General features: G+C 42.1%; 37 protein-coding genes and 4 pseudogenes (1 of these 41 running past the window's edge). 20 read left to right on the top strand and 21 right to left on the bottom strand.

The genetic code is table 11. The features are described from left to right. Nucleotides 1-31: 31 nt before the first annotated feature. The 8 genes from CXF81_RS03815 (at nt 32) to CXF81_RS03780 (ending at nt 9,104) form a co-directional block, all read left to right on the top strand. Entirely contained in the window at nt 32-868 is an 837-nt protein-coding gene (locus CXF81_RS03815) for a MipA/OmpV family protein (RefSeq protein WP_101180052.1), read from the top strand. Between the two features lie 122 nt (nt 869-990). Next, nucleotides 991-2,475 carry a S41 family peptidase gene (locus CXF81_RS03810; protein WP_101180051.1) on the top strand — a complete coding sequence of 495 codons (1,485 nt, stop codon included), beginning with the start codon at nt 991-993 and terminating at the stop codon, nt 2,473-2,475. A gap of 1,211 nt (nt 2,476-3,686) precedes the next feature. Continuing rightward, nucleotides 3,687-4,502 (top strand): MipA/OmpV family protein, encoded by an 816-nt coding sequence (locus tag CXF81_RS03805; RefSeq protein WP_101180050.1) that lies wholly within the window; start codon nt 3,687-3,689, stop codon nt 4,500-4,502. After that, on the top strand, nt 4,492-4,914 hold the full coding sequence (locus tag CXF81_RS03800) for a DUF3019 domain-containing protein (protein WP_101180049.1): 423 nt from the start codon (nt 4,492-4,494) through the stop codon (nt 4,912-4,914). The genes CXF81_RS03805 and CXF81_RS03800 overlap by 11 nt, the downstream gene beginning before the upstream one ends. A 148-nt stretch (nt 4,915-5,062) precedes the next feature. Beyond that, a complete protein-coding gene (locus CXF81_RS03795; RefSeq protein WP_101180048.1) occupies nt 5,063-6,229 on the top strand; it encodes a serine hydrolase in 1,167 nt (388 codons plus the stop codon). Between the two features lie 161 nt (nt 6,230-6,390). Next, the gene (locus CXF81_RS03790; protein ID WP_101180047.1) at nt 6,391-6,828 is read left to right on the top strand and encodes a hypothetical protein; all 438 of its coding nucleotides are present in this window, start codon (nt 6,391-6,393) and stop codon (nt 6,826-6,828) included. Nucleotides 6,829-7,058: 230 nt separating this feature from the next. Then, nucleotides 7,059-7,817: a response regulator transcription factor gene (locus CXF81_RS03785; protein WP_101180046.1), complete on the top strand. Its 759-nt coding sequence runs from the start codon at nt 7,059-7,061 to the stop codon at nt 7,815-7,817. A gap of 3 nt (nt 7,818-7,820) precedes the next feature. Beyond that, the gene (locus CXF81_RS03780; RefSeq protein ID WP_101180045.1) at nt 7,821-9,104 is read left to right on the top strand and encodes an ATP-binding protein; all 1,284 of its coding nucleotides are present in this window, start codon (nt 7,821-7,823) and stop codon (nt 9,102-9,104) included. A gap of 26 nt (nt 9,105-9,130) precedes the next feature. Here the strand turns inward: CXF81_RS03780 and CXF81_RS03775 are convergent, their stop codons facing one another. From CXF81_RS03775 to CXF81_RS19795, 6 genes are all read right to left on the bottom strand, one after another. Continuing rightward, complete coding sequence (locus CXF81_RS03775) at nt 9,131-9,448, bottom strand: hypothetical protein (RefSeq protein WP_101180044.1); 318 nt, start codon at nt 9,446-9,448, stop codon at nt 9,131-9,133. 1 nt (nt 9,449) lies between these two features. After that, on the bottom strand, nt 9,450-9,656 hold the full coding sequence (locus CXF81_RS03770) for a hypothetical protein (protein WP_157825488.1): 207 nt from the start codon (nt 9,654-9,656) through the stop codon (nt 9,450-9,452). 236 nt (nt 9,657-9,892) lie between these two features. After that, entirely contained in the window at nt 9,893-10,036 is a 144-nt protein-coding gene (locus CXF81_RS20600; RefSeq protein ID WP_101180041.1) for an RHS repeat-associated core domain-containing protein, read from the bottom strand. A gap of 1,689 nt (nt 10,037-11,725) precedes the next feature. Next, complete coding sequence (locus tag CXF81_RS03755; protein ID WP_101180040.1) at nt 11,726-12,208, bottom strand: GNAT family N-acetyltransferase; 483 nt, start codon at nt 12,206-12,208, stop codon at nt 11,726-11,728. A gap of 113 nt (nt 12,209-12,321) precedes the next feature. Next, entirely contained in the window at nt 12,322-12,672 is a 351-nt protein-coding gene (locus CXF81_RS03750) for a hypothetical protein (protein WP_101180039.1), read from the bottom strand. 111 nt (nt 12,673-12,783) lie between these two features. Beyond that, a complete protein-coding gene (locus tag CXF81_RS19795; protein ID WP_157825487.1) occupies nt 12,784-12,924 on the bottom strand; it encodes a hypothetical protein in 141 nt (46 codons plus the stop codon). Nucleotides 12,925-13,010: 86 nt separating this feature from the next. Here CXF81_RS19795 and CXF81_RS03745 point away from each other — a divergent pair, with 86 nt between their 5' ends. From CXF81_RS03745 to CXF81_RS03735, 3 genes and pseudogenes are all read left to right on the top strand, one after another. Further along, on the top strand, nt 13,011-13,541 hold the full coding sequence (locus tag CXF81_RS03745; RefSeq protein WP_232771767.1) for a GNAT family N-acetyltransferase: 531 nt from the start codon (nt 13,011-13,013) through the stop codon (nt 13,539-13,541). Between the two features lie 65 nt (nt 13,542-13,606). Next, a pseudogene (locus CXF81_RS20595) lies at nt 13,607-13,873 on the top strand (RNA polymerase sigma factor); the annotation flags it as partial. A gap of 184 nt (nt 13,874-14,057) precedes the next feature. Next, complete coding sequence (locus CXF81_RS03735; protein ID WP_232771769.1) at nt 14,058-14,294, top strand: NF038104 family lipoprotein; 237 nt, start codon at nt 14,058-14,060, stop codon at nt 14,292-14,294. Nucleotides 14,295-14,385: 91 nt separating this feature from the next. On the opposite strand, the pseudogene CXF81_RS19790 reads toward CXF81_RS03735, so the two are convergent. Both CXF81_RS19790 and CXF81_RS03725 read right to left on the bottom strand, forming a co-directional pair. After that, nucleotides 14,386-14,484: pseudogene (locus CXF81_RS19790) on the bottom strand (transposase); the annotation flags it as partial. 64 nt (nt 14,485-14,548) lie between these two features. Then, nucleotides 14,549-15,643, bottom strand: coding sequence for a PTS transporter subunit IIC (locus CXF81_RS03725; RefSeq protein ID WP_101180035.1), 1,095 nt, complete (start codon nt 15,641-15,643; stop codon nt 14,549-14,551). 364 nt (nt 15,644-16,007) lie between these two features. Here CXF81_RS03725 and CXF81_RS03720 point away from each other — a divergent pair, with 364 nt between their 5' ends. The 9 genes from CXF81_RS03720 (at nt 16,008) to CXF81_RS03680 (ending at nt 30,511) form a co-directional block, all read left to right on the top strand. After that, entirely contained in the window at nt 16,008-16,337 is a 330-nt protein-coding gene (locus CXF81_RS03720) for a multidrug efflux SMR transporter (RefSeq protein WP_101180034.1), read from the top strand. Nucleotides 16,338-16,471: 134 nt separating this feature from the next. Next, nucleotides 16,472-17,767, top strand: coding sequence for a cystathionine gamma-synthase family protein (locus CXF81_RS03715; RefSeq protein WP_101180033.1), 1,296 nt, complete (start codon nt 16,472-16,474; stop codon nt 17,765-17,767). A 648-nt stretch (nt 17,768-18,415) separates the two neighbouring features. After that, a complete protein-coding gene (locus CXF81_RS03710; RefSeq protein ID WP_101180032.1) occupies nt 18,416-19,825 on the top strand; it encodes an imelysin family protein in 1,410 nt (469 codons plus the stop codon). A gap of 205 nt (nt 19,826-20,030) precedes the next feature. After that, entirely contained in the window at nt 20,031-21,731 is a 1,701-nt protein-coding gene (locus CXF81_RS03705) for a di-heme oxidoredictase family protein (RefSeq protein WP_101180031.1), read from the top strand. Nucleotides 21,732-21,810: 79 nt separating this feature from the next. Then, nucleotides 21,811-23,283: a di-heme oxidoredictase family protein gene (locus tag CXF81_RS03700; protein WP_101180057.1), complete on the top strand. Its 1,473-nt coding sequence runs from the start codon at nt 21,811-21,813 to the stop codon at nt 23,281-23,283. A 7-nt stretch (nt 23,284-23,290) separates the two neighbouring features. Continuing rightward, on the top strand, nt 23,291-24,511 hold the full coding sequence (locus CXF81_RS03695; protein ID WP_101180030.1) for an imelysin family protein: 1,221 nt from the start codon (nt 23,291-23,293) through the stop codon (nt 24,509-24,511). Between the two features lie 74 nt (nt 24,512-24,585). After that, the gene (locus tag CXF81_RS03690; protein WP_232771766.1) at nt 24,586-26,790 is read left to right on the top strand and encodes a TonB-dependent receptor domain-containing protein; all 2,205 of its coding nucleotides are present in this window, start codon (nt 24,586-24,588) and stop codon (nt 26,788-26,790) included. Nucleotides 26,791-26,906: 116 nt separating this feature from the next. Continuing rightward, entirely contained in the window at nt 26,907-28,004 is a 1,098-nt protein-coding gene (locus tag CXF81_RS03685; protein ID WP_101180029.1) for a DUF1513 domain-containing protein, read from the top strand. Between the two features lie 410 nt (nt 28,005-28,414). After that, nucleotides 28,415-30,511, top strand: a complete 2,097-nt coding sequence (locus CXF81_RS03680; RefSeq protein WP_101180028.1) for a TonB-dependent siderophore receptor — start codon at nt 28,415-28,417, stop codon at nt 30,509-30,511. 142 nt (nt 30,512-30,653) lie between these two features. Here the strand turns inward: CXF81_RS03680 and CXF81_RS03675 are convergent, their stop codons facing one another. The 13 genes and pseudogenes from CXF81_RS03675 to CXF81_RS03620 form a co-directional block, all read right to left on the bottom strand. Next, nucleotides 30,654-30,890, bottom strand: coding sequence for a hypothetical protein (locus CXF81_RS03675; protein WP_101180027.1), 237 nt, complete (start codon nt 30,888-30,890; stop codon nt 30,654-30,656). 63 nt (nt 30,891-30,953) lie between these two features. Further along, nucleotides 30,954-32,417: a glutamate synthase subunit beta gene (locus CXF81_RS03670; RefSeq protein ID WP_101180026.1), complete on the bottom strand. Its 1,464-nt coding sequence runs from the start codon at nt 32,415-32,417 to the stop codon at nt 30,954-30,956. 105 nt (nt 32,418-32,522) lie between these two features. Further along, nucleotides 32,523-37,280, bottom strand: coding sequence for a glutamate synthase-related protein (locus CXF81_RS03665; RefSeq protein WP_101180025.1), 4,758 nt, complete (start codon nt 37,278-37,280; stop codon nt 32,523-32,525). Between the two features lie 478 nt (nt 37,281-37,758). Further along, a pseudogene (locus CXF81_RS20225) lies at nt 37,759-37,917 on the bottom strand (Na+/H+ antiporter NhaC family protein); the annotation flags it as partial. Next, nucleotides 37,913-38,359: a phosphate-starvation-inducible protein PsiE gene (locus CXF81_RS03655; protein WP_101180024.1), complete on the bottom strand. Its 447-nt coding sequence runs from the start codon at nt 38,357-38,359 to the stop codon at nt 37,913-37,915. The pseudogene CXF81_RS20225 and the gene CXF81_RS03655, both read right to left, overlap by 5 nt. A gap of 131 nt (nt 38,360-38,490) precedes the next feature. After that, nucleotides 38,491-38,658 (bottom strand): TorF family putative porin, encoded by a 168-nt coding sequence (locus tag CXF81_RS20590; RefSeq protein ID WP_369828628.1) that lies wholly within the window; start codon nt 38,656-38,658, stop codon nt 38,491-38,493. A gap of 133 nt (nt 38,659-38,791) precedes the next feature. Further along, nucleotides 38,792-38,974 (bottom strand): annotated as a pseudogene (locus CXF81_RS20220) (BCCT family transporter); the annotation flags it as partial. Then, nucleotides 38,973-39,293 carry a transposase gene (locus CXF81_RS03640; protein WP_255409405.1) on the bottom strand — a complete coding sequence of 107 codons (321 nt, stop codon included), beginning with the start codon at nt 39,291-39,293 and terminating at the stop codon, nt 38,973-38,975. The pseudogene CXF81_RS20220 and the gene CXF81_RS03640, both read right to left, overlap by 2 nt. Further along, nucleotides 39,223-39,525, bottom strand: a complete 303-nt coding sequence (locus tag CXF81_RS20475) for a DDE-type integrase/transposase/recombinase (RefSeq protein WP_255409404.1) — start codon at nt 39,523-39,525, stop codon at nt 39,223-39,225. Before CXF81_RS20475 ends, CXF81_RS03640 begins: the two co-directional genes overlap by 71 nt. 269 nt (nt 39,526-39,794) lie before the next feature. Then, on the bottom strand, nt 39,795-41,120 hold the full coding sequence (locus CXF81_RS03635; RefSeq protein ID WP_101180022.1) for an MFS transporter: 1,326 nt from the start codon (nt 41,118-41,120) through the stop codon (nt 39,795-39,797). Between the two features lie 964 nt (nt 41,121-42,084). After that, a complete protein-coding gene (locus tag CXF81_RS03630; RefSeq protein WP_101180021.1) occupies nt 42,085-43,716 on the bottom strand; it encodes a thiamine pyrophosphate-dependent enzyme in 1,632 nt (543 codons plus the stop codon). Nucleotides 43,717-43,854: 138 nt separating this feature from the next. Beyond that, the gene (locus CXF81_RS03625) at nt 43,855-45,108 is read right to left on the bottom strand and encodes an NRAMP family divalent metal transporter (RefSeq protein WP_101180020.1); all 1,254 of its coding nucleotides are present in this window, start codon (nt 45,106-45,108) and stop codon (nt 43,855-43,857) included. Between the two features lie 377 nt (nt 45,109-45,485). After that, on the bottom strand, nt 45,486-46,183 hold the final stretch of the coding sequence (locus tag CXF81_RS03620) for a TonB-dependent receptor (protein ID WP_101180019.1). 1,615 nt of this gene lie beyond the right edge of the window; only the last 698 of its 2,313 coding nucleotides appear in the window; the start codon falls outside the window, past its right edge; its stop codon occupies nt 45,486-45,488.

The raw sequence follows: 46,183 nt of genomic DNA, 5'->3' as shown, positions 1-46,183 counted from the left end.
CTTGGATTCAAATATTAACTAGGAAGTAAACATGCAGTCTTCACACATAAAAAAACTATCATTTGTTGCGATATTGTCAGTCGCGTTTTCATCATTTACTCACTCTGCAGATATTGCTCGCGAATTACGCACCAATGCAGATAAAAATAGCGTTCCTAAAAATTTCTTCGAAATAGGCATAAATGCAGGAGTGGATATTGGCTCATCTTTGACTGATGAGGATGGCAAAGAAACTGGCATTGGCATTAACGTGAGTGGCAGTTACAACTGGAATGATTTTTTCATCGATGTAGGGATGGAAACGTCCGAACCATTGGTCATAGGATATAACGCTTACAAAAGTGAAAACTGGTCTTTTGACTTAATGTTAGGCGCCACAGATGGTGGCATATCTAAAGACACCGACGATCGATTTATCGGTATCACAAAAAGACAAAGCAGCACTATGTTAGGCGGACGCTTAACAGGGTATTTTGGTCAAAATATTTTGCAAGTGTCAATTAAGCATGATGCCAGGGGCCGAAGTAAAGGTACTGTTGCATCGGCCTTGTTAGGGCGCAATTGGCAAGTGAATGACTGGAATTTTCATGGCCTAGCAGGGCTAACTTTGGCGGATGCAAAATTTAACGATTATTACTTAGGTGTATCAGACGCAGAAGCAGCCATAACTGACTTTGAAGCATACGAAGGCAAAGCTTCAGTCAGCTTTAATTCATCAGTAGGAGTCACTTACCCTATTTCAGAAAGTTGGGAGTTTCGGGCAACCGCTCATGCAGGCTCAAACTTTGGATATAACGACAGCCCTTTATTTAGCAAAAAGAGAGACTTTTATACGGGTATTAGTTCCAGTATTACCTACAAATTTTAAGAATATAAGCAAAATATGACGCTTGTTCATCTTTATCACTTAAGACTTTGCTGAACAATACCTCGAATAACTTGTGGCTGCTTGGAAAACAAACAGCCACTTAAACATAAAAGAATATACCCATGAAACTCTCACCATTTTCGAAATTACCCTTTATCTGCTGCATCACAATGAGTGTGTGCCTAAGTGCTTGTAACAATGATAAAGAACAAGCCGATATTCCAATTAATAACATCGAACCATTAGTTGGCATTTGGCAGGCACCCGCTTATGGCTATACGCTGGATATGCAGGCCGATACTCATCAGTTTTATCAGTTTACTTCAGAGTCTTGCCAAAAAATTGAATTTGATTTCGATCATGATGAGTTAAAAAGCAGTCTGCAGCTCAGTGATGACAATAACTCTATTGTTAACACTTTTACTGGTGCCAAAAGTCCTGGCATCGTGATGAACAAAGAAAATAGTTTGCCCGATCTTTGTGTGAACGACTTAGTAGCCAATAAAGGTGATGCTAATTATCAATTTGATGCTCAGCGAGATTTTGAAATATTTTGGCAAACCTTTAGTCAATATTATGCGTTTTTTCATATTGAAGATGTAGATTGGAATGAAGTGTTCCAATTAGCAAATAACCAAATTAGCCCCCAGACCACTGAAGCTGAATTAGTTGAGATATTAACTGAAATGGTTGCCCCCCTAAAAGACTTCCACGTGCAGATCGGCAACGAGGACTTAGATATCGCCTTTTCGGTGCAAAGAAAGGCCTCATTATACGCAATAGCGCTATTAGACTTTATCTCAACCCAGCAAGTTGAATTACCCTTTGGGCAAGAACAAGAAGAGGCCTTTGAAATTTACTTTGAAAATGCTGAACAACAGTCTATTGATGCCATTTTGAGCCATGTTGTGATGGACTCGGAAATTGAAGTAAATGATAACGAAACAATGTTTTGGGCAACATTTGAAAATAATATTGGTTATCTCAATGTGACCACCATGGACATAAATGAATTCGGTGATAACGATAATAATGTCGCACAAAATAAAGTAATATTAACCGAGACCTTGGATCAAGTTATGCAATACTTTGCCGATGTAGATGGCGTTATTATTGATGTGCGAAATAATGATGGCGGAGATGATTTTGTGAGTAGGATGATCACTAGCCGCTTCATAGATCAATCTTTACACGTGTATAGTAAACAGGCGAGATTGAATGACAGTCGCACCCCTCTGCAACAAGTTAGCATTGAGCCACAAGGCAGCATTCTGTTTCTAGGCCCTGTGGCGGTGATGACCAGTGCATCCACCTATAGTGCAGCTGAGACCTTTGCAATGAGCATGCGTCAGCGAGCAAATACCGTTTTAATCGGCGAAGCAACCGCAGGTGGCTTTTCTGATGGTCTCGATAAATCACTACCTCATGGCACAACATTTAGTTTGTCAAACGAATTTTACCTCACACCTGATAATGAAGAGTTTGAAGGGGTCGGGGTGCCTGTGGATATTGAACAAGCATTTTTTACCCTAGAACAACGAGAGCAAGGTATTGATTTGGGTTTGGAAAAAGCGCAAGCGTGGATTATTCAGCGTGTTGAGCATTGATTTGTGATGATGCATAGTCAAAATTCCTCTGGTTTACCTGAGCGCTATTAAAAGTGTATTGCGGCGGCGCGTGCCATGGTTGTAGCAAACTAGGCAAACTCGCTGTGATCGGCAATGTTGTTTTATCTAAGTGCGTGAGTATTTTCTTGATCACGGTGGGTTAGCCCGTAACCTGTCTGCGATGCAAGCAATTATCGTAACATTGGGCTTTTAGCATACCAGTTGAGCGATTTGGTTCAGTATTATTCTTTTGTACAAGGCAACTTCGAAGGTTTGCAATGAAAGAACGCATACAATCAAACTTTCTAATCTCAAGGATTGCTTGTGGTACAAACTTCTCATACAGATTTGAATGGCATATGGCCGGTATTGCCCTTTTCAAGCGAGTTATTCAGGCAAAAAGTGGCAGCGTGCTGCCGTTTCGGTTTTCTTGTATTTGGCATCATTTGGGTTTAAAGGTGATACACGTTGCGATTTTATATGAAGTAAGTTTCCGGTTGTTTAGAAGCTGATAATGAAGCTACTTCTTGTCACTACCATACGTATTTTTATGCAGTTTAAACCTGCACCAATAGTCAGCTAGCCACTCGTCAAATTAACGAAATACCTACTTGTTGAATAGATCTGGGATGTCGTTTATTTTACCTTTACCCTATTCTCAGAATTGTTAACACCAGTCGTTTATTTTTACATAAACTGCTGATAGGCTTGCAAAATAGTCTGTTTAACAGTATTCATAGGAACCGTTTTTGAAAAAGTGTTGAAATAAAAAGGTATAGTTGAGGAAAGACTCGTCGCTCTGATGTTGATTGCTTTGAATATTGCTCCTTATCAATTATTGGAGGCAAAAAATTTAACAGCATCTATGAAAATACGCTAGATATTCAATTTTACCATCTTCCAGAGCGCAAAGAGCAAGCTGAGCTATTTAACGTAGACCCGTTATTAATAATCTTCTGTGTGACCTATAAACGGTATTTAAAACAACAAAAATTTATTACATTGTCGCTGATTGATATTCGATATGAAAGAGTAAGGCTATACTTATTATTGGTCTTAAGTGGCATACTGAAAACAATTTTTACATTAATATCAGGCGTACATTAATATAAGGCGTACATTTATCTACACTTTAGTACACTGATATACGTCATTTTTATACTGTTACTATATTCTCGCTTTACTTTAAAAAATATTATTGGAAAAAATTTGTGAAAGTTTTTATTAGATTATTATTAATGTCATTGTTTGTTACCAGTATATTCAATGCTTCTAATTCAGTTGCAGCTGGGGAAGCTAATAGCAGTAATACAGGGAATATTAGAGACGGCGCATACTTTGATATCGGCTTAGGTTATCGTTATAAATCAGATCCGTTTTTATTCGATGATGAGCCAAATGGCTCTGGTTTAGCTTTATTCGCTAATGGTAGATATCAAAAATATGGATTATTTATAGAACTCCCTCGTGGCACATCTAAACAACAATCAACAATCATATCATTTGGATATAACTTTCTTAATACTGAGAACTGGTCATATGATCTCCAGGTTGCGATGAATCATCCTCAATTAGAGCACCAACTACCAATATCCAAAGATGTAAGTACAAGAATAAGTCATTCAAAATTAGGTTTACGTGTTTTAGGTGATTTTAATAACACTCATCTTAAATTGATTGCTGCTGCTGCTAGCGGAGGTGACGGACTTTATGCATCAGCTTGGCTAAGTCAAAACTACCAATTCTACAACTGGAATTTTTACACCAGTGCAGGTATCGAGTATCGTAACGAAGATGTAGTTAATTTCTTTTATTCGATAAACGAAGTTGAGGGTTTACCTTTATACAAGGGTAAATCAGGCTATGAATATACTGGTCAGGTCGGCTTTGATTATCCAATAAGTGAAGACTGGGTGTTTGAGGGTTTTATGAGAGGCACACTTTTGCCAAGGGGAATTTCAGATAGTCCGCTAGTTGATGGAAATTCTATTATTGAAGCAGGAATATTGGTGAAATATGTATTGTAAGCAAACCTCAAATACGAGCAACCTAAATAGCGGCACTTTTTTGCTATCATTACTACTTATCAGCATCAGCGCGTCTGCTGATGAGGTAACTACTTTACCTAAATTAGCCATAAAACCCACACAATGTGTTTCAATGCGTCAAGGGCAAGATTGTTTTGTTAATGTCGATGTTAGTTGGCAGGTTGATAAAAAAGGTGACTATTGCCTTTACTCAACACAAGCAAGCACCCCACTTAAATGTTGGTCAAATAGCAATATAGGAAATTTTCAAGCAGATATTTTCGTCACTCAAAATGTGACTTTTACCTTAAAGTCACAAAATAATAATGTATCTATTATTAGTTCAGTATTGGAATTGGCTTGGGTACACACAACGCAACGTTTGTCTCATTCATCGTGGCGTGTGTTCTAGAAAACACCTTTCACACATCGGTTTTTAAGCTGCAAATAACCAAGCTACAAAACGCTACACTTTTAAATAATTTTGTACGCTATTGTTTTCTTCAGTTCTTTATTATGTATGTAGATTTTTAGATATACATAAATAAAGGCATTAACACATGGCTATAACTCACTCATTCAAATTATTATTAACCTGCGCAATAATATTGCAACTAACTGCTTGCGGAAAAAGCTCAAAGGTCATACCTGACCCACTGCCACCCATACCACCGCCAGTAGTTATTAATTATCAGGATGTGATCGACGATCTTATATCGACCGAGATACCGGGCATTATCCTGCTGGTAGAAACACCACAAACTCGTTTTATAGGCAGCGCGGGCGTTTCTAATTTGCAAACACAGCAGGCCATGCAAGTTGGCGATATGATCCCCACAGCCAGTGTCGGTAAAAAAATGATCGCCCTGCTCGCTGCACAGTTAGCCGATGAAGGGCAACTCAATCTGGATGACACATTGGATACCTGGCTCAGCGAAAGTATATTGTCGCGCATTGCTAACAGTCATCAGATGACCTTTCGTCAACTATTAAACCATACTAGCGGCGTATTTAATTACGACGAAATTGACGATGGTGATGCATATATCGACTTATTACTTGATGCGCCTGAAGTGCTTAAAACTGATATCGACTTTATCGAATTAATATTTGACCACCCTAGCTATTTTTTACCTGGCGAAGGTTATGAATATTCGAATTCGGGTTATTCGTTGGCAGGGCTTATTATGGATGAAGTGTTGGGTGAACATCATTCTGTCGCCATGCGAAATCGTTTTTTTGACCCGCTAGGTATGACAGCCACCTATTATAAAGGCAGTGAAGCTTTCGTAGGTGATTTTATATCTGGTTATTTGACCACTGATGACGGTGATGTCATTGATACAAGACCTATGTTAATTAATACCAGTCAGGCCGATTCACCTGTTGTTTCAAGTGTTGAAGACATGGCTACCTTTCTCAAAGCGCTAATAACAGATAACAGTTTTGCCAATGAAACGGTCAAAAACACTCTGTTTGGCGAAGATAACCTCATTACACAAGGTGCTAATGAAAAATCAGGACTGGGTATTGGTATAGCCACAGTCGATGGTCATCGAGTTTACGCTCATGAAGGATTAACGTTTGGGTACATGGCGCAAAACGTATACATCGAAGATACAAATACAAGTATCGTCCTGCTTTTTAATTGTGGTAACGGTGGCGTAAACACTTGTTCAACAACTTTTGATGGTTTGATTAAAACAGTGCTGACAAACGAACTTTAGTCACCATTCAATCACTCGGGCTCTCAGGTGAGGCCCTGAGTGATATATATTTTAGCAAGACTAAGCTCGATATTTATAGCTTCAGTCAGCTGCGAGACTTAGAAAATTTTATCTATTCTGTCACTAAAGGCAGAATAATTTTAATATAAAGAGAGAAAAAAATGATTTTAATTAAGAAATTAACGATAGTAACCTGCTTTTTAGCACTGGCAGCATGTTCGAGTATTAATTCAGCGAAAGTGGCAGAGTTAACGGGTAAAAACGGAATTATAAATACCGGCCAAATTGTCAGCATTGAGAGAAAACAAGTAGATGCCAGTTTTTCTAAACGTGCAACAGGATCTTTAATAGGTCATTTTATTGCTCAAGGCCTAGGCGCTAATAGAGGCTTAAAATTCGCAAGCGCAGTCGTCGGAAGTACTATTGCCAATAAGGAATATGGTGAGTTTGTAGATTTAATAGAAGTACAATCGACAGAAGGTCAACGTTACAAAACATTCGTGCCAATAGACTATTTTTCTTTAAATGAGCAAGTTGATTTTATTGCTGAGAAAACAACAATTACTACAATTGCACGCATTAAGCGTAATGCGGAATAAATAGATAAATACCTATGGCATTTTTATACTGGCTGACTAACTGCGTTAAGTAACCAGAGTCAGCTAGAAAGGGATTATGTGGTAATCGATACATATTATTGATTGCCAAAAAAACATAAACGATTAGCTTATTGTCTACGGTTCTGAATAATGCGAAACTAAATTTGATAAAATTATTTATGCAATTGTATTGATCGCACTTTAAAGCGAATTCACTTGGCTAATAACAAATGACAGAAAAACACAGCGACCAGCTGAATAAAACTATCGCACATATTTTGATTGTTGAAGATGACATAAGTTTAGCTCGATGGATGGAAAAATACTTAGCGTTAAAAGGCTTTACGGTTTCGGTAATAACCCGTGGCGATTTAGCGGTTGATTTTGTCAAGCAACATAATCCCGACATCGTTGTTCTAGATGGCATGTTGCCAGGCTTAGATGGCTTCGATGTATGCAAAGCCTTAAGGCCTGCCTTTACCAACTCAATAATCATGGTAACGGCAAGAGATGAAGAAATAGATGAAGTATTAGGTTTAGATGCTGGCGCCGATGATTATTTAACCAAACCTTTGCGAGCAAGAGCACTTTTAGCCAGGATAGAAAAATGTTTAAAACGTCAATCACCCGATACGGTTCAAGAGCCTATATTAGAAGATAACGTTAATAATGACGAAAGTATCAAACTAACCCTTGGCAATTTTATTATTGACTCTCAAGCACGCTCGGTCATTCTTGATGACAAAACAGTGAATATATCTACCAGTGAATTCGATTTACTCTGGATACTGGCGCAACATGCCGGTAAAACGGTCACCCGTGATGAGCTAATGATCTTACTGAGGGGGTTTGAGTATGATGGTTTTGATCGCTCGGTCGATTTACGCGTCTCAAAATTACGTAAAAAATTAAATGATAATCCTAACCAGCCCTATCGAATTAAAACGGTTTGGGGAAAAGGCTATTTATTTGTGAAGGACGCTTGGTAAAATATGCGTACACTGAGCTTTTCACTTATTCTCGTTGTCGTAATATCAACACTCGGATTGGGCTGGTTATTTGATAACATTTATCAACAGTTTTCCTCTCCTGAATTAAATCCAAACACAGCTAATGTAGCCAAACAACTGGGCAGTGATTTAGCACGGGCAGCAAATGAATCGAGCGATGGAAATGCTTTTTTGTCACATTGGCCGAATACAAAGCAATACTCAGTGGTATTGCAAGATGTAAAAGACTCACCTTTACCTCGCGCTTTAATTAAACAAATGAACAATGCAGAGCCTGTAGTTTTAGAAACCATTGACAATATGGCTTATCATTATTTATTGCCCGCTAAAGAACAAATACTTATTTTACGCACCCCAATGTTAAGCCCTAAAAACAGCTACTCTGTAACTCAATACATTTGGACGGCTGCATTTTATCTAATATTAATATCTATTTTCCTCCTTTGGGCTTACCCACTTGTTAAACAACTTATGGCACTTAGGTTAGCCGCTAAATCATTTGGCGAAGGAAAGTTAGATGAACGTATATCGCCGAGTTCGATATCTTATATTCGTGATATTGAGCTTGAATTTAATCAAATGGCTAAGCGAATAGATAGTCTAGTGAGTGATGTGAAAATGCTCAGCACTGCGGTTTCCCATGACTTACGCACACCATTAGCAAGAATAAGGTTTGGTATTGACACCATACAAGAAGTGCATGATAAAACCTTACGAAACGAACTAGAACAACAACTAAGTGACGACGTAGATGAAATGACATCTTTGGTTGAAACACTATTACGTTATGCTCGGCTAGATCAAAATATGTTAAAAATCAAAAAAGAGCCGGTAGATCTTGCGATGCTTATTCACAAATGTATAAGCCGTAAACAATCCGATAACTTAACACTACAGTTTTTCAACGAGCATGATAACAACAGTATTTTAGCTGACTCAAAATATATCGAGATGGTTGTCAATAATATTATACAAAATGCGATTAATTACGGACGTGGTAAGGTCTTAATCGAGCTTGATTATCATAATAATACCGCCAACATTCACATTTCAGATAACGGTGACGGCATCCCATTAGCGCTCAGAAAGGAAGTGATCAAACCTTTCTTTAGAGCAGAAAATAGAATGAATAACGTAAAGGGACACGGAATTGGATTAGCTATCGTAACCAGAATATTAGATTGGCATATTGGAAAATTAGTGATTTCTAATGCCACTGAGTTGTCAGGTAGTAAATTCACTATCACGCTTCCTTCAAATCATTAATAGCTATTCATGTTGAAAAAAGTTGACTAGTTAATTCGTTTTCTAGCCTCTTCCTTTTCTAATTCATCCAACATTACGAATTCATCATAATCAATCCCCACTGAATCACACATTTTCTTGTCTTTCTTAGATCTGTAAATATCAAAAGGTAGCACCATAATTGAAGAAACAGTTAATACTAAAATAACCGTTATTAGCAATGTTTGAATGCCTTTATCTAAACTCCAGCTACCTCCCCCTACTTTGAAGATAAATAGAAAGATACATACAAGTGGCGTAGCCAAATTAATGGTGGAAAAATAAGAATATTTTCGAAACATAACTTTAACAGATTTAATTTCCATTTTATTTATCCAAAGTTTCATTAATTTTAACTGCGGCTGTTGCAACCATTCCCATAACTTGACTTAGTTTAGTGTTTTTTGTCGCACCGCTAGCTAGTTGAGAACTGGTAGATGAAATTGCGCTTTTTGCTGCTGCACCTAAGACTATGTTTGTAGGATCTTCCTTATTACCTTGATTGCACATTGCTGCTTCAGCAGTCGCCACCACAGCAGAAGAAACTGCTTCAGTAGTAAAACCAGCTACCGTATTTGCGGCTATATCTGTAGCCGCTCCAGCAACTTTCGATGAAGTAACCTTGGTAACTAAGCTAGCAGCCTTTGCAATTTTATCACCAATAACAACACCTATTGCTCCTAGTGCAAACGCCCCTCTAATTTTCGTAGTGTTTAACTTAGTTACATCCCCCTGCTTTCAATCGATTATAGTCCACTTCTAATCCCGCACTAAAAAAAGGCACCCCATAAGAACTTTCCAGTTGGATCAGTATTATTTACTGGGTCGTTAGCAACATAAGCATAAAGATTCATCTGGTCTTTGTCGCCGATGGGGTCAGTTTGTAGAAATCGCCCTAGCTTTGGATGATACATCCGTGCTTTTTAATAGTCCTACCCCAATTTCATTAAGGTACAACTGACCTGTTTGACAAGCTAATATTCGCATAGTACAGGCGATACTGAGCCACAACAACTCGAGAACAACCCAGATTTATACCCGACTAATTGGACGGTATTTATCAAGGGCGATCAGCCCAGCGGAGATTGAATAATGTAAGCGGACGACTGTCCGCTTAGGAAAGTCGGAAATACCATCAAAACTCTCAATATCAAAGATTGCTTGTGGCACAAACTTCTTTCTCAATTTTGAACGGTGTACGTCTCCTTTTGCCCCATTTAAGCCCGTTATGATTTGGCAAAAAACACAATACGACGACCTTACCCAATCAGGCAAAAAAGGACAGCTTACTGCCGCACCTATTTTGTGTAAATTAATCTTGTTTTAGCGTTTTTTGATAATCCCACCTAACACAATTGTCACCGGCAATGTAAAAATGACCCACTAACAATAAAGTAAAATTGACCCACTTGAGGCAATATAACTGCTGATTCTGAAAATGAAAAGGCGGCGTAAACACAACGTTATATCAGGAGGCTTCCGTCTAACACAGCTCTGTGGTCTGTATCGAGAATGGACTTTGAACAGCTTACGTTCCAAAATTGTTTACACTTTGGGAATATCATAATTATCGCTTGGGCTCTTACTCTCTTTACAAGTGCGTCTTTTATGCTAAATTTAGGCTGCGTTTAGCAGATATTTTAAGGAGGTGATCATATGTCGAGTGTTTTGAAAATACGTGAATCAGCTATGAGTGAGAGTCGAATTTACTAACCCTTCTTTCGTTGTCACTCTGGCTGGCTGATTTGCTGGCCAAAGCACGGAAAGTCGCATTTTATGCGGCTTTTTTTTTAATAGCTCTTGAAAGCAAAGCTTATGACAGCTCGAACGCAAAAGTTCGCCCTCATCCAGTCTGCTTGACGTTTTTGATACACTCTACTTGGAATATGCGCATTTTCTGCGTTAAACACCACACCAATTGGCTCTTTTGCATGGTAGTTGCGATTAAGCTCTTGTAAATATTGTTCAAAATTTTCAGTTGTTTCGACTGCACAAGTAAAAGTGACAATTATAATTGGGAGTTGCGTTCTGTCTATCGTTACTTAAGGTTCCATGCGGCATCCTGAATTGTTTGTTGACAATGCCGAGCGAGACAGATGTTACTTAGGCCTCTCAGTGATATCCTCAATTCATCAAATGTAATTCTCTATTTTTAAATGGCCAAGGCACTGAAATACTTGTTCTTATGAGACTTTCAGTCGGTGAAATGGTGCTAACTACAGTGACTGAATTGCACCTATCCATTCAGTCACAATTTTTTCTGAACTGTTAAATAAATTCAAAAAATAATTGGGGAGAAACTTACCTGCATCTTTGCAGATAAGTATTGATGCCCATCAGAAGATGTTACCCATATTTCAAAGCCTGACCTATCTGAAGAATGAGCAAAATGACTAAAGATAAGTAACTTGCCAAATTGAAATATTTTACCCACTGTCTCGAGTATTGTTTTTTCACGTGTATAACTTACCTCGCCTTGCCTGAAGCCGCTAATTGCAATAGGCTCGCACACCGCATATTGACGTCTTAATAAGTGCTAATCAATACTAAAAAAGATATTTTTTGCTGCATCAAGTAATAGCGATCCTGAATGCTTGTATGGTTTAAAGTTCTTTGCCTTGCAAAGACACTATTTTTTCTTCGCTGTGGACCAACTGCTCTAGCTCAAAAAAGCCAAATTTTTGATGAAATTTTAGGGAGGCCTCGTTAGGTGGTTGAATATCTATTTCAGCAACAAGTCTTGGTATTGCGTTGTCAACAGTCCATTTAAGCAGATAGTTGTATAGGTGAGAGGCAAGCTTTTGACCTCTAAAGTCATCGGCAACAACAATACGATCAATATATAAAAACTGAGCGTATTTTTTATTAAACCACTGATAATTAATGCTTTCGTATTCAGTGTTGGCCGTAAAAGCGAGTAAAAATGCAGCTACTTGTTCGTCTATTATAATGACTTTTGCCAATACCGCTTCTGCTACAAGTCTTGTCAATTTAGGCCCGTCTAGAGGACTTAGCACCGCAACAGATATTTCATTTAGCGCCAAAATAGCAGATAAGTGTTGTGTTTCTATATCGCAAATATCCATTTTTTCCCCTTTTAGTGATTCACGCTTTACTAAAGATCTTTCGTATATGTATGAGATGCCTATATAGAATAAGACATGAAGAAATGACCCACAAGGCTTTTGTTGGGGATATGTTATAAGATGAACAGGGCCTTTACGTCATGTTCTTGTACTTCACTTCGATTTGCAATTACCAGTAGCGTTAAAGAGCAATTCAAAAAAAGGCACATTATATAAAGCAAACCATCGTAGTAACGGAACTTACCCGTTGGTGCATTTTGTTCCCATAAATACCTTAACATTTCGTCTGAAAATGACCGGGCACTGGCTGTAGCGCCAAAACCATTCATTGCGTTTCGACCTTCGCCACGATAATTTACGCTCGGCTCGCAGGTGCCATCTAAGTAGTAAATAGCAATGAAATTACCAAATGCAGGCAAGTAGTAAGAAGCATCGGCGAAACTCTCTACCTGCAAGCCAGTCAAAAACTCAATTTATTGATAAACTGGGTTGATAGTTTACCGAGTTGTGTCTGTTTTCGTAAAGACCATGTCGCAGAATATGGATTGTTAAAGCATCAAGGTATTTCTTCTTTGTCATGCGCCAAAGTCAAAGTCTCTTTGGAAAGTAAAATCATCAAAGACAGTTGTTTGTTCTGCAGCTTCAAATGGTGGCGCTCTAGCGCTGTTAGCCGTGATGGATGAGCCATGTTTGTCCAAATGCGACAATAAGTACATAGTGTTAATTCGTCTTACACTCACACAGAAGCGATAGTGAGCAATTTATAGACGCAGAAAAAACAGTAGGATAAATTGAAATGATAATGCCACCTTCAACCCGACTTAAGTATAGATTGATGACATTAGCCGACGGCCAACGTTTACTAGATGTCGACAGTGATCCAATGGTAATGAAATTTATCAGTAATGGAGTACCTACCTCTGAACATGATCTAGACAATATTGTATTGCCACGATTAGCCAAATACTTGCAACCAAATAAAGGATGGGGCATTTGGGAGGTCTGCGACAAAGTATCTAACGATTACTTAGGCTGGATTCTTGTGCGTCCTATGCATTTTTTCAGCACTCACCCTGAATTTGATAATTGGGAGTTGGGTTGGCGATTCAAGCAGTCAACTTGGGGGAAAGGTTATGCAACAGAATCGGCTAAACATATTATGCAAACGCTAAGTGACAAACATAAGGTCTATTCGTTTTCGGCTATTGCAGTGGCTGAAAATATCGCGTCGATCCATGTTATGAAAAAAATAGGCATGTCCTTTGAAAAATCTGCATTTCATGTTGACCCATTAATCAATATGCAAATGGAGTATTTTAGAATTGAAGTATAATTCTATAGTTCTATAATTAATAAAGAACGGTTTGGTAATATTTTGTTTGAGAAAAGCCGCTAAACATGAGATTAGGCGTAAATCCTATTCATAAAAACAGCTCAAGTGCAGTAAATAATACTATCGCAAATGTTTACAAGCGTGAACATGTCCGTTTACGCGCTATTCTGTTACGCCTTTTAGGCGTCCAACATTTGCTGCTTGTAGATGACATTCTTCAAGACACCTACGTGAAAGCACTCTCTAATTGGCAAACTATACCAAACGGTGAACCTGAAAATCCGGCAGCTTGGCTTACGTTAACAGCCAAAAGAGCAGCGCTCGATGCTTTGCGCGGGCAGAAAGTTCGACAACAATATGCAAGCATGATCGAAAACTATCCCGCGCTCGCTTCTGGTTGGACTGCAGCGGGAGAAGTGAATGAGCACCTAAAAGCTATGACGTTTGAAGATACACATTGGTTTAACAAAGCAACAAGCGTATGGTATCAGCATTCTAATTTTATTTGGAAAAGCTATGTTGAAGAAAGTTCTGCATTGTCTTTTTATCGTTTATTTTCTTATTGGCTTATCAGGCTGTGTTGCTGTGAGTGTTGTTTCAACTGCGGTAGGCGTTACTGCAACTGTGGTTGGAGGTGCTATTGATGTTGTGGATGCAGTTACGCCTGACATTTTGGATGATGATGAGCAGGAAGACGAAGCCGATGATAACGACGGAGATGAGCCAGAAGGTGCAGAAAAAAATCAACAGTAACTAAAAACATCGACTGTAAGTGAGCCATCTTATTACCTACAGAGTCTTCCTTGACCAAGGGTACGTTGAATGGGATAGGGCGAGTTGTGTCCAAACTTCTCGCGGCTTCAGTCTGGGTATATTGTTGCTCAACCACCAGGCTAATGGCGTCTAACTTAAATTCTTTTGAATATTTCTTGTTAGTAGTCATAATGCACTCCAGTTCTGTGTGTTATCTCTTAACCGGAGTGTCCGAATCAATTAGACAATGTCAGTTAAGGCAGTTTCATATCACCTGCTACAATCCAACCTAGTCGGCGCATCATATAAGCGACACTCCAAGCAATAATAGCGGGTAGTACAAACATCAATAATATGATTGCTGTCCATAACTGCGTGCTGTTCATTATATCTTGCGAGGCTTCAATAACTCCAAATACGCCGACTAAACCTGCGGTGCCCATACCGGCTCCCGTTGCTGTGCAGGCTAGCTGAAAACCGACGGTAGCAATAGGACCAACGATAGCACTGGCGATTACAGCAGGTAATAAGATTAAGGGCTTTTTTAGGACATTTGGGATCTGCAACATACTGGTGCCCAACCCCTGGGATATCACCCCGCTGATGCCATTATCCTTGTAGCTGGCGACCGCAAAGCCAATCATGTGGGATGCGCAACCGACCACTGCCGCCCCACCCGCTAAACCGCCAAGTCCAATTGAAATACAGATAGCCGCGCTGGACGTTGGCAATGTTAGCAAGATACCGACGACTACAGCGATGACAATACCCATTAACAGGGGTTGCAGCTCAGTTGCTGCTTGGATACCTAAGCCAATGCTATTTACCGCGGCTACAACAGGCGGATTGAGAAGCGCGCAGACTACTAGGGCCACTACGCATACCACTAAGGGAATAAGCAATATATCAAGTTTGGTTTTGCCCGCCACCCAAATTCCAGCGCGATAGGCAAAGACAGCAGCTAAATACGCACCAATCGGATTACCCGGCAGTGCAATGAAAGCAGCAGGGCCTGCTGATTGCGGGACAAATAGTATACCCGCCATCAACGCTTCAGAATGCGCGCCAAGCATGCCTGCTACCAAGCAACTAAGCATCACCAAAGTCGGCGCTTTTAGGTAATAAGCAATACCCACACCAATACCCGCACCCATCAGCACAGAGGCCAACTTGCCGACTGCTACCAAGGCTGGTAACTGCAACCAACCGCCAATCTGCGAGATGATCAGCCCAGCGATCAACGTAACGAATAGCCCTAACGCCATACCGGTAAAAGCATCAATAAAATACGTTTGAAAGAACGCTTTAATCCTATTAGGCGGCTTTGTTACCTTGCTAGATACACTCATAAGCAGACTCTTGAGGTAGAAGATGATAAAAAGATATAAAAAAGCTCCCTATATACTACGACATTTAAATTTGGTAACCAGTAAGACACAAGCAGCATTTTGCAGTGCGCACAGACTGAGTTCTTTATAAATTTACTGTGCCGGCTTTTGCATTGAATGCAAGAAGAATAAACCACCAAACTGTTACACGCAACATGGCTTCGCTTGATCATAAAGTATCAAATATAGATTTATCTTCTCAAACGGTTAAGTTTATTAAATACTGTAAAAGCGTACCTGAATGTTCAGCTATTTTGATAACATCCAATGCATCTAACCTGACTTCGGGTTAATATACCGGTATATCTTTATCGGAGGGTTGAGTATGGGTTATTGGTATTTGGCAATAGCGATTGCTGCTGAGGTGATAGCAACATTAGCACTTAAAGCATCAAACGGTTTTGCTAATGCAACCTTTAGTGCTATTTGCGTGATTGGTTATGTAATCTCATTTTATTTTTTATCTTTAGTACTGAAAACGGTTTCGATCGGTATCGCATACGCTATTTGGGCAGGTATGGGCATTTTGTTAATTACTTCAATTAGTGCAGTTATGTATAAACAAATACCAGATTTAGCTGCATTTATAGGTATGTTCTTAATTTTAGCTGGTGTTGTGGTTATTAATGTATTTTCAAAAACCGTGAGTCATTAAAAATATAACAAACTGTTAAGGCAGGACAAAATACTGTTGGCTGTTTTTGTCCTTCATCAATTTAGTCAACTCAGTTTTACCCCTCAACAGGGCGCTAAAATCGTAAGACGAAACCAAAGAGAGAAAATCACACCATGGCTAACGACGGAAACTACAAGAAAAGCAAAATCGGTGATCATCAGCTTAAACCTGAGACCATGATGATGTCCTACGGTTACGATCCACAATTCTCTGAGGGCTCTGTTAAACCGCCTGTTTTTTTGACCTCTACGTTCACGTTCCAAACACCTGAAGAAGGCGAAGAATCTTTCCACATTATGGCTGGCCGCAAGCCTGCTCCAGAAGGAAGTGTTGGCGGTCTAATCTACAGCCGCTTCAACCACCCTAACGTCGAAATAATAGAAGACCGACTGTCCCTTTTTGAAGGCTCAGAATGCTCTGTGGTCTGCTCCAGCGGCATGGGTGCAATAAGCGCTATTATGCTTGCTTACTTGCGCCCTGGCGATGTGATTGTGCAAAGCGCTCCTCTATACGGAGGCACCGAAACCCTTATCCGCAAATTTCTACCTCAATTCAACATAAAAACGGCTGAGTTCGATGATGGGCTAGATGAGGAAGGCATGCTCACTTCTCTGCGTGATGCCGGCAAAAAAGGCCGTGTTGCCATGGTCTTTATTGAATCACCAGCGAACCCAACGAATTCGCTGGTCGATTTTGAAGCGCTAAACCGCGTGTTAGACAACGTAGAGACAGAAACAGGTCATCGCCCTATCACTGTGTGCGACAACACACTGATGGGTCCGATCTTCCAGCAAGTGGTGCCCCAAGGCATCGATATGGCGATGTACTCACTAACCAAGTATGTGGGAGGTCATAGCGATCTCGTTGCGGGCGCCGTCTGTGGAAGCCGTGAAATGCTGCGTCCAGTTCGCGCTACGCGCGGCATTATTGGCCTGAACCTCGACCCACATACCAGCTGGATGATTTCGCGCTCACTCGAAACCTTAAGTATCCGTATGGAAAGAGCCGCTAGTAGCGGGCAGAAAGTAGCAAGATGGATCGCGGATAATGCCTACATCAGTGCAAAAATTCTGCATCCTGACTTCATTCAAGATAAAGCTTACCAAGCTGTCTATATGCGACAATGCTCAGGGCCTAGTTCAACATTCTCGTTCATGCTGGATGTGTCGAAATCCGACGCCTTCCGACTGATCAACAACCTATCTATTTTTAAATCTGCCGTGAGTCTCGGTGGCAGCGAGAGTCTCGTTTGCCATCCAGGTAGTACAACTCATTCTGGCGTATCTGCAGAGTTACGAGAAAAATTCGGCGTGACCGACGGCCTTATTCGCCTCTCAATTGGCTTAGAGCATCCTGACGATCTCATCGCCGATCTGGATAATGCATTTAAGATGACATTTCAAGGTTAAAAAGCGGCGCATACATAAAATACAATGCCATTGACTGATAACAGTATTAAGTCAGTCAATGGCACTGCTAAGAAAAAGACAATAAGTAGCGTGTTGCGCCTTAAAAATTCTTACGCACCGACCGTTTTTATCATTCACCCATCTATAGTAAATAAAGTATAAACTGATTCGCCAACACTTAAATCCATATTCACATGCTAGTTTGCTCAGCCCAATTAGCATGCTTTAAAAGATGATATTTTTATTAGAATAGAGCGACTGAAGAACATCTAGTCTGCGCGAAACATTGATAAATGCACCTTGAAAAAGAAATCAATAAGTCTATATAAATTAAAGACGTCCAATCGTTTTGGCAACAACCATATGTTCTTTTTCAAACCGATTCTAAGGTCAAATTTTAGGTGTAATTGACATCAATACTTAACTTTACGTTTTCCTTTTAGGCATCTGGGATAAAGACACATTTCAGAGCGACTAAGGCCACTTCAAAATCTAAAGTTCCAAAACTCCCTACAAATTACTCAAAAAAAGTGTTGATAAAAGTATACAGCTGATCAAGAATGATAATTGTTATCATTAAGATTACAGGTTAATTTTTTAGCACTATTTAATAAGTATAAAGTCGCCATGCGGCAGAGGTTCATTTAAATGAAAAAACGTAACATAGCTTTGGCACTTGCAGCCACTTTAGCACTTGGCGCTTGTGTTGATGATGGTGAAGATGGTTTAAACGGCACTGATGGCACTCAAGGCATCAACGGTGCTCCGGGCACAAACGGTGTTAGTGTATTTGTAACACGTAACGACGTTGTTAAAACTAATGCAAACATCGCGTACGCAGCTTACGCTGATTCACTTATTTCAGTGGTTGAAATGCGAGACACTCTCGAGTCATTCATAAACAACCCGACACAATCATCATTTACACAAGCTAAACAAGCTTGGTTAGCCTCCCGTGAACCGTATGGTCAAACTGAGGTTTACCGATTCAGAATCGGACCAATAGACGCATTGGCCGCAGACGGCTCCATTGGCGACGATGGCGACGGTCCTGAGGGAAGAATTAATGCTTGGCCACTTGGTGAAGCACTTATCGACTATGTTGCGCCTGTTGTTGATGGTAACTCTGGCCCCGAAAGTCCGGCAAACGTGTTAAATGGAAACATTATTGCGAATGTAGAAGATTATCCGGTAATTGACAAAAGCACTATTGAGTTGGTATTTGAATTTGGTGAGGACGAACGTAACGTTACAACGGGTTACCATGCCGTGGAATTTTTACTGTGGGGCCAGGATCTTAATCAAGACCAAAGCGGCGCTGGTGAACGTGATTCTAGTGGCGGCCAACGTCCTTTGTCTGATTTTTTCACAACTGACAATGGAAACACCAACGCTTGTACTTCAGGCCAAATTGGCGTAGTTGAAACCCTATGCGAACGCCGCGGTCAATATTTGTTAGCGGCTACAGACATACTAATTGATGATCTGACTAAAATTGTCGAGGCTTGGGAACCCGGTGCTGGTGTCCATTATATGGCATATGTTGATGGCGGTGATGTGTCATTAGCAAAAATATTTGAAGGTATGGGACGTCTAAGTTTTGGCGAATTAGCCGGAGAAAGAATCAATATTGCCCTGACAACAGATTCACAAGAAGACGAACATTCATGCTTTAGTGACAATACTCATCGCGATATTTTTCTAAATGCAAAAGGGGTTCAAAACAGCTTTTTAGGCACTTATACTCGCATTGATGGCGAGGTGATCGAAGGTGCTTCGCCCTTCGACCTAATGGTAGTTGAAGGTCATCATGAGCTGGCTAATAAATTACGTGGCTCGCTTGAGACAACAATGTCAAAAGCTGCTGTTATTGATACTAAAGCCAAAACCGGGACACCTTTCGATCAATTGATTCAGGAAAGTGTTGAGCAACCAAACATCATTGCGGTCATTGAAGGGTTAGTGCAACAAACTGATGATATTGAACAAGCCATCACCGCATTGGGCATTACTACTAACGACTTAAGACAAGATACAGGTGAAGAGATTGGAGGCTAACACTTTTAACTAAGTAGCACGACATTGTTGAATATTAGGTATTAGGGGCTTAGCCCCTTTTGCCGTTCCTTACGCCAATTAACTATCGTTGAGTTGATTGCCTTAAGTAACAGCAAAAAAGCTAAATTAGATTTGCATAACAATCGATATGGCTCATCGCTTTATAAGTTTAAATAACTTAGCGTATCACTAGAAGAGTTCTTGTATGACAGCAGTAAGAAAGACCAATATACCTGCACAACTGATGAGTTGTGCTTTTATATTTTCACTTACCTTATATGGCTGCGGGGGCGGAGGTTCATCAACAGAAACCCCAATACCTGTGCCACCTTTGCCACCTCCATCAGCACCACCAACACCTGATCCACTTGATCATAGTGGCTTACCGCCACTTTCTTCTAACACGCCAGAAAATACTGAATATTTAGCAGGCGGTAATGCAACGTTATTTATTTCAAATGAAGATGCATTCAGTACTCGTCCAAATCCGATTAAAGAAAATTTCAGGCTGGATGGTAACTTCACTCAGGGCGACCACATTTTTAGAACGCCACACGCAAATGCAGGCCCTCTGCTGAACACGAACAACTGTCAAGGCTGTCATTTGAACGATGGCCGTGGCGTATTGCCTAAAACTAACAGTGACCCACTAACCAGTGCGTTGGTTAAAATAGGTGATGCATTTGGAGAACCTGATCCTATGTATGGTTCACAAATTCAAACCTTTGCCATTCAAAGTTTTGATACGTCTGATTTTGAATCAGGTTGGCCAGTTTTTGATGGCTCAACTAATGGTGATCAATTATTTGGTGAAGCCTTTACAGAAATACACTATGAAAACATCACTGGTACCTATCCAGATGGTGAATCTTTTAGCTTACGTAAGCCAGTATATAAAGTTCGAGACAACAGTTTTGGGCCTTTTGTTGAAGACATTCGGTTTTCTGTACGCGTTTCGCCTCAAGTATTCGGTGCTGGTTTGTTGGCTGCCATTCCTCAGGAAAACATATTAAAGCTGGTTGATGAAAATGACGCAAATGGCGATGGGATCTCGGGTCGCCCTTCAATGGTGACAGACATTATTACAGGACGAAAAGTACTCGGCCGCTTTACTTATAAAGCACAAACACCAAGTGTGTTGCAGCAGGCTGGAGCGGCCTATCAGGGCGATACTGGTGTAACAAGTAGCTTGTTTCCTGATGAACCCTGCATGCAAAGCCAGTTGTCTTGTGCAGCGGTCGCTGAGCTAGAGAATAAAGTCGGCGATGAACATGATATAGCTGATCGTCAACTGGCATTAGTTGAATTTTACAATCGTGTTTTAGGGGTGCCAGCTAGACGAGGCTATGAGAGCTCAAATCAGGTTTGGGATGCACAATTGGTCACCGGACGTAAACACTTTTTTGATGCTGGGTGTGCAAGTTGCCACACGCCTAGGCACGTTACAGGCGAAGCACCGGGTAGTGTCCTAGGAGAGATAACATTAACCGGTTTGGAAGAAAATGCAGCCCCCATAGATATACTTTCACAACAGACAATTTTTCCATATACCGATTTACTGTTACACGATATGGGAGGTAGTTGCCAAGTTAGCAGAGAACTAGCTGACCGCAGTCAGTGCTCTGAAGGCCAGACATGCTTTTATGTGCAGCGCTGTGAAGGTTTAGCGGACGGCCTAATCCAAGGAGATGCAAGTGGTTCTGAATGGAAAACACCGCCTTTGTGGGGTTTAGGCTTGGTACAGACGGTTAATCAGAACGCAACCTTTTTGCATGATGGCAGGGCACGAAATATTGAAGAGGCGATCTTATGGCATGCCGGTGAGGCAGAGAGTACGAAGAGTCGTTTTATGCAGATGACATCGCAGCAACGTCAAGATTTGTTAGCCTTTTTAATGTCACTTTAGTGGAATAGTAATGTTTGAACGAATGACAAAAAAAATCAGAAAATCGGCGACTAGTTACACAGTTTTTATTGGAACTTTAATGTTATTTGGATGCGATACACAATTTGAAAGTGCAACTGACTCCCCTATTGATGAACGTATTACGAGTAAATTAAGTGTGTATAAACAAAGTGATTTTTTGATACCTGAATTTGAGCAAAGTGAGTGGTTGCCTGCTGGAGGCATGACCGCTAAACAGTTTTCAAATAGAACCTATATTGATACAGGTAGAAATTTGAGCGGGAAACAACGTTTGGATTTTTGGACTGGGTTCTCACTCTTTCGAGATCCATGGGTCATTGCGCCAAGTTCTACCGAAGATCGAGACGGATTGGGCCCTCTGTTTAATACTCGTTCTTGCATAAGCTGTCATTCAGCTGGGGCGAGAGGCCCTGCCGCAGTTGAAGGGGAATCAACGCCCTCTTCGTTGGTTGTTCGTTTGGGATTGCGAGATGAAAATGCGACTCAAGCAAGCCAACTACAAAAAGTAAATGCTTTTTTCTTAAGCCGCACTTATCAATATTACGGTGAACAAATTCAACCTAGAGCTATCAAAATATCGCACCCAAGTTTCGAGAATGAACTAAAAGGAGAAGCCAAGTTAAACCTTAAATACAAACGCAAGATTGGTCAATACGCTGACGGCACTAGTTACACATTACGCAGTCCCTCATATCAACTAACATCACTCGCTTTTGGTGAGTTAGGTGCAAACGTAGGTATCTCTCCAAGGTTAGCTCCGCCTGTTTTTGGCGCCGGTTTATTGGACGCGATTGATGAACGGGACTTACTTGCCCAAGAAGATATTAATGATCGCGACAATGACGGTATTAGCGCTAAATACAACATAGTAAACAATGCTGTGGGAAAATTTGGACTTAAGGGTAAACATGCGACTTTACGGCAACAAGTCGCTGCTGCGTTTCGAGATGATATTGGTATTACCAATAATATATTTTCATCTGAAACCTGCAGTCAGTTTGAGGATACGTGCCACAAAGCCTCTAAATTAGGAGGTCACAAGTCAGTTGAAATACCCGATAAATTGATGGATTTGGTGGTTAAATTCAACACCTATTTAGCCGTTCCTCCCGCACGTAATTTAGATTCAAAAAATGCACGCGCAGGCAGAAGTATTTTTTACCAAGCAAAATGTGACGTTTGTCACAAACCAAATTACACCACGGGTCAACAATACCCAATTGCCGAGCTTGCAGGTCAAAAAATATGGCCGTATACCGATCTTGCTCTACACGACATGGGTGAGGATTTAGCCGACAATGTAACTGAAAATAGCGCGACTGGAAGAGAGTGGAAAACCCCTCCTCTATGGGGACTTGGCTTAAGGCGCCTTTACAAATCGGACGCAGTTTACCTGCATGATGGAAGAGCACAAAGCATTGAAGAAGCAATTTTATGGCATGGAGGCGAAGCGACTGCGAGCCAACAGCATTTCACTCAACTGGACGCTAACGCGCGCGCTCAGTTGTTAGCATTTTTAGATTCAATTTAGGAGTAACATGTCAATGATTTCATTAGGAAGTACAAATCAATACAAATCACCGTTCGGCGGCAATAAAACGGTCATCGCAGCGCTCGCTGTTCTGTTTTTAAGTGCATGTGGCGGTGGTGGTGGTAGTGACACACCAACGACACCAGCACCTGCTCCTGAAGTTGTACCGGTAACTCCGCCAGCAACCATCGATTTACCTGCTGAATTTACTGTCTACTTAACTGGTTTAGCGGACGGCATCGTTATTCCTGCTTATCAGTCAATGCAAGCTTCTGCTAATGACTTAATCACTGCTACATCAACATTTTGTGCATTGTCATCTCCGACCGTGACGCAATTAGATACCGTTCGCGATAAATGGATAGTTTTGAACCTAGATTGGCAGCAAGTGCAATGGGTCAAAGTGGGGCCAGTAGTGAGTCAAAACAGGCTTTTTCGTATCCAGTTTTGGCCTGATAATAATGATGCTGTGAGCCGCGGCGTATCGAATTTGCTGCTTCAAAGCAGCACAGTATCAGCCGACGATGTGGCCAGTCAAAATGTCGGCGGTCAGGGCCTTCCGGCATTGGAACTTTTGCTATTCCCGAGTACTGAGAATGAAAATCTAATTCAGGCTGAAAATAGAGACAAACGCTGTGAAGTTGCAACTGCAATTAGTCAAAACTTAGTTAATATTACAACCGACATTAACACGGAGTGGAGCGCGACAGGTGGTAATTACCGTAATCAACTTATTACCGGTACGGGGGAATTTACTTCTATCACCGATGCAGTTGAAGAGTTAACAACCAACTGGCTCGAGGCATTAGAAATAGTTAAAGATGAAAAAATGCTGTTGCCGTTAGGAAGTGAAAGCCCGGGCAATGTCGGTATTGCTGAGAATACATTGAGTGATCAATCACTGGCTAGCATAGAAGCAAATTTGCAGAGTTTTGTTGACTTATATAGCAACGGCGACAACAAAGGTTTTGATAGTATTTTGACTAATACACTTGATCAAGATGCAATTAATACGCAGATGTTAACGGCGATAAACGCAATGCTAATTCGTATCAAACAGATTAATCAAGATTATGATTCTTATTCAGCGGTGTTGGCCAGCGAACAAGGCAGGCAACAAATTGACGCTTTAATTGAGGAGATAAGAGTAACACGCGACCATTTATCAACAGGTTTTATTCAGGCCTTAGACATAAACATTGGCTTCAACTCTAATGACGGTGATTAGGATCCGTGCTTATTTTATGTGCTTGAGATACTCAAGAATTTAGTGCAATCAAATAAAGGAAAGGAAGATTAATTGTGGTAATTAAGAAAGACGCTACGCCCCATTTGACTCGTTATCTAGCATTGACAATACTCGGTTGCATGGCCTTTTCCAGTGTCAATGCTGCGGATGACGTGTCCATTAAATCGATTGAAGTAATACAAATTTTTGGTAAAAAAAATTCACTTAAAACTGCAACCGGTTCAGGTCATGTGCTTACTGAAGAGGCGCTAGAGCAATTTGAATTTGATGACATTCATCGCGTACTGCAAAGCGTTCCTGGTGTTTACATTCGCGAAGAAGATGGTTATGGGTTAAGGCCAAACATAGGTTTACGCGGTGCGACCAGTGAGAGGAGTAGTAAAATTGCCTTAATGGAGGATGGTATCTTACTGTCGCCCGCACCCTATTCGGCTCCTGCTGCATATTTTTTTCCGATTGTGTCGCGAATGACCCAAGTTGAAGTTTTAAAAGGACCCGCTGCTATTATATATGGGCCAAATACCGTCGGTGGTGCCATAAATATGGTTTCACGCAGTATTTCTGAAGATTACAATGGGCAGGTGGATTTTGCTGCAGGCCAGCAAGATTATCGTAAGTTTCATGCTTTTTATTCTGGTACCTCACAAGAGCTTGGTTTTTTAATCGAAGGCATTAACCTCCATTCAGACGGCTTTAAGGAATTGCAGAATGGTGACTCAACCGGCTTTGCTAAAAATGAACTTATTGGAAAGTTAAAATATACACCCAGCGATAGCCACTACAAGCAGAGTTTTGAGCTTAAAGTTGGGTATTCTGATGAGGTGTCTAATGAAACCTATTTAGGTATGACCGACGCAGATTTTAGGGCCAATCCGTATTTACGTTATCCAGCCAGTCAGAATGATAAGTTTGATTGGGAGCATTTTCAGATACAAGCGTCGCATTACGTTGAGTTAAATTCAAAAACAACCCTATTTACGCAAGTCTATCGTCGTGACTTTAGCCGTGATTGGGACAGGTTGAATGCCTTTGCTGGAAATAGAACAATTGAAACGGTTTTGCGATCACCGGATACTGGTTTGAATAGCTTGTTTTACGCTGTTTTATCAGGACAGCGCGATTCACTTACCGACGATGAAGCGCTACAATTCACCTTAAATGATCGCACTTTTCTCTCTCAAGGTGTTCAGTCTAAGATATATTGGGATCTTGAGCTTTACGGCATAGATATGACTGTTGAAGCAGGCGTTCGGGTGCATCAGGACCAAGTTGAACGCTTGCACAGAGCGCGTCTATTTAACTTGGTGTCTGGCGAATTAGTTTTTAGTGGAAGACCAGAGTCAGTGCTTACTGAAAATAAGGATAAAACAACCGCAATTGCTGGCTACCTTAACTCCAAATTCTACATAGATGATTTAACTCTGTCAGCAGGTGTTCGTGTTGAAAAAATAGATGGTAAAGCACAAGACTTTTTGCTGCAAACTACGTTTAGTAACGACGATACCGTTATACTTCCTGGCATTGGTGCGTTTTACCAATTGAACGATAATGTAGGTATTCTTTTTGGCGTGAACAAAGGTTTTGTGCCAAATAGTCCAGGACAAGCCGATAGTATCGAGCCAGAAGAAAGCTGGAACTTCGAATTTGGCTTACGCTCAAACTATGCTGACTGGCAGTTTGAAACCGTTGGATTTTATAGTGACTACAGTAACTTAAAGGGTACTTGTACTTTCTCTAGTGGATGCACAACTGCGTTAAATCAGGAGTTTAATGGCGGTCAAGTAGATATATACGGTGCTGAATTAAGCGCGTCTGGCGATATTAGCTTTGACAATGGTTTAAGCTTACCCATTTCGTTTGCCTATACCTACACACAATCTGAATTTCAAAATACTTTTCAATCTGATTTCTCGCAGTGGGGCAGCGTCAGTAATGGTGATGAATTACCTTATTTGCCAGAACATCAACTTAGCATTCAAATATCACTGCAAGCGGAAAAGTGGGAGTTTGCAGCATCATTTAAATTTGTCAGTGAAATGCTTGAATCTTCTGGAGCAGGAACGGAATTAACAGGCGTTAGCACAGTGTCAAATGATCAACTCGATCTATCTGCGTGGTATCAATATAACCAACAAATGAAACTATATCTGAAGTTAGATAACGCAACTGATGAAGCACAAATTGTATCTAGAAGACCTTTTGGAGCGAGGCCCGGCAAGCCTAGACAAGTTATTGCAGGTGTGAAATATCGTTTTTAGTTTATGCTTAAACTTTGCCTTGTAAACAAACGTGTCAACGTTAATTCTTAACCAAAAAGTACAAAGATTCGAACTTAAATCAGTTGTGAACGAACACCCGTAATAGGAAATAGTAAATGAATAGACGCCAGTTTTTATTGGGTAGCACTCAATTAGCTTTTGCAAGTTGGGCATTGTCAGGTTGCCAGAAGTTGGGCTCAAGCACTTGGTTGGTCAGTGCTGTTAAAGATAACGATGGTAAGTTTGCAGTTGTAGCAATTGATCATGCAGGTAAGCTCATCAATAAAATTGCTTTACCCGAAAGAGGACATGATTTACTCGCACTACCCCGTAAACCCGGTCATGCAATAGTATTCAGCCGTCGTCCAGACCGTTTCGCAATCGAAGTTAACTTTGCTGAAGGCAAGGTTGTTGATTCATTTACAAGCCAGAATGATTCCCACTTTTACGGTCATGGTGTATTGTCCTCAGACGGCAATTTCTTATTTACAAGTGAAAATTTATACGAAGCAAAGCAAGGAGTGCTTGTCGTTAGAAATACCGACAATTATGCAGTAGAAGCACGATTTAATTCACATGGTATTGGTCCACATCAGCTGAAATTGATGCCAGACAATAAAACACTGGTGATTGCTAATGGCGGCATTTTAACGCATCCAGATTTCCCACGTTTAAAACTTAACCTCGACTCAATGCAATCAAACCTCGCATACATTAACAGTCAAAACGGCGAACTACTAAATCTAGTTGAACCATTAAATAAGCACCAGAGTCTCCGTCATTTAGATGTAAGTTTAAAAGGCGATGTCATTGTTGGCGCTCAGTATCAAGGTAAAAACAATCAAGTTCAGCCATTAGTCTTTTTACATCGCCAAGGTAATCAAATGTTGACGGAATTTGAGGCAACTCAGGAGCAATGGAGAGATATGCAGCAATATACAGCGAGCATATTGGTTGCAGGGAAACAGGCCTATGTCACTTGTCCACGAGGCGACAATTTGTATTTTATGGACATCGAAGCACATAAAATATTGAATTCGCAAAAAATTAGCGATTGTGCGGGTATTGCCAAATCTAGTTTGGGGATTACTGTGAGTAATGGTTTTGGACAGATAACCAGTATAAAAGGCCAAGTCAACAACCCTCAGGTTAACAATCATCAGTTTAAAGGCCTTCATTTTGATAACCATATGATTACCATTGATAGTGCATAGGAAAATTAAACGTACCCTTCTTTAACGTCCACCTTAAGAATACCTGAAAGCGCTTCAACTTCCGCTTCCAAGTATTCGCAACATTCTTCCTGCATAAGCAATAAAGACGGCTTAAGCCTTTTCTGTCTGTCACCATCGCTTGCCGATTTTACTAAGCTCAAAGATAGATATTAAGGTGAAAACTTAATATCTATCTTTTCTCTAACTTGTCGACCCAAATATGGCCTAATTTAAAAAAATAATTTCTGATTAGCGTAAACTTTTCGCGACAGACATCCATTTTTTTGCAAATAAATAATAGTCATAATACGAATGAGTCGTATTGTGATTATTATCTTATTATGTATACTCCTTCACAAAGTAGTGCACATAACCCGTATTTTTTGGTCAGAAGACTTGGAGAAATAAAATTGAAATTGAAGTTAACAGTCATTGCAACAGCTGTATTAATAAGCAATATTGCATATGCTCAGAGTGAAAAAGACATAGAAGTGATCGTCGTAAAAGGACAATACCTTTCTATTAACGAGTCAAACTCAATCAAGACGCCTACTCCAATTATTGACGTTCCGCAAAGCTTATCTATTTTTACGGCAGATCAAATAAGTGAACGCGGGATCACCAGCATAGGCCAGATGATAGACTACACGCCGGGCGTAAACAATTCCCAAGGTGAAGGACATCGTGATTCCATCGTGTTTCGCGGGAACCGTTCAACAGCAGATTTTTACATAGATGGCAACCGAGATGACGTCCAATACTATCGCGCGCTTTATAACGTGGAACAAGTTGAAATATTGCGCGGCCCAAATGCGCTGTTGTTTGGCCGCGGCGGCACTGGCGGCATTCTAAACCGTGTATCAAAAAAAGCACAAGTGGGCGAGAATTTTAATGCTTATAAAGCATCATTGAACTCATTTGGCGGATTTAACCTTGAACTTGACTCCAATTTCGATACGAGCAACACATCTTCAATCCGCATAAACGCAATGTATGAGAGCTTAGAAAATGATCGTGACTTTTTTGACGGTGAGCGATATGGGTTTAATCCAACTGCTCACTTAGAACTGAGCGATAATACCACGGTTGATGTGTCTTATGAGTATGTTAATCATCAGCGATTTATAGATCGCGGAATCCCCACAGGAACCGATGGAAGACCTGTAGAAGCCCTCAAAGATATCGTATTTGCCGATCCTAAAAATAACTATCATGAATTAGAGGCGCATATTTTTAGAGCCAATATAGCGCATCAGTTTACTGATAACATCAAAGGTAATTTCAGCGCGTTTTATGGCGATTATGATAAGGTTTACGCGAATTTTTATGCTAGCGATTATGACCAAAACACCAACATCGTTGAGTTAGACGGCTATATTGATAACACTGTGCGCGATAATCTAATTTTATCGAGCAATATGATTGCGGAGTTTCAAACTGGGAATTTTGAACACACATTGATCGTGGGTGCTGATTTTGTTCAGACAAACTCAGACCAAAACCGCTTTAACCCTGTGTTTAGCTCGACGGTTGATGATCGTGAGTTTTTTATTGCCAGTAGGCCAATTTCTTTAAGAGGTTTTACTGGAGTTAATGCCAGCGGTGAGAGTTTCACTACGGACTTTACTGATTTAAATGATGATACCCGAGTAGGCTTAGATGTATTTTCACTGTATCTTCAAGATGAAATTGAAATTTCTGAAAACCTAGATATTATCATTGGCGCACGTTTCGACAGCTTTGACATAGAGGTATTTAATGCCGTTCCAAGCTCTCTTGAGACACGCTCACGCAAAGATGAACAAGTTTCACCGCGCGCTGGTATTATTTACAAACCTCAAGAAAATGTATCAATCTATGCGAGCTATAGCGAATCATTTTTACCTCGTAGTGGTGAGCAATTTGCAAATATTAATGGTAGTAATAATCAACTTGATCCTGATACTTTCGCCAATCAAGAGATAGGAATAAAGTGGGATTTTGCCGACGGTCTGAGTTTAACCGCTGCGCTATTTGAGAATGAACAAAGCTCGCCGCAAGTAGCAGATAACGACCCTTCAACCCTAGACATAATTGATTCTGAAATATCAGGTTTTGAACTGCAACTCGCAGGACAAGTTACCGATGCATGGTCTGTCTCCTTTAACTACAGCACGCTAGACGGAGAAATAGTCGACCGCAACGGCGGCACAGGACGGTCACCACGAGAAGTACCAGAGAGTAATATCTCTATTTGGAATACTTATCAAATTAATGATGTTATGGGTCTCGGCTTAGGCGCAACTTACCAAGATGAGAGTTTTATCGACAATTCAAATACGGCAATTTTACCAAGTTATACGCGGGTTGATGCATCCGCTTATTACGATGTCAGTGACACTATGCGTATTCAACTAAATGTTGAAAACTTAACAGACAGGTTGTATTACCCAAACTCACACTCTACTCACCAAGCGACAGTTGCTGCACCTTTTAATGCTAGATTATCGATAATCGGCGCGTTCTAAACCGATGAACAGGGCCACATTTCCTGGCCCTGTTCAATTAAACTCCCTTAGGTACCTCTATCAACTAGTGTTAAGAATAATTTTTTCTGCAAAATAACTTCTTCAACTCATACTGGTTTTTGGGTTGTGAGCTGCCCCAACATTAGGCGCTCATGCAATAAAAAATGACATGTGCGCGAGCGTCGACCGCGGTGTGGGCCGGATCATCGATTACTACGGACCGGTCCAGGCCCAACGCCTCCAGCTCCAGCATCACCAGCGTGCCGGTGGTGTATTGGCTGAGCGTCTGGCTAATGCGGATGCGGATCTCCTCGCTGGGTTTGATGTCTCCGTGCAACAGATGCGACTGGATTAACTTCTGCGTAACGTTCATGCTCATGATCTTCCTCCCAACTTTGATAGGATTACGGGATCACGCAGAGTTAATGTAGCAATCCTATTTTCAGCGCGGCAAATTAGAAGCACCCATCAAAAACTCATCCGCCGCACGCGCGGCCTGACGACCTTCACGGATTGCCCATACGACCAGAGACTGGCCGCGCCGCATGTCCCCCGCGGCAAATACTTTGTCGACCGAGGTCTGGTAGCAACCGTCGCCATCGGTGGTTGCTTTAACGTTGCCGCGCCTGTCTTTGTCGACAGCGAATGCGTCCAGCACTTGGGTCACTGGCGACACAAAACCCATCGCCAGCAAAACCAAATCCGCTTTCATTTCAAATTCAGAATTTGGCACCTCCTGCATCTTGCCGTCTATCCATTGGACGCGGGCTGCAATGAGCTTCTCGACCTTGCCGCCCTTCCCTTCGAAACGCTTGGTGGCAACCGCCCAATCCCGGTCGCAACCTTCTTCTTGTGACGAGGAGGTACGCAACTTGATCGGCCAATACGGCCATACCAACGGCTTATCCTCTTGTTCCGGCGGTTGCGGCATCAGCTCAAATTGCGCCAGGCTGGCTGCGCTATGACGGTTGCATGTGCCTACACAGTCTGAACCGGTATCGCCACCACCGATAACAACCACGTGCTTACCGTTAGCCATGATCTGGTTATTGAGTTTGTCACCTGCATCCACCTGATTTTGCTGGGGCAAGAATTCCATCGCAAAATGGATGCCTTTAAGCTCACGACCAGGCACAGGGAGATCGCGCGGCAATTCGGCACCGCCTGCAAGGATGATGGCATCAAAATTTTGTTCGAGTTGCTTCGGCGAGATGGCTTTTTTGGTCCAGTTGATGATGTTTGACGGAAAATCTTCGCCGATCAACACACTGGTGCGGAACTGCACGCCTTCGGCTTGCATTTGCTCAATGCGGCGGTCGATATGCGATTTTTCCATCTTGAAGCCCGGAATGCCGTAACGCAGCAAACCGCCAATCCGATCGTTTTTTTCGAACACAGTCACATCGTGACCGACACGCGCGAGTTGCTGGGCTGCAGCCAGACCAGCTGGGCCGGATCCAACCACGGCAACTTTTTTACCCGTTTTGAAGGCCGCTGGTTGAGGCAGTACCCAACCGTTTTTCCAACCTTTGTCGATGATGAAATGCTCAATTGATTTAATGCCAACCGCATCGTTGTTGATGGCAAGCACACAGGCAGATTCACACGGTGCAGGGCAAATGCGGCCGGTGAATTCGGGGAAGTTGTTGGTCGAGTGCAGTGTCTCTAACGCTTCGCGATAGTTACCGCTGTAAACCAGGTGATTCCAGTCGGGGATGATGTTGTTAACCGGACACCCGGTCATGCAGAACGGGGTACCGCAGTCCATGCAGCGCGCACCCTCTGTTTTCGCTTCTATATTTTTCAGCGGCAGAATGAACTCTTTATAGTTCTTGACACGTGAATCGGCTGGTAAATACGATTCTTTCTGACGCTGAAATTCCATAAAGCCGGTTATTTTACCCATTGCCTACCTCTGTCTTATCTAACTCTCCTTGCCAAAGAGAGGGTTCGGGGTCAAATACCCCATACTGACCTTCCCCTAAAGGAGAAAGGCACTGGTGGAAAAAACTTATATTGCGGTTTTTTCTTTCTGCCGAATAGCCACTCGCGCCAGACTCATCTCACTCAGCGCGCGCTTGTAATCGCTCGGGAATACTTTAATGAATTTGTCGCGCCCATTGGACCAGTCATCCAGCAAATCTCGCGCGCGCGTGCTGCCGGTGTACTTGAAATGGCGCTCAATCAGGCGCTTTAGAATCGCTTCGTCAGTCTCACTTTGGTCACCGCGCAGCAAGCTATGCCAAATCGAGCGATCGACTTTCGCTTCTTGCTCGGCGCGGGCGAGGACAGGTTCCAGCGTGACCATTGCCATATTGCATTTTTTGGCAAAATCACCGTTAGGATCCCACACGTAAGCGATACCACCCGACATACCGGCGGCAAAGTTGCGGCCTGTATCTCCGAACACCACCACTGTGCCGCCCGTCATATATTCGCATCCATGATCGCCGACACCTTCAACCACTGTAATGGCGCCGGAATTGCGCACTGCGAAACGCTCCCCAGCGACGCCGTTGAAAAATGCCTCGCCGGCGATCGCGCCGTATAACACCGTGTTACCGATGATAATATTGTCGTCTGCCAAACCGAGAAACTGTGTATTCGGACGGACAATAATGCGCCCGCCCGATAAACCTTTGCCGACGTAATCATTGCCTTCGCCGACTAGATCTAGCGTAATGCCATGCGCCAGAAACGCGCCGGCCGATTGGCCTGCAGTCCCTAGCAACTGGATGTGAATGGTATCGTCGGGCAAGCCTTCGTGTCCGTATTTTTTTGCAACGACGCCAGACAGCATGGTGCCAACCGTGCGGTTAACGTTACTGACAGGCAAAGTGAACGAGACTTTTTCGCCTTTTTCGAGCGCTGCTTTCGCTTGCGCGATCAGTTGATGGTCAAGCGCTTTTTCCAAGCCGTGGTCTTGCTCCTCCGTGTGATAACGAGGTACCGATACAGGTACTTCCGGCTGATAGAAAATCTTGCTGAAATCAAGCCCCTTGGCCTTCCAATGCGTGATCGCTTTTGACTTGTCGAGCAAGTCGACGCGACCAATCAATTCATCAAACGTGCGTATACCGAGTTGCGCCATCAACTGCCGCGCTTCTTCGGCTACAAAGAAAAAATAGTTGACCACGTGTTCTGGCTTGCCGGAGAACTTGGCGCGTAATAGCGGGTCTTGTGTCGCGATACCGACAGAGCAGGTATTGAGGTGGCACTTACGCAACATAATACAGCCTTCAACCACTAGCGGCGCGGTTGCAAAACCGATCTCGTCCGCGCCCAGCATGGCCGCAATGACAATATCTCGGCCGGTTTTCATTTGGCCATCGGCTTGTACCCTGATGCGGCTGCGCAATCCGTTCAGCACCAGCGTTTGCTGAGTTTCCGCCAAGCCCAGTTCCCAGGGTGTTCCCGCATGTTTGAGTGAAGACAATGGCGTTGCGCCGGTGCCGCCATCATGACCGGCAATCACTACGTGATCAGCCTTGGCCTTGGTGACGCCGACCGCGACCGTACCAACCCCGACTTCGGACACCAACTTAATGGAGATCGACGCGCTAGGGTTTACATTTTTCAAATCGTGAATAAGCTGCGCCAAGTCTTCGATCGAATAAATATCGTGATGCGGCGGCGGCGAAATCAAGCCCACGCCCGGCACCGAGAAACGCAATTTTGCGATATATTCAGACACCTTGTAGCCTGGCAACTGCCCACCTTCTCCCGGCTTGGCGCCTTGCGCCATCTTGACCTGGATTTGATCAGCGGAATCCAAATACGCTGCTGTCACGCCAAAGCGACCCGCTGCGACCTGCTTGATCCTGGAACGCACCGAATCGCCATCTTGCAACACAATATCGGCCTCAATCTGGCCATGGCCGATAACAGATGCCATGGTCTCCCCCTGCTTGATCGGGATGCCTTTCATCTCCTGGCGATAACGGCTCGGATCTTCACCACCTTCGCCAGTGTTGGACTTGCCGCCGATACGGTTCATCGCAACCGCCAACGTGGCGTGCGCTTCGGTGCTGATCGAACCAAGTGACATTGCACCAGTGGCGAAGCGCTTGACGATTTCTTTCGCCGGCTCGACGTCATCCAGCGCGATCGCCTTGTGCAGGTCCAGCTTGAATTCAAACAAACCGCGCAGAGTCATGTGCCGCTTGCTTTGGTCATTAATGATCTGCGCATATTCTTGGTAAGTGCTGAAATTATTGGATCGGGTCGAATGCTGCAGCTTGGCAATCGCATCCGGCGTCCACATATGCTCTTCGCCGCGCACGCGAAACGCGTATTCACCACCGGCATCAAGCGCATGCGCCAATACCGGATCACTGCCGTAAGCTTGCTGATGCAGACGTAACGCCTCTTCTGCTACTTCGACGACGCCGATGCCTTCAATATTGGATGCAGTGCCTTTGAAATATTTGTCGATAAGCGACTTATTCAAGCCGATCGCTTCGAAAACTTGCGCGCCGCAATAAGACATATAAGTCGATATGCCCATTTTCGACATCACCTTCAATAAACCCTTGGCGAGCGCTTTCTGGAAATTTTGGATGGCTTTTTCCGGCGATAAGTCACCGGACAATCTGTTGGCCATTTCCGCTAGCGTATCCATCGCCAGATAAGGGTGGATGGCCTCTGCGCCAAAACCGGCGAGTAGCGCGAAATGATGCGTTTCGCGGGCAGAACCAGTTTCCACCACCAAGCCAGTTGACGTGCGAAAACCCGTGCTAACCAGATGCAAATGAATTGCCGACGTCGCCAGCAAGGCCGGTATCGCTACTTGCTTGGCGTCCACCTTACGGTCGGACACAATCAGAATATTATGGCCCGATTTGATCGCATCCACCGCTTGCGCGCACACCGATGCCAGACGCACTTCCATGCCGCCTTTACCCAGGGCCACCGGATAGCAAATGTTCAGTTCGTAGGATTTGAAATTACCGCTGGTGTGGGCGCTGATATTGCGCAGTTTGGCGATGTCTGCATAGTCCAGAATCGGCTTAGATACTTCCAAGCGCATCGGCGGATTGTTGTTATTGACGTCGAGCAGGTTTGGCCTAGGGCCTATAAAGGACACCAGTGACATCACCATCGCCTCGCGGATCGGATCGATCGGCGGATTCGTCACCTGCGCGAACATTTGTTTGAAGTAGTGATACAGCGGTTTGAGCTTGTCAGACATCACGGCTGGCGGCGAGTCGTTGCCCATTGAGCCCGTCGCTTCTTCGGCATTCAGCGCCATCGGCGACATCAATACCCTGACGTCTTCCTGGGTGTAGCCAAATGACTGTTGACGGTCAAGCAAGGATGCGCGGGTATTTGCTGGTGATGTTTGTGTTTTGATGTCATTGAGCGTGGTTTCGTGAAGCTTAATGTCGTCCAGATTGATGCGCACCGAATTAATCCATGCCCCGTAAGGCCTGGCATTTGCGTAGGTATCTTTGATTTCTTGGTCATCGATGATGCGCCCAGCTTCGAGGTCGATCAGAAACATCTTGCCAGGCTGCAGGCGCCATTTCTTGATGATTCTGGATTCTGAAATGGGCAGCACGCCGGATTCTGATGCCATCACCACCAGGTCGTCGTCCGTTACGATATAGCGCGCGGGACGCAAACCATTGCGATCCAACGTGCCACCGATGCAACGACCATCGGTGAACGCCATAGCGGCAGGACCATCCCACGGTTCCATCATCGCGGCATGGTATTCGTAAAAGGCGCGGCGGTTGTCGTCCATCAACGTATGGTTTTCCCAGGCTTCGGGGATCATCATCATCATCGCTTGCGCGATCGGATAGCCTGCCATCAACAGCAATTCAAGCGCGTCATCGAAGCACGCTGTGTCAGACTGCACGTCGTCAATCAGCGGGAACAATTTTTGCAAATCGTCGCCCAGCACGGTGGATTTCATCACGCCTTCACGCGCGCGCATCCAGTTGACATTGCCCTTGACGGTATTGATCTCGCCGTTGTGAGCAATCAGGCGAAAAGGGTGAGCCAGCGGCCATTCCGGAAAGGTATTGGTTGAAAAACGTTGATGCACCAGTGCCAGTGCGGAAACGCAGCGCTCATCCTGTAAGTCTTTGTAATAAAGGCCGACTTGATCTGCCAGCAGTAAACCCTTGTAAACAACGGTACGGGCCGACATCGAAGGCACGAAAAACGCTTTGCCGTGGGGCAAATCTAGCGCTTGGATTGCGTGACTAGAAGACTTGCGGATCACGTACAGTTTACGTTCCAGCGCGTCGCTCATCGTGATGTCCGGACCGCGACCTATGAAAATCTGGCGGATCATCGGCTCTTTTTCACGCACGGTAGGCGACATCGGCATCTCGGTGTCGATTGGCACGTTGCGCCAACCCAGCACGACTTGGCCTTCGGCGCGAACCACGCGCTCTATCTCTTGCTCGCAAGCGATGCGGGATGTATTTTCCTTCGGCAAAAAAATCATGCCTACGCCATATTCTTCGGGCGGCGGCAGTTCAACACCCTGCTTGGCCATCTCTTCGCGATAGTATTGATCCGGCAGCTGAATCAGAATGCCCGCGCCATCGCCCATCAACTTGTCGGCACCGACCGCGCCTCGATGGGCAAGATTCTTTAGGATGAGCAATCCTTGCCCAACGATCGAATGACTTTTATGGCCTTTGATATGGGCGATAAAACCGATGCCGCAGGCATCATGCTCGTTGGCAGGGTTGTAAAGGCCGTATTGCTGGGCGTGTTTGATTTTGGCTTCGATGCCGTGCTTGTGCTCCATAGCGCACTCCTCATGCATGTTGCGGGAATCCGCTAACCTTTATTATAGAACTGTCTTTCAATTATAACGTATTGCAATGGTTACCTGATACTAAGCCCTGACCGTATTTTGGGGCATTTTTATTGATGCCAAGTTGCATTGCAAGTATCCCTCACTAGCAGACGAAACCAATTTATCATCATTGCTAATGGGTCCTAATTAAGAGTGTAGCTTAACAATCCTATCAATACTTATTAATATCCTCAGTATTTGCTTTGACAAATATCCTTCTAATTATTAAAAGGCAGAACGTTGAGACGATCGCTGCAAATAAAGATTGCTCAAGCACACTGGTATTGATTGAGATAGGTAAGAATCCGAGCCTAATGATCGCCCCTGTTATCATTGTACCTACCCCAAAACTTATAGACACGTATGCAAGGTTCATTATCATCTCTATAAGAATTAAGAATAAGTCCAACACAAGCCAACCATTGCCATTAATAATCGATTTCAAACAGCTTGTCTTCTTAAGCGCTTCACCAAAGCTCAATGTAATCAAGATTAAGGAAATCGTCCACATAATGGATTGAATGCCACCGCGATTTAACAGGCCGTCAATTCCGCCAATACCGGTGTTTATTGAATAGCCATTATCCGTTATCGCGCATTCGGATAATTACTATTGCTGCAATGGAAAGAATCAAAATAGCTATTGCTTCGTACAAAATATTTTCAGGCGCCATATCTTTGCCCTGCAAAACAATCAATCGAGCGATTGCTGTGATAGCAATAAAAATAGGGTAAACAAATGCCGAGCGCGGATCCGAGTAGAATACAGATACCATGCCGATAACCTCGAGATAAAGAAACATTAGCAGTATGTCTGCAAGACTGATGATTTGAGCGACATAAATTGTGTGGATTTCAAAAGCTACGGCTCCGAGCGTCATCACAACGACGATAATTAATATTATCCGCTCAATTAAGTGAAAGATACTAAGCGCCAAAGACCTCTTCCTTTTTCCTGCATTTGACCCTTCAGTATGTTTTATCGTATCAGAGTTGTCGTTTTCGTGACTTTTTTCGTCTAGAGTCATAAATAAGATTCATCCATCTATTAAAGAAGTTTTTTATCTGAATTACTTGCTGCATGGTGGCTGTAACAAGCCAAACCATAGTTAGCACTGAGCGCATCGTTTAGCTGTGTATACTTGCCAAAGTAGGCATCCTAGTCAATATTAGTGCCTTTACCAATATCAACATTTGATACCCATATACCCGCATAAATGCCTCCGTTATTCAATAAATAATAAAAGCTGTTTTTAATGGCAGGGGCGTTTTTTGTTTGGCTCACCCCGTTAAAGCTATAATCAGATAAACCCGCAACCGTGGTCAACCAATCAACTAATTTAAGCCTTAAAAAACCAAAAATTACAATGTAACTATAAATAATTTTTTTTGTGTTGTCATGATTAATTACTTAGCTAATGTCTAGCTAATTTTTTAATTTTTGTGTGGTCAATTTTGTTTTATTTAGCAGCACTATCTATAGCACTTACTGTTTTAAATTTGCTGTAAGCAATATATGTAGTGCAAGCAAAGAACAGTCCAATTACTAATGCACCAACCCATTGAATCTGTAAAAACTCCAATGGGAATAAGAGGGTTAATAATGAAAGAGCAACAGCATTTAAGGCAATATAATTAAATTTACGGTACTGTCAAGTTTCCGAATTCGGATGAACACAACCACGATTTAACTGCCTCTGCCAAATTTTGGACACAACTCGCCCTATCCCATTCAACGAACGCTCGGTCACGGAAAATTCTATAATGACTCGCTTTCATGGAATGGCGACGAGGTTGATGGGACAACTCGCATCGGTTGTTTTCGTGCGGCTGGGTTGAGTGTTCTACACACGGCATCAGTTCTTTCTTGGCTGCTGAATAACTGCGTAATTTATCGGTGACTATGCTGATTGGTGCGTATTGTTGGCCTTTTAATAACTTTTTGAAAAAGCTTAGCTGCATGTTTATTTTTACGTTTCTGAACCAGAATATCGATTTCATCACCATCCTCGTTGACAGCCTGCCAAAGGCAATGCAGCGCACCATTGATCTTGATGAATACCTCATCAAGATACCAAGTATCACCCAATTGCCCTCGGCTCTTCCTGATCTGACTACAATACCTTTGCCCAAATTTATCACACCAATTTCTGACAGTTTCGTAACTGACGGCAATGCCTCTTTCTGCCAGCAATTCTTCGATGTAACGGAAGCTAAGTGCAAATCTGTAATAAAGTCACACAGCGTGACTTATTATTTGAGGTGGATAGCGATATCCGGCATAAATATTAGTATTTTTTATTTTCAGATTATTGCATTCTTATGAATCCGCTCGTCAACTTGACAGTACCTGTTGGATAGTTAACTTACGACCAGAAATAAAACGTCTCAAAGTAAATCACTTTTACCCCCGCAATAAAAATAAATTATAAAGATATCGCAACCCCAATAACTTTAAGTTGATTACCGAATTTTAAGACTGACTGCGAGTAATCCTGATAAAAGTAGAGGCAAAGAAAATATAACAAAGTTAAGCTCCATACTAAAACCAGAAGCGATAAATAGTCCACCAACATAAGGACCAACAACAGCACCAAAGCGTCCGAGCCCAAGCGCCCAACCAATACCTGTCGCTCTGATTTCAGTTGGGTATAGTTTGGCTGATGCTGAATACAAACCAACAAAACCTCCTTGTAAAAAAAATCCAATCACAAACAACAAAACGAATAAATTGACATGTTCAAACATTAAACCAAATAAGAGCATCATGATGCCTGCAAGGCCTAAAAAAATACCAATCAGTTTAGTCAACCCCATGTGTGCTGCGAACCAACCCAACAGAAGCGTACCAATGACACCACCACCATTTAGTGCGACTGCTGAAAAAACACCATCGGATTCACTTAAACCAGCATTAATGATCAGCTTTGGAAGCCAACTCATTAAAAAATACAATGACACAAAGACCAAAAAAAAGGTTAACCATAGACGTATTGTTTTAGCACGCATATCAGGCACTAGTAGGCTCAGGACACTCGCTTTAGGCATGACATCGCGATGCTCTGATGGAAATGAATCAATTTCTTGTCTTTGCATACCCGTTAACAAGATGTTGGCCTTTGACAATGCTTGGTTTGTCCCTACAGTTCGCAAAAATTGTAGCGATTCAGGAACAAAAAGGTACACCACCACAGTCATCAATAATGTCACCACACCTAGACCCATAAAAATAATTTGCCATCCATATACAGGTAATACAGGTGCAACAATAATACCTCCTAATGTCGCACCCAGAGGAAAACCAGCAGCCACAATGGCCACACTAAAACTGCGATATTTAGTGGGGGTATATTCAGCAGTCAGGGCCGTTAGATTTGCTAACATGCTGCCGACGCCGAGCCCTGTGATGGTACGCAAAACGATTAACTGCCAAAGCGTTGACGTAAAGCCTGTTAATAGCATAGACAAACCAATCACAAATACACTGCCAATCAGCATTTTACGGCGGCCTATTTTGTCAGCATAAGGCGCAATAAACATCGCCCCCATCATCATTCCAGCCAATGTTACGCTAAAAATGACCCCTAAGTTAGTAGGGCTAATGTGTAATTCTTCACTGACGCGTTGTGCGACGAAAGACATAGAGGTGATATCGAATCCATCTAATATCATCAGCAGAAATGAAATCGATACAACAAGAATCTGTGTAGAAGATATATTCCCATCATCTAGAATATGTTCAAATGAACGGGTTGGCGGCGTTTCTGGCGCTTGTTGGCTTATGTTCAAAATTAGCACGACCTTTTTATAAGATGAATAACGAGAATAAGGAGCATATTTGATAAATTCAAATAAGCTCTCTATAAACCGGAGTTAATAATTAGATTTTTCTTCGATTTGGCTATGCTGAGCGCATATTGGCAATATATTGTTTGTCGACAAAACGACAACAAATGACAAGCTATGTTTACATAGTAATTTCATCTTAAATTCTGTTTTCCTTAAAGGTGTTGGCATTTTTTGTGATCCATTAGTCGTTAAGAGGTAATTATTATCTATGTTTCTTATATTTACGTGTAATTTATATGATATATTACGTTACTAGTCAAGTTTTAGTCGATTATATTCGTATTATTAATTCAAAAAATAGATGGACAACTCAAACGATCCCATTGCGCTTGATGTGATCGTTTCACGTGAAGTTTAGAGTTAACGTCTTTTAGGGATAAGTATAAAATAAACACCAAGGCGAATGGGTTCGATAAATTTAAACTTGCCTCGAATGATTTTGAATTCCGCAATATCCGTTTTACTGGCTGATGAGAGTAAGCAGTACATATTGATTAAGAATGGAAAAGTCTGTTAAAAAAGCGTAATCAACATTACTGCTTGGCGTATTCTGATGCTTTAAAGAGAATTTGGCACATGAAGCGTGAGTCACATTGCAACCCACGCAGTGACCAAAAACTTTTTCTAAATTTAGCTGAATTTTAATATTTAGGGTACTTTGGACTAAAAATACTGATAATTGAAACTGCCAGTATTGCTGGTTATTACGGATACAAAGTAAAGCAGCAGCTAGTATGAGAGCGTGGCCTAACAGCAGCCCTTATTTATTCTTGCTATTGGTTTCGATAATATAGCTGCACGTTAAAATTTTTTAAGTGCGAAGCGACAGTTCTATCGCTTACAAAACAGAACTGAGGGATATCTCAGCCTAGTCTCTAATAACTACAGCTGATTAGCGAAAAATTTATTTACCGTATCCAGCAGGCATAAGAAACTCCCACACTGAGGTTTCACTGCCTCTTTCGCACGGTACTTCAATAACTACTGGGCCGTACTCTGAATCTATAATTGCTTTTTTGAGCAACGCTTTAAAGTCATCAGCAGAAGTAGATCGATAAGCTACCGCTCCAAAACTCTCAACAAGTTTAACGAAGTCTGGATTTTTTAACTCTGAACCAAATATATTGCCGTCGAAAAAGTCAATTTGATCTCGTCGCACATTGCCAAAAGCATTGTTATTGAAGAGAAGTACGATTAGGCCAATATTAAATTGCACAGCCGTGGCAAGTTCTTGAACGCCAAACATAAAACCGCCGTCACCGGCTATCGAAAAAACAACTTTATCTGGATTGGCAACTTTGACACCAAGTGCAGTTTGAAAGCCATGCCCTAAATTGCCTTGATAACCGCATGTAACGAGATGACGAGGTTCGTAAATTGGAAAACCTAACCAAGACGCGAAGCCCACTTGGGAAATCTCTTCAACAATAAATCCATCGCGAGGTAAAAGATCTCGCATAATATTGAGATAGGTCATCTGTGGTTGAACTTTTTGTATCTCTTGCCAACTTTGCGCTTTCACTTCGTTGAAGTATTTTTCTCTACAGACCCGTGGTGAGAAGTCTTTTTCTAACTCGTCTATGATGGCCTTAGTTGCAAGCTTAGCGTCTGCTACAACGGAAACATCTGCACGCAGACGTGTCAGCTGAGTAGGATCGATATCAATACGCACTAGTTCACACTTAGGCCTGCCTAATTGCCAACGAAATGCGGGCAATTCCATCCGCGAACCAATACCAATCATCAAGTCTACTTCTGGGTAGAGTTTATAACCGGCAGCGCAATTAAATCCATAAGGGGAATCATCACTGACAATCCCACGACCACCGCGGAAAGAGACAACCGGAGCTTGCAACAACTTGGCAAGTTTAAGCAATTCGTCCTTCGCATCAACGGCTCCACTTCCTACCATAATCATTGGATTTTTCGCCTTACGAATTTTTTCTGCAGCCGCTTTAATTTTGCTTTCGCTTGGCTCATAAGCGGGATTAGGAATTGCTGGGAATTGCATATCAACTGTCGCTTTTAGGCCGAATATATCCATAGGCACTTCCAATGCGACAGGTCGTTTACGTCCAGAAGTAAGTTTACTAAAAGCATTAGACATAATAGCAGGAGCATCGACTGGATGATTAATTCGCGCCGCCCATTTAGTTAACACTCGTAGAATCCCAAGTTGGTCATCCAATTCATGCAGCATACCATGCCCAATTCCAACAAATTCACTAGGTACTTCACCAGTAATGCACAATATCGGAGTGTTATGTGCAGTGCATAGCGCGGCAGTAGAGTTAAGTACACCAGGTCCGGGAACCACGCAATAAACACCCACACGCCCGGTCGATTTGGCATAGCCATATGCCATATAACCGGCACCTTGTTCATGCCGAGTGACTATTAGTCTAATTTTGTCATGATATCGACTCAGTGCATCAAAAAAAGCATAGGTTTGTGCCCCTGGTATACCGAAGATTGTGTCTACACCGTTTTTTATCAAAGATTGAATGATGGCGTCTGAGCATGTAATTTGTGTCATAGTCTAAATAGTTCCATTAATTTAATTAATTTTGTTTATTGCGTTCAAACACGTTAGAACAGTCGTTAATCGTGATATCGAGCAAAGCGGAAAAGTCACTCTAATTATCAATACGCTCCGTATATTGAAAATATCCCCTTACGCGAATAACCGATAATAAAAATATATGAGCATGAAACTTGTTAATATAAATATTCCACAAATGCTCCAAATCTTCATCAATAAACTAGGTTGCATATCGATCGGTACTTGGTCACTCCACATAGCGTGATGGTTCAGATATGCTATTATTGGACTGATAACGAATACGATTACTGCAGTGATATCAATGAACTTAGCGAATGATTCGAGCATAGTTGCTAGTATGATAATAGCGGCTACGCATATTATAACTATTGAAGTATTGTAAAAACGCTTGGAGCTTTTTTTTATTTCAGCGCGACCATAACCTACTTCTAAAATTCCTACTAAAATTCGTGTCACCCCGTCAACAACGGCTAATAATGTTGAAAACATTACGAAAATTGCGATGGTAGCGATAAGAGGAAAACTCCACGGACCGATTGTTTGAGTAAATAATTCCATCAGCTGTCTAGAAAAACCCGAGTTACTAACTTCAATTTCAACACCAGTATTATTCATCAACCCTGTGCCCAAAACCAAAAAACAAAGTGCAAGTAATGTACTTATTACATAACCGACATTAAAATCTAGTCTAGCCTCTTTAGGTGTGGGCAACTTACCCGTATCTTCAGCCCGAGCGCACGTCCACAAAGACTGCATCACCGACCCATCTGTAGGTGATGGCATAAAGCCGATTAGCGCAACAACATAGAGTATGACAGTGGAGTCAATCGATGGCATAGTAAAGAGTGACAGTGACCAATCCATGGTTCTTGCAACCAATATAACGGTTAGGAAGATAAGTAAACTAAAGCATGCTACAACGTACTTAGTGAATTTCTCCAATAAACTGTAATGACCACTAAACAAAAATAAAGCACAAAAAAATAACAATATGCTAACGCCTAAGACTGGATCCACTGAAAATCCAAACGCAGCCTGAACTAATCCCAAAGTGAAAAGTGCAATAGCACCCACCACAAAGACCATGCTAAACATTGCTGTCAGCGCGTATATTCCGAAAACGCACCGCCCTGCACTTCGGTAGCTGGTGATTAAACTCTTCCCAGTGGCTGCTGCAAACTCACCACCAAACCGCAGGGCTGGATATTTAACCAAACATGCCAAAATGATAATAAAAGTGAGACCCAATCCGTAGTCAGCTCCCGCTCGCGTAGACTGAACTAAATGAGAAACACCTACAGCGGCTGCGGCATATAAGATACCCGGTCCTAGCACACTAAAAAACGAGCTTGATTTACCTTTCATATTTACTTTCTCTTTGGTTTTTATTAAATAATCCAATTAAATATTAACCGCTTCATCATTATACTCGCCAGTATGACACTGAAAATCAGCAACCAAACTGTTGGGACTAACCTGCAATTGTTCACTGACAAATAATGCGAAAAAAGAGATTAATATGATATTGAATAAGTCTAAAACCGTCAAAAATAATCGAATTAGCACGACTACAATGTAAATTTAGACGACTTTAAATGGACCAAAATATACTAAAAAGAGTGAATAAAATGACTTTTTTTCATATTTTTCTACTCGTTAGCAATTTAGCTTACGCTAAAAATGCGGAAAGTTGAGAGAAGCATTCGACATAACCAAATGCCCCTCTTAACAACTTAGGTTACCTAGTAGAAACTATATCTAAAAGAAACATACCATTGACGACCTCGCTCTCTAATGACTTCAGTAATACCAACGTTAGACTCATAACCTGCGGTAATATATTGTTCATCGGTTAGATTCTTGAGTCCAAAGTCAACACCATAAGTCTCGTCAGGTGAGCGCCATAGAGCGGTTAAGTCTAAAAGAGTCACTTCTGGCGTAATTATACCGAGAGAATTATCTGGATTATTAAAATATTCAGTGTGATAATTAGCACTGAATCTGCCGGTAAAGAATGACCCGTTTGCAAATTCAATGTCTCTTGCCAAACTGATATTTCCAGACCATTCTGGTACGTGGTCAAACTTGCTATCAACGGTAACAACTGCACTTAATGGTGGTGCCACGTCGATATTGGTATATTTAGCATCAGTGTATCCTACAGCTGCTTCAATAAACCAATAGTCCGCAAATGCTAATTTGGATTCAAGCTCAAATCCTGAAATCTCTGCACTACCTACATTTGCTTCAAAAAATCCGACAAAACCAGGATTCTGTGTTCTTACTTGAATGTCTGTATAATCCATCGAATAAATAGCACCATTTACCGTGAAAGGTTTGTCACCGCTATCGTATTTAAAACCAGTTTCGTATGATTTAACGTATTCAGGTCCAAAAGAAGGAACAGTTTGCAAAGCAGGAAAAATACGTTGCACGAACC

Origin of the sequence: Glaciecola sp. 33A (genome assembly GCF_002836745.1) — a bacterium.
Classification (GTDB): Bacteria; Pseudomonadota; Gammaproteobacteria; order Enterobacterales; family Alteromonadaceae; genus Glaciecola.
Note: the sequence above shows the minus strand (reverse complement) of the source record. Positions and strands in the feature narration are given on the sequence as shown.

What these genes read in the sequence shown, in the direction of transcription:
- CXF81_RS03655 (WP_101180024.1), bottom strand. Translation starts at nt 38,359, where the DNA reads ATGACTCTAGACGAAAAAAGTCACGAAAACGACAACTCTGATACGATA.
- CXF81_RS19795 (WP_157825487.1), bottom strand. Translation starts at nt 12,924, where the DNA reads ATGTACTTATTGTCGCATTTGGACAAACATGGCTCATCCATCACGGCT.
- CXF81_RS03775 (WP_101180044.1), bottom strand. Translation starts at nt 9,448, where the DNA reads ATGGAAATTAAATCTGTTAAAGTTATGTTTCGAAAATATTCTTATTTT.
- CXF81_RS03625 (WP_101180020.1), bottom strand. Translation starts at nt 45,108, where the DNA reads ATGAAAGGTAAATCAAGCTCGTTTTTTAGTGTGCTAGGACCGGGTATC.
- CXF81_RS03720 (WP_101180034.1), top strand. Translation starts at nt 16,008, where the DNA reads ATGGGTTATTGGTATTTGGCAATAGCGATTGCTGCTGAGGTGATAGCA.
- CXF81_RS03715 (WP_101180033.1), top strand. Translation starts at nt 16,472, where the DNA reads ATGGCTAACGACGGAAACTACAAGAAAAGCAAAATCGGTGATCATCAG.
- CXF81_RS03665 (WP_101180025.1), bottom strand. Translation starts at nt 37,280, where the DNA reads ATGGAGCACAAGCACGGCATCGAAGCCAAAATCAAACACGCCCAGCAA.
- CXF81_RS03800 (WP_101180049.1), top strand. Translation starts at nt 4,492, where the DNA reads ATGTATTGTAAGCAAACCTCAAATACGAGCAACCTAAATAGCGGCACT.
- CXF81_RS03815 (WP_101180052.1), top strand. Translation starts at nt 32, where the DNA reads ATGCAGTCTTCACACATAAAAAAACTATCATTTGTTGCGATATTGTCA.
- CXF81_RS03810 (WP_101180051.1), top strand. Translation starts at nt 991, where the DNA reads ATGAAACTCTCACCATTTTCGAAATTACCCTTTATCTGCTGCATCACA.
- CXF81_RS03795 (WP_101180048.1), top strand. Translation starts at nt 5,063, where the DNA reads ATGGCTATAACTCACTCATTCAAATTATTATTAACCTGCGCAATAATA.
- CXF81_RS03700 (WP_101180057.1), top strand. Translation starts at nt 21,811, where the DNA reads ATGTTATTTGGATGCGATACACAATTTGAAAGTGCAACTGACTCCCCT.
- CXF81_RS03725 (WP_101180035.1), bottom strand. Translation starts at nt 15,643, where the DNA reads ATGAGTGTATCTAGCAAGGTAACAAAGCCGCCTAATAGGATTAAAGCG.
- CXF81_RS03780 (WP_101180045.1), top strand. Translation starts at nt 7,821, where the DNA reads ATGCGTACACTGAGCTTTTCACTTATTCTCGTTGTCGTAATATCAACA.
- CXF81_RS03745 (WP_232771767.1), top strand. Translation starts at nt 13,011, where the DNA reads ATGCCACCTTCAACCCGACTTAAGTATAGATTGATGACATTAGCCGAC.
- CXF81_RS03705 (WP_101180031.1), top strand. Translation starts at nt 20,031, where the DNA reads ATGACAGCAGTAAGAAAGACCAATATACCTGCACAACTGATGAGTTGT.
- CXF81_RS03710 (WP_101180032.1), top strand. Translation starts at nt 18,416, where the DNA reads ATGAAAAAACGTAACATAGCTTTGGCACTTGCAGCCACTTTAGCACTT.
- CXF81_RS03630 (WP_101180021.1), bottom strand. Translation starts at nt 43,716, where the DNA reads ATGACACAAATTACATGCTCAGACGCCATCATTCAATCTTTGATAAAA.
- CXF81_RS03685 (WP_101180029.1), top strand. Translation starts at nt 26,907, where the DNA reads ATGAATAGACGCCAGTTTTTATTGGGTAGCACTCAATTAGCTTTTGCA.
- CXF81_RS03785 (WP_101180046.1), top strand. Translation starts at nt 7,059, where the DNA reads ATGACAGAAAAACACAGCGACCAGCTGAATAAAACTATCGCACATATT.
- CXF81_RS03670 (WP_101180026.1), bottom strand. Translation starts at nt 32,417, where the DNA reads ATGGGTAAAATAACCGGCTTTATGGAATTTCAGCGTCAGAAAGAATCG.
- CXF81_RS03675 (WP_101180027.1), bottom strand. Translation starts at nt 30,890, where the DNA reads ATGAGCATGAACGTTACGCAGAAGTTAATCCAGTCGCATCTGTTGCAC.
- CXF81_RS03790 (WP_101180047.1), top strand. Translation starts at nt 6,391, where the DNA reads ATGATTTTAATTAAGAAATTAACGATAGTAACCTGCTTTTTAGCACTG.
- CXF81_RS03735 (WP_232771769.1), top strand. Translation starts at nt 14,058, where the DNA reads ATGTTGAAGAAAGTTCTGCATTGTCTTTTTATCGTTTATTTTCTTATT.
- CXF81_RS03695 (WP_101180030.1), top strand. Translation starts at nt 23,291, where the DNA reads ATGTCAATGATTTCATTAGGAAGTACAAATCAATACAAATCACCGTTC.
- CXF81_RS03640 (WP_255409405.1), bottom strand. Translation starts at nt 39,293, where the DNA reads ATGCAGCTAAGCTTTTTCAAAAAGTTATTAAAAGGCCAACAATACGCA.
- CXF81_RS20600 (WP_101180041.1), bottom strand. Translation starts at nt 10,036, where the DNA reads ATGTATCATCCAAAGCTAGGGCGATTTCTACAAACTGACCCCATCGGC.
- CXF81_RS03755 (WP_101180040.1), bottom strand. Translation starts at nt 12,208, where the DNA reads ATGGATATTTGCGATATAGAAACACAACACTTATCTGCTATTTTGGCG.